The sequence below is a fragment of the Aggregatilinea sp. genome (genome assembly GCF_036822615.1).
Lineage (GTDB): Bacteria > Chloroflexota > Anaerolineae > Aggregatilineales > Aggregatilineaceae > Aggregatilinea.
In genome coordinates this window covers 1-57671 of record NZ_DAISHJ010000004.1, presented here as the reverse complement: position 1 = coordinate 57671, position 57671 = coordinate 1, and the positions used below count along the sequence as shown (strand labels likewise).

General features: G+C 63.9%; 42 protein-coding genes and 2 pseudogenes (1 of these 44 running past the window's edge). 23 read left to right on the top strand and 21 right to left on the bottom strand.

What is annotated here, in order from left to right; genetic code table 11:
• From V7116_RS02760 to V7116_RS02680, 18 genes and pseudogenes are all read left to right on the top strand, one after another.
• Nucleotides 1-161: the final stretch of an ABC transporter permease gene (locus tag V7116_RS02760; RefSeq protein WP_324390183.1), read on the top strand. Its footprint begins 907 nt before the window's first position; the window shows 161 of its 1068 coding nt (coding positions 908-1068); the start codon falls outside the window, past its left edge; the stop codon is at nucleotides 159-161.
• Between the two features lie 126 nt (nucleotides 162-287).
• A pseudogene (locus tag V7116_RS25720) lies at nucleotides 288-1244 on the top strand (D-ribose ABC transporter substrate-binding protein); the annotation flags it as partial.
• A gap of 3 nt (nucleotides 1245-1247) precedes the next feature.
• Nucleotides 1248-2159, top strand: a complete 912-nt coding sequence (locus V7116_RS25715; RefSeq protein ID WP_349258403.1) for a D-ribose ABC transporter substrate-binding protein — start codon at nucleotides 1248-1250, stop codon at nucleotides 2157-2159.
• A 246-nt stretch (nucleotides 2160-2405) separates the two neighbouring features.
• A complete protein-coding gene (locus V7116_RS02750) occupies nucleotides 2406-3296 on the top strand; it encodes a transketolase (RefSeq protein ID WP_442891741.1) in 891 nt (296 codons plus the stop codon).
• Nucleotides 3296-4246 (top strand): transketolase family protein, encoded by a 951-nt coding sequence (locus tag V7116_RS02745; protein ID WP_324390177.1) that lies wholly within the window; start codon nucleotides 3296-3298, stop codon nucleotides 4244-4246. Before V7116_RS02750 ends, V7116_RS02745 begins: the two co-directional genes overlap by 1 nt.
• Entirely contained in the window at nucleotides 4243-5727 is a 1485-nt protein-coding gene (locus tag V7116_RS02740) for an FGGY family carbohydrate kinase (RefSeq protein WP_324390174.1), read from the top strand. The genes V7116_RS02745 and V7116_RS02740 overlap by 4 nt, the downstream gene beginning before the upstream one ends.
• Before the next feature lie 32 nt (nucleotides 5728-5759).
• On the top strand, nucleotides 5760-7175 hold the full coding sequence (locus V7116_RS02735) for an L-fucose/L-arabinose isomerase family protein (protein ID WP_324390172.1): 1416 nt from the start codon (nucleotides 5760-5762) through the stop codon (nucleotides 7173-7175).
• A gap of 243 nt (nucleotides 7176-7418) precedes the next feature.
• Nucleotides 7419-8174, top strand: a complete 756-nt coding sequence (locus V7116_RS02730) for a glutamine amidotransferase (protein ID WP_324390170.1) — start codon at nucleotides 7419-7421, stop codon at nucleotides 8172-8174.
• A 447-nt stretch (nucleotides 8175-8621) separates the two neighbouring features.
• Nucleotides 8622-9365, top strand: a complete 744-nt coding sequence (locus V7116_RS02725) for a GntR family transcriptional regulator (protein ID WP_324390168.1) — start codon at nucleotides 8622-8624, stop codon at nucleotides 9363-9365.
• A 267-nt stretch (nucleotides 9366-9632) separates the two neighbouring features.
• Complete coding sequence (locus tag V7116_RS02720; RefSeq protein WP_324390166.1) at nucleotides 9633-10775, top strand: BMP family lipoprotein; 1143 nt, start codon at nucleotides 9633-9635, stop codon at nucleotides 10773-10775.
• 110 nt (nucleotides 10776-10885) lie between these two features.
• Nucleotides 10886-12403 carry an ABC transporter ATP-binding protein gene (locus V7116_RS02715; RefSeq protein WP_324390164.1) on the top strand — a complete coding sequence of 506 codons (1518 nt, stop codon included), beginning with the start codon at nucleotides 10886-10888 and terminating at the stop codon, nucleotides 12401-12403.
• 46 nt (nucleotides 12404-12449) lie between these two features.
• Nucleotides 12450-13880 carry an ABC transporter permease subunit gene (locus V7116_RS02710; protein WP_324390162.1) on the top strand — a complete coding sequence of 477 codons (1431 nt, stop codon included), beginning with the start codon at nucleotides 12450-12452 and terminating at the stop codon, nucleotides 13878-13880.
• 14 nt (nucleotides 13881-13894) lie between these two features.
• A complete protein-coding gene (locus V7116_RS02705) occupies nucleotides 13895-14794 on the top strand; it encodes an ABC transporter permease (protein ID WP_324390160.1) in 900 nt (299 codons plus the stop codon).
• Nucleotides 14795-14799: 5 nt separating this feature from the next.
• The gene (locus V7116_RS02700; RefSeq protein ID WP_324390158.1) at nucleotides 14800-15369 is read left to right on the top strand and encodes a cysteine hydrolase family protein; all 570 of its coding nucleotides are present in this window, start codon (nucleotides 14800-14802) and stop codon (nucleotides 15367-15369) included.
• Entirely contained in the window at nucleotides 15366-16334 is a 969-nt protein-coding gene (locus V7116_RS02695; protein ID WP_324390156.1) for a carbohydrate kinase family protein, read from the top strand. The genes V7116_RS02700 and V7116_RS02695 overlap by 4 nt, the downstream gene beginning before the upstream one ends.
• Nucleotides 16335-17087 carry a nucleoside phosphorylase gene (locus V7116_RS02690; protein ID WP_324390154.1) on the top strand — a complete coding sequence of 251 codons (753 nt, stop codon included), beginning with the start codon at nucleotides 16335-16337 and terminating at the stop codon, nucleotides 17085-17087.
• A 352-nt stretch (nucleotides 17088-17439) separates the two neighbouring features.
• The gene (locus tag V7116_RS02685; RefSeq protein ID WP_324390152.1) at nucleotides 17440-18894 is read left to right on the top strand and encodes an aldehyde dehydrogenase family protein; all 1455 of its coding nucleotides are present in this window, start codon (nucleotides 17440-17442) and stop codon (nucleotides 18892-18894) included.
• Between the two features lie 75 nt (nucleotides 18895-18969).
• Nucleotides 18970-20172, top strand: a complete 1203-nt coding sequence (locus V7116_RS02680; RefSeq protein WP_324390150.1) for a CaiB/BaiF CoA transferase family protein — start codon at nucleotides 18970-18972, stop codon at nucleotides 20170-20172.
• 201 nt (nucleotides 20173-20373) lie between these two features.
• On the opposite strand, the gene V7116_RS02675 is transcribed toward V7116_RS02680, so the two are convergent.
• The 19 genes from V7116_RS02675 to V7116_RS02585 form a co-directional block, all read right to left on the bottom strand.
• On the bottom strand, nucleotides 20374-21279 hold the full coding sequence (locus V7116_RS02675; RefSeq protein ID WP_324390148.1) for a DUF7916 family protein: 906 nt from the start codon (nucleotides 21277-21279) through the stop codon (nucleotides 20374-20376).
• Nucleotides 21280-21283: 4 nt separating this feature from the next.
• Nucleotides 21284-22090, bottom strand: a complete 807-nt coding sequence (locus V7116_RS02670) for a BtpA/SgcQ family protein (protein WP_324390146.1) — start codon at nucleotides 22088-22090, stop codon at nucleotides 21284-21286.
• A 151-nt stretch (nucleotides 22091-22241) separates the two neighbouring features.
• Nucleotides 22242-23795 (bottom strand): MFS transporter, encoded by a 1554-nt coding sequence (locus tag V7116_RS02665; RefSeq protein ID WP_324390144.1) that lies wholly within the window; start codon nucleotides 23793-23795, stop codon nucleotides 22242-22244.
• A 214-nt stretch (nucleotides 23796-24009) separates the two neighbouring features.
• The gene (locus V7116_RS02660) at nucleotides 24010-24606 is read right to left on the bottom strand and encodes a TetR/AcrR family transcriptional regulator (RefSeq protein ID WP_324390142.1); all 597 of its coding nucleotides are present in this window, start codon (nucleotides 24604-24606) and stop codon (nucleotides 24010-24012) included.
• A 292-nt stretch (nucleotides 24607-24898) separates the two neighbouring features.
• Nucleotides 24899-26143: a DUF4340 domain-containing protein gene (locus V7116_RS02655; RefSeq protein WP_324390140.1), complete on the bottom strand. Its 1245-nt coding sequence runs from the start codon at nucleotides 26141-26143 to the stop codon at nucleotides 24899-24901.
• Nucleotides 26130-28991: a Gldg family protein gene (locus V7116_RS02650; protein WP_324390138.1), complete on the bottom strand. Its 2862-nt coding sequence runs from the start codon at nucleotides 28989-28991 to the stop codon at nucleotides 26130-26132. Before V7116_RS02650 ends, V7116_RS02655 begins: the two co-directional genes overlap by 14 nt.
• 79 nt (nucleotides 28992-29070) lie before the next feature.
• On the bottom strand, nucleotides 29071-29988 hold the full coding sequence (locus V7116_RS02645; protein ID WP_324390136.1) for an ABC transporter ATP-binding protein: 918 nt from the start codon (nucleotides 29986-29988) through the stop codon (nucleotides 29071-29073).
• Between the two features lie 20 nt (nucleotides 29989-30008).
• On the bottom strand, nucleotides 30009-31196 hold the full coding sequence (locus V7116_RS02640) for a S1C family serine protease (RefSeq protein ID WP_324390134.1): 1188 nt from the start codon (nucleotides 31194-31196) through the stop codon (nucleotides 30009-30011).
• Between the two features lie 123 nt (nucleotides 31197-31319).
• On the bottom strand, nucleotides 31320-31823 hold the full coding sequence (locus tag V7116_RS02635; protein ID WP_324390132.1) for a general stress protein: 504 nt from the start codon (nucleotides 31821-31823) through the stop codon (nucleotides 31320-31322).
• 122 nt (nucleotides 31824-31945) lie between these two features.
• Entirely contained in the window at nucleotides 31946-32890 is a 945-nt protein-coding gene (locus tag V7116_RS02630) for a sensor histidine kinase (protein ID WP_324390130.1), read from the bottom strand.
• The gene (locus V7116_RS02625) at nucleotides 32887-33606 is read right to left on the bottom strand and encodes a response regulator transcription factor (protein WP_324390128.1); all 720 of its coding nucleotides are present in this window, start codon (nucleotides 33604-33606) and stop codon (nucleotides 32887-32889) included. The genes V7116_RS02630 and V7116_RS02625 overlap by 4 nt, the downstream gene beginning before the upstream one ends.
• Before the next feature lie 239 nt (nucleotides 33607-33845).
• Entirely contained in the window at nucleotides 33846-34541 is a 696-nt protein-coding gene (locus V7116_RS02620; protein ID WP_324390126.1) for a response regulator transcription factor, read from the bottom strand.
• Nucleotides 34538-36124, bottom strand: coding sequence for a sensor histidine kinase (locus tag V7116_RS02615; RefSeq protein ID WP_324390124.1), 1587 nt, complete (start codon nucleotides 36122-36124; stop codon nucleotides 34538-34540). Before V7116_RS02615 ends, V7116_RS02620 begins: the two co-directional genes overlap by 4 nt.
• Nucleotides 36125-36524: 400 nt before the next feature.
• Nucleotides 36525-37541, bottom strand: coding sequence for a LysM peptidoglycan-binding domain-containing protein (locus V7116_RS02610; protein WP_324390122.1), 1017 nt, complete (start codon nucleotides 37539-37541; stop codon nucleotides 36525-36527).
• Nucleotides 37534-38253 (bottom strand): ABC transporter ATP-binding protein, encoded by a 720-nt coding sequence (locus tag V7116_RS02605; protein ID WP_324390119.1) that lies wholly within the window; start codon nucleotides 38251-38253, stop codon nucleotides 37534-37536. Before V7116_RS02605 ends, V7116_RS02610 begins: the two co-directional genes overlap by 8 nt.
• The gene (locus V7116_RS02600; RefSeq protein WP_324390117.1) at nucleotides 38250-39221 is read right to left on the bottom strand and encodes an ABC transporter ATP-binding protein; all 972 of its coding nucleotides are present in this window, start codon (nucleotides 39219-39221) and stop codon (nucleotides 38250-38252) included. Before V7116_RS02600 ends, V7116_RS02605 begins: the two co-directional genes overlap by 4 nt.
• Before the next feature lie 204 nt (nucleotides 39222-39425).
• Nucleotides 39426-40784 carry an efflux RND transporter periplasmic adaptor subunit gene (locus V7116_RS02595; RefSeq protein WP_324390115.1) on the bottom strand — a complete coding sequence of 453 codons (1359 nt, stop codon included), beginning with the start codon at nucleotides 40782-40784 and terminating at the stop codon, nucleotides 39426-39428.
• A gap of 35 nt (nucleotides 40785-40819) precedes the next feature.
• On the bottom strand, nucleotides 40820-43585 hold the full coding sequence (locus V7116_RS02590) for an ABC transporter permease (protein WP_324390113.1): 2766 nt from the start codon (nucleotides 43583-43585) through the stop codon (nucleotides 40820-40822).
• 78 nt (nucleotides 43586-43663) lie between these two features.
• Nucleotides 43664-46417, bottom strand: coding sequence for an ABC transporter substrate-binding protein (locus V7116_RS02585; RefSeq protein ID WP_324390111.1), 2754 nt, complete (start codon nucleotides 46415-46417; stop codon nucleotides 43664-43666).
• Between the two features lie 561 nt (nucleotides 46418-46978).
• Between V7116_RS02585 and gltB the strand changes: the two genes are divergently transcribed.
• The 4 genes and pseudogenes from gltB to V7116_RS02560 all read left to right on the top strand — a co-directional run bounded on the left by gltB (nucleotide 46979) and on the right by V7116_RS02560 (nucleotide 55411).
• Complete coding sequence (gene gltB / locus V7116_RS02580; protein WP_324390109.1) at nucleotides 46979-51520, top strand: glutamate synthase large subunit; 4542 nt, start codon at nucleotides 46979-46981, stop codon at nucleotides 51518-51520.
• 1 nt (nucleotide 51521) lies between these two features.
• A pseudogene (locus tag V7116_RS25710) lies at nucleotides 51522-52944 on the top strand (glutamate synthase subunit beta).
• Nucleotides 52945-53140: 196 nt separating this feature from the next.
• On the top strand, nucleotides 53141-54058 hold the full coding sequence (locus V7116_RS02565) for a ketopantoate reductase family protein (RefSeq protein ID WP_324390105.1): 918 nt from the start codon (nucleotides 53141-53143) through the stop codon (nucleotides 54056-54058).
• Nucleotides 54059-54259: 201 nt separating this feature from the next.
• On the top strand, nucleotides 54260-55411 hold the full coding sequence (locus V7116_RS02560; RefSeq protein WP_324390103.1) for a sensor histidine kinase: 1152 nt from the start codon (nucleotides 54260-54262) through the stop codon (nucleotides 55409-55411).
• Between the two features lie 90 nt (nucleotides 55412-55501).
• On the opposite strand, the gene V7116_RS02555 is transcribed toward V7116_RS02560, so the two are convergent.
• Nucleotides 55502-55930, bottom strand: a complete 429-nt coding sequence (locus V7116_RS02555) for an RbsD/FucU family protein (protein WP_324390101.1) — start codon at nucleotides 55928-55930, stop codon at nucleotides 55502-55504.
• A gap of 116 nt (nucleotides 55931-56046) precedes the next feature.
• The gene (locus V7116_RS02550) at nucleotides 56047-56991 is read right to left on the bottom strand and encodes a sugar phosphate isomerase/epimerase family protein (RefSeq protein ID WP_324390099.1); all 945 of its coding nucleotides are present in this window, start codon (nucleotides 56989-56991) and stop codon (nucleotides 56047-56049) included.
• 450 nt (nucleotides 56992-57441) lie between these two features.
• Here V7116_RS02550 and V7116_RS02545 point away from each other — a divergent pair.
• Nucleotides 57442-57671, top strand: a 230-nt coding sequence (locus V7116_RS02545; RefSeq protein ID WP_324390097.1) for a hypothetical protein, incomplete at its 3' end; no start/stop codon positions are given.

Sequence of the window (57671 nt, the reverse complement as noted above, 5' to 3'; positions counted from 1 at the left end):
CGATCGTCGGCGCATTCGTGATCGGCGTGCTGCGCAACGGCATGGTTATCGAAGGTGTCAGCTCCTTCTGGCAGATGGTCATCACCGGCGGTGTCATCATCCTGGCCGTGGTCATCGACCAGCTACAACAACGGATTCAAGATCGGAGTGCAAAACTCTAACCTTCCCTCATTCCCGTAAAGGAGGTGATGCGCACAGCTTTACGGAAGGTGTAGGAGAAATTCTATTCCAGCAAAATCGACCGAGCAGAAACTAGATCCCTACTTATCTGCACAGAGAGGAACCTTATGTTGAACAAGAAATGGGCAAGGATTCTGGTCGCCGTGTTGGCGCTGGCGACTGTGTTCGGCGCCTTTGGCACGAGCACCCAGGCGTTCGCGCAGGACTCTGAAAAGGGCCTGATCGTGATCATCACGCCGTCACACGACAATCCGTTCTTCAAGGCGGAAGCGGATTCGGCGCAGAAGGCCGCTGAAGATCTGGGCTACGAGACCCTGGTGCTGGTGCACGACGACGACCCGGCGCTGCAGGACCAGCACTTCGATCAGGCGATTGCCCTGAGCGCGAAGGCGATCATCCTGGACAACGCGGGCGCAGATGCGTCCATCGCCGCGGTGCAGAAGGCCAAGGATGCAGGCATTCCGACCTTCCTGATCGACCGTGAAATCAACGAAACCGGCATCGCTGGCTCGCAGATCATCTCCAACAACTACCAGGGCGCGGTGCTCGGTGGTGAGGAATTCGTCCGTCTGATGGGCGAAGAGGGCCAGTACGTCGAACTGTTGGGCCGTGAGTCCGACACGAACGCGCACATCCGCTCGCAGGGCTACCATGACGTGATCGACGAATATCCCGACATGGAAATGGTCGCGCAGCAGACCGCCAACTGGAGCCAGCCGGAAGCCTACGACGTGATGGAAACCATCATCCAGGCGCACCCCGACATCAAGGGTGTCATCTCTGGTAACGACACCATGGCCATGGGCGCGATGGCTGCCCTGCAGGCCGCCGGCATGACCGACGTGATCGTGGTCGGCTTCGACGGCAGCCAGGACGTCATGGACGCCATCAAGGACGGCACCATCAGCGCCACCGTGCTGCAGCCTGTCGCTCAGTTCGGCCCGCTGGCCGTCGAGCAGGCAGACACCTACATCACCACCGGTGAACTGCCCGAAGAAGAGAAGATCTCCATCGACTGCATCCTGGTGAACGCGGACAACGTCGAAGATTACTACAACTTCGCCCCGGTGGAGCAGGAACCCGCCGCGACCGAAGAAGCCGCCGCCGCTGAAGGCGAAGGCCTGATCGTGATCATCACGCCGTCACACGACAATCCGTTCTTCAAGGCGGAAGCGGATTCGGCGCAGAAGGCCGCTGAAGATCTGGGCTACGAGACCCTGGTGCTGGTGCACGACGACGACCCGGCGCTGCAGGACCAGCACTTCGATCAGGCGATTGCCCTGAGCGCGAAGGCGATCATCCTGGACAACGCGGGCGCAGATGCGTCCATCGCCGCGGTGCAGAAGGCCAAGGATGCAGGCATTCCGACCTTCCTGATCGACCGTGAAATCAACGAAACCGGCATCGCTGGCTCGCAGATCATCTCCAACAACTACCAGGGCGCGGTGCTCGGTGGTGAGGAATTCGTCCGTCTGATGGGCGAAGAGGGCCAGTACGTCGAACTGTTGGGCCGTGAGTCCGACACGAACGCGCACATCCGCTCGCAGGGCTACCATGACGTGATCGACGAATATCCCGACATGGAAATGGTCGCGCAGCAGACCGCCAACTGGAGCCAGCCGGAAGCCTACGACGTGATGGAAACCATCATCCAGGCGCACCCCGACATCAAGGGTGTCATCTCTGGTAACGACACCATGGCCATGGGCGCGATGGCTGCCCTGCAGGCCGCCGGCATGACCGACGTGATCGTGGTCGGCTTCGACGGCAGCCAGGACGTCATGGACGCCATCAAGGACGGCACCATCAGCGCCACCGTGCTGCAGCCTGTCGCTCAGTTCGGCCCGCTGGCCGTCGAGCAGGCGCACACCTACATCACCACGGGTGAACTGCCCGCCGAAGAGAAGATCTCCATCGACTGCATCCTGGTGAATGCGGACAACGTCGAGGAATACTTCAACTTCGCTCCGGTCGAGTAAGAAGCAATCACTTGCAGCGGCGCGCCGGTCCGGCATGGATGGACCGGCGCACCGCCCGGCGGCTGGAACCGGGACCGGGGAACGCTCCCGGTTCCAGCCGCCACGAAGAGAGAAAAATACTGCGATAGATCTGACTCAATACTCTTATTAAAAAAATCGCTCTCGCGCCCGCTTATACGAAGTGTTAACAGACTAGCCGAAGAACGCCGCAGCCATTTGGGCTGTAGGGTGTAGGTATTGCACGTCATAGGAGTTTTCCCGGCGGCGAGAACTCGCCAGGGAACAGGGGAGATCGTTCGCATGTCAATTCAGGAACTTCAGCGGAAGTCCGTCGAATACCGCAAGACCATCCTCAAGATCATTCACCATGCCCACGCGGGACATACGGGCGGAAGTCTGTCGTGCATTGACATCCTCAATGTACTCTACAACCACGTCATGAACGTCTCGCCCGACACCTTCAGCGATCCGAACCACGACCGCTACGTGCAGAGCAAGGGCCACTCGGTCGAGGCGCTGTACACCGTGCTGGCGGACAAGGGCTTTTTCCCGGTCGAGGATCTCGACACGATGGAGCAGTACGGCTCCCACTATACCGGCCACCCCACGCGGGACATCCCCGGCATCGAGCAAAATACGGGCGCGCTCGGTCACGGGCTGTCGGTCGCGGTGGGCATGGCGCTGGCGGCCAAGATGGACGGTCGGCCTTGCCGCGTCTTCACGCTGCTGGGCGACGGCGAACTGACGGAGGGGTCGAGCTGGGAAGCGTCGATGACGGCGGCGCACTACAAGCTCGATAACCTCGTGGTCATCATCGACCGCAACAAGCTCCAGATCACCGGCCCGACCGAAACGGTCGTGGCGCTGGAACCGTTGGCGGACAAGTTCGCCGCGTTCGGTTATGCCGTGCAGCAGTGCGACGGCAACGACATCGCCGCGCTGGTCGAGACGTTCGACCGCGTGCCGTTCGAGCCGGGCAAGCCCAACCTGATCCTGGCGAACACAGTCAAGGGCAAGGGCATCAGCTTCACGGAAAATGTGGTCGCGTGGCATCACAAGGTCCCCACCGACGACGAACTCAGCCGCGCGATGGCCGAACTGGATCGCGCCGCAGCAGAAATCGAGGTAATAGCGTAATGGAAACCGGAAAAGCGAATCTCGAAGTGATGGCGGATACGCTAATGGCGCTGGCCGAGCATGACCGCGATCTGCTGGTCGTCACCAGCGATTCGCGCGGGTCGGGCAAGCTGGTCCCATTCGCCAACGCGTTCCCCGATCAGGTTGTGGAAGTGGGCATCGCGGAGCAGAATCTGGTGGGCATCGCGGCGGGACTGGCCTCGACGGGCAAAAAGGTCTTCGCCGTGTCTCCGGCATGCTTCCTGACGGCCCGCTCGCTGGAACAGATCAAAAACGACGTGGCGTATTCCGACCAACCGGTGACGGTGGTCGGCATCAGCGCGGGCGTCAGCTACGGATCGCTGGGCACGACGCACCACTCGCTGCACGACTACGCCGTGATGCGCACGATCAACAACATCGACGTGCTGGCTCCGGCGGACAACTTCGAGACGGCGGAAGCGATCAAAGCGGCTTACACGCTGCGCCGCCCGGTGTACGTGCGCTTCGGCAAGCAGGCGATGCCGCACCTCTATGGGCCGGGCGCGACGTTCGAGGTGGGCAAGGCCAACGTGCTGTCGCAGGGGGCGGACGTGACGTTCGTGGCCACTGGCGAAACCGTGCCGCGCGCGGTGCAGGCTGCTGCCGTGCTGGAAGGCGAGGGCCTATCGTGCGGCGTGATCAGCGTGCACACGCTGAAGCCGTTCGACGCGGAGGCCGTGCTGGACGCCGCCGAAAATACGCGCGCCTTGATCACCGTCGAGGAGCACAGCATCTTCGGCGGGCTGGGCGAAGCGTGCGCCTCGGCGCTGATGCAGAGCGGCGTGCGCGTCCCGTTCAAGATCGTGGGTCTGCCGGACGATCACACCGTCACCGGCAGCCAGAACGAAATCTTTACTCATTACGGCATATCCGCCGACGGGCTGGCAAACACGGCCCGGCAGCTTCTTCAGGTAGGCATCACGGCATGAGCACACTTCTCGCCATCGACCAGAGCACGTCCGCTACGAAGGCGCTGCTCTTCAGCGAGCGCGGGGATCTGTTGGACAAGACGTCATTGGAGCACCGCCAGCACTACCCCCGCCCCGGCTGGGTAGAGCATGACGCCGAGGAAATTTACCAGAACACGCTTGAGGTCGTGCGGACGCTGCTGCAGCAAAACCCAGATCGCCGCGCGGACCTGCGCAGCCTGAGCATCACCAACCAGCGCGAAACGATCATCGTGTTCGACCGGGCGACCGGCGCGCCGCTGCACCACGCGATCGTGTGGCAGTGCCGCCGGGGCGACCCGATCTGCGCGGACCTCGTCAAAGCCGGGCACAGCGAGCGCGTCCAGCGCAGCACCGGCCTGAAGATCGACACGTACTTTCCCGCCTCCAAGCTCAAATGGCTGTTCGATACGTATCCCGACCTGAAGGCGCGCGCCGAAGACGGCTCCGCGCTGGTGGGGACGATCGATACGTACCTGATCTACCGCCTGACGAATGGGGCCGTGTTCGCCACCGATCACACCAACGCCTCGCGCACGCTGTTGTACGACATCAAAAACCTGTGCTGGGACGAGGGCCTGTGCGACCTGTTCGGCGTGCCGGTTCGCGCCCTGCCCGACGTGCGCGAATCGAGCGCGACGTTCGGGGAGACGGATCTGGGCGGCGCGGTCGAGACCGCGATCCCGATCTGCGGCGTCATGGGCGACTCGCAGGCGGCGCTGTTCGCGGAACGGTGCTTCCGGCCCGGCATGGCGAAGGTCACCTTCGGCACGGGGTCGTCGGTGCTGCTCAACGTGGGCGACCAGATGCGCCTGTCGCAGAACGGCATCGTGACGACGATCGGCTGGGTGTATCGCGGCCAACCGGCGTATGCCTTCGAGGGCATCATCAACTTCACGGGAGCGACGATCGCGTGGCTGCGCGACCAGCTCCAGTTGATCGACTCCGCGCAGGAGACGGAAGCGCTGGCGCAGAGCGTGGACGATAACGCGGGCGTGTACCTCGTGCCCGCCTTCGTCGGGCTGAGCGCCCCCTATTGGCGCGCGGACGTACGCGGGGCCATCGTCGGGCTGACGCCCGCCGCGACCAAAGCCCACGTCGTGCGCGCGGCGCTGGAATCCATCGCGTATCAGGTGTACGATGTGCTGGGCCTGATGGCGGACGAAGCAGGGTTAGGGCTGCACCACGTCCACGGCGACGGCGGCGCGGTGAGCAACCGCTTCCTGATGCAGTTCACGGCGGACGTCACGCAGCACGTCGTGCGCGCGTCGTCGCTGCCGGAACTGTCGGCGCTGGGCGCGACGCTGTCCGGCGCGCTCGGTTTGGGGATCTACGGCTCGCTCGACGAGCTGGACGCGCTCCCCCACGCATTTGTGGATTATGAGCCGCGTATGGCGGTCGAAGCGGCGAACCAGCAGATCGAGGGCTGGCAGGCCGCCGTTCGCCAGACGCTGACCAACTAAATTTGGGCCTGAAATGGTTCGAGGAGATTCCTGTGAGCACCCCTTCTAAAATCACGCTTGGCGTTATCGTTGGCAACCGAGACTTTTTCCCGGACGTTCTGATTACCGAGGGTCGCAGCAGCCTGCTGGCCGTGCTGGACGAGATGAACATCGGCGTCGTGACGCTCACGCCGGAAGACACGCCGTACGGCGCGGTCGAGACGTGGGAGCACGCCAAGAAGTGCGGCGCGCTGTTCCACGAGCACGCCCGCGAGATCGACGGCATCCTGGTGAGCCTGCCGAACTTCGGCGACGAAAAGGGCGTCGCGGAATCGATCAAGCTCTCCGGCCTGCACGTGCCGATCCTGGTGCAAGCGTTCCCCGACGACCTGGACAAGTTCAACCTGGAACGCCGCCGCGACGCGTTCTGCGGCAAGATTTCGGTCTGCAACAACCTGTACCAGTACGACTACCCGTTCAGCGTCACGTCGGAGCACACGGTGTATCCGAACACGGACGCCTTCAAGGCCGATCTGGCGAAGTTCGTCGGGGTGTGCCGCGTGGTGCGGGGCATGAAGTCCGCCCGCCTCGGCTCGATCGGCGCGCGCCCGAACAACTTCAACACCACCCGCTTCAGCGAAAAGCTGCTGCAATCGTTCGGGATCAGCGTGCAGAGCATCGACCTGTCGCAAATCCTGGGCATGATCGGCAAGCTGCCGGACGACGACGCACGCGTGAAGGCCAAGCTCGACACGGTGATGGCGTACGTGCCGACGCAGCAGGTCCCCGCGCCCGCGCTGGTCAAGCAGGCCAAGCTCGGCGTGGTGATCGAAGACTGGATGAACGACCTGGACCTCGACGCGACCGCGATCCAGTGCTGGGACTCGCTGCAGCACAACTACGGCGTGAACGTCTGCACGATCATGAGCCTGATGAGCGAAAAGTTCATGCCCAGCGCGTGCGAAGTGGACATCACCGGCACGGCGTCGATGTACGCGCTGCAACTGGCAACCGGACATCCGGCGGCGCTGGTGGACTGGAACAACAACTACGGCAGCGACCCGGACCAGTGCGTGCTGTTCCACTGCGGCAACTGGGCCAAGTCGTTTTTCGGTGAAGTCAAGATGGCGAACGCCGAGATCCTGGCGACGACGCTGGGCACGGAAAACACGTATGGCACGGTCGCAGGGCGCACGCCCGCCGGGCCGTTCGGCTTCGCGCGCATCACCACTGACGACAAGCACGGCAAGATCCGCGCCTACGTGGGCAACGGCGCCTTCGTGGACGATCCGCTGGACACGTTCGGCAGCCGCGCGGTCGTGCGCGTGGACGGCCTGCAAGACCTGCTGCGCTACATCTGCAAGAACGGCTTCGAGCATCACGCGGCCATGACCACCGCCTACGCCGCCGACGTGCTGGCCGAGGCGTTCGAGACGTATTTTGGCTGGGAGACGTACCGACATCGTTAAAAGCAGCCAATAGCGGTTAGCGATTAGCCGTTAGCAAGAACAAAAAGCAAGAACAAAAAGCAATACAGGGATGTTGTGTGTAGGGGCGATTCGTGAATCGCCCCTACGTGTATGTGCCGGAGGGCTGCCGGGCGAAAAACCGGGTGAGGCAAGCCCACCCCCTGCGTGTTCTCAAGGCGCGGTTGGGGTCGTCCGGGTACAATCATCGCCATGTGACGCTGTCGGACCTCGAAAGGAAACGCCATGACTGCTTTGCGCGTGCTGCTGGCCGGTGAATCGTGGATGATGTCCACGACGCACTACAAGGGCTTCGACTACATGACGACCGCGACCTACGAGACCGGCCTCGCGTATCTGGCGCAGGCGCTGGACGGGTCCGAGATCGAGCTGACGCACATTCCGAGCCATCTGGCGAGCCAGACCTTCCCGCAGACGCTGGAGGCGCTGGACGCCTATGACGCGGTGATTCTGAGCGACATCGGCGCGTACTCGCTGCTGATGCACCCCGATACGTGGCAGCGCGGCCAGACCTCGCCCAACCGCCTCGTGCTGCTGCGCGAGTGGGTCAACCAGGGCGGCGGACTGCTGATGTGCGGCGGCTACTATTCGTTTGCGGGGATCGGCGCGGCGGCCAAGTTTTACCGCACGCCGGTCGAAGAGGTGCTGCCTGTGGACATCATGACCTTCGACGACCGCATCGAGACGCCGGAGGGCGCGCAGCCGGTCGTGGTCGAGCCCGCACACCCGATCCTGGACGGGTTCGAGGGCGAGTGGCCGGTGCTGTTGGGCTTCAACGAGCTGGCGCTGAAACCGGACGCGCGCCTGCTGGCGACCGTGCAGGGCTACCCGCTGCTCGCGGCGCGCGGCTATGGGCGCGGGCGCACGCTCGCGTGGGCGTCGGACATCGGGCCGCACTGGTGCCCGGAGCCGTTCGCGCAGTGGGAGGGCTATCGCCGCCTGTGGATCCAGTCGATCGAGTGGCTGGCGGGGCAGCGGTAAAGCAGTTGATAGTCGATAGTTGTTAGTCAAAATCAGGAGCAAAAGTACCGTCACCCCGGCCATCTTCCAGCCACCGCCGGAGAACGGGAACCGGCAAGACACCCTACGAGTTTGCCGGGTGAATATATGGAAATCTGTGCACGGGGCGGTTCATGAACCGCCCCGACGGTGTGATCGCCGCCTCCGTTTAGTTCCCCCGAAGCGCACAAGAGGTCCGCGCAAAACTGGGCGGATCGTCTTTTGGGCTGTGCAAAGTGCTCCAACGTTTGGTGCGCCGACCCTCTTGACACCAGACCCGCAGTTGCGCATATAATAGAGTAAGTTCTATAGAGAACTAGATATATGAAGTGTCATTTTGTCTTTACTGGCTATTAAGCCTAAATATAAAAACGATTCATTGTGCATCTTGCCATCCCCGGCAGCCGTCAGGACATGAAAGAGTGTTATATGAGCGAACGCATTCTTTCCCAGATCAAAATTGACCGGCGCAGCCCGATCCCGATCTACCAGCAGCTTCAGGAGCAGTTCGAGGCACTGATCATGGACGAGGCATGGGAAGATGACGAACCGCTGCCTTCAGAGACGATCCTCGCCAGTGAACTGCACATCAGCACGATGACGGTCCGGCAGGCGATGACGCGGCTGGTCAACAAGGGGCTGATTTACCGCGAACAGGGGCGCGGCACCTTCGTCACGCCGCAGCCGTTCGAGCACCCGCTTCAGCGCCTGGAAAGCTTCACCGAAGACATGCACGCGCGCAATCTCAAGCCCGGCGCGCAGATCCTCGATTTCAGCACCGTGCCTGCCAGCGAAGCGGTCGCCAGCCTGCTATCGATCGAGCCGAATACGCCCGTGCTGCACCTGAAGCGGCTGCGGCTGGCCGAAGATCACCCGGTCGCGCTGCACGACGCCTACCTGATCTGCACCAACCTGACGCGCGACGCGCTGGAAACGGCGGGATCGCTGTACGCCTCGCTGGAAACGATCGGGCACAGTCTGGTCGAGGCGAAGGAAACGCTGGAAGCCACCGCCGCGGACGACGAAACGGCGCGGCTGCTCGAACTGCCGACGGGCGAGCCGCTGCTGAAGGCGACCCGCGTCAGTTGGGATCAAAATCACGCGCCCGTCGAGGCAGTATACGCCTACTACCGGGCGAACTTCTATCGTTATACCGTGTGGCTGCGGCGATAAATGCCGCCGGCCTCCGCCTGTTCTGCTAACCGGATTGCCAAACGGTTCACCGTGAACCGGGCAGGAGGGACACGTTATCAGAACCAACTTAAATTCTTCACTCCCCATCGTTCGCGGCCTCCCCTTTTCAAGGGCGAGGAAAGGTCAACAAGCTCGCGCCGCACGGGATGACCGGTCCGATCCGTCACCTAACCGGTCCTTACCCCCGGCAGCCCGGCTTTCGCACCATCACCGGTCGATTTGCGTTTTTCGAGGAGGAAACAAGATATGAAGAAAGTCGCAAGTTTTGTCATGGCCCTGGCGCTCGTCGCCGCGTTCTTCGGCGCCGCCGCCCCCACGTCACACGCACAGGATGCAGAGTACAACGTCGCCCTGATCATCTCCCAGGGCGGACTGGGCGACCGCTCGTTCAACGACAGCGGCTATGAAGGCCTGAACAAAGCCGCCGAGGACTTCGGCGTGAACGTGGTCCCGATCGAATCGGCGGACCCGGTGGCCGAAGGCGAGCAGCTTCTGCGCACGGCAGCGGAATCGGGCTTCGACCTCGTGATCACGCTGGAATACAGCCACGCGGAAGTACTGGATCGCATCGCGGGCGACTACCCGGACACGATGTTCGCCATCTTGAACAACGTCTCCGACCAGCCCAACGTCGTGTCGATCATGTACCAGGAGCACACTGCATCGTACATGGCGGGCGCGCTGGCCGCGATGGTCACCACCGACGACACGATCGAGCAGACCAACGACGAGGCCGTGATCGGCGCGATCGGCGGCGTGCAGTCGTCCGGTATCGACATCTTCCTATGGGGCTACCTGCAGGGCGCGTGCTCGGTCAACCCCGACATCCAGGTGCTGTTCGGTTACTCGAACTCGTTCGGTGACCCCGACAAGGGCCGCGAAATGACCGTGGCGATGAACGAAGAAGGCGCGGACGTGGTCTTCGGCGTTGCGGGCGGGACCGGCTCGGGCATCATCGAAGCGGCGAAGGAAGGCAACTTCTTCGCGATCGGTGTGGATAGCGACCAGGACTATCTGGCCCCCGGCAACGTGCTGACCAGCGTGCTCAAGCGCGCCGACACGGGCGTCTACGACACGATCCGCCGTCTGGTTGACGGCGAGATCGAGGGCGGCATCGTGTACTACGGCCTGCCGGACGGCGTCGGCCTGAGCCCGATGGAATACACCAAGGACATCATCCCGGCGGAATACCTGGATGAAGTTGCGGCCATCGAGCAGCAGATCATCGACGGCGAACTGACGGTGATCGACACCCGCCAGATCAGCGCCGACGAAGTTACCATCCTGAACGAAAACCCGACCTGCGCGGGACTCGCGGAACTCCAGTCGGTGCTCGCGGAAGCGCCTGCCGCCGACGCGACGGCTGAAGCCACCGCCGAAGCCAGCTAGCTCTGACTAACCGATGCACCCGTTCCTGGGCGTGTAGGATGCCAGCGCCCAGGAGCGGGTGCGCAGCGCAGTCTCATCACAGCACAAGAAAGACCCAACCCGAGGGCATTATGGCGTATTTGCGCATGCAGGGCATCACCAAATCATTTCCGGGCGTGGTGGCCAATCACAACGTCACGCTGGAAGTGGCGCAGGGCGAGATCCACGCGCTGGTGGGTGAAAACGGCGCGGGCAAATCGACCCTGATGAAGATCCTGTACGGGATGGAAAAGCACGACGAGGGGCAGATTTATCTCGACGAGCGGCCCGTCTCCATTCCGAATCCCCAGGCCGCGATCAAGCTCGGCATCGACATGGTGCACCAACACTTCCAGCTTGTGCCCTCGCTGACCGTCGCGGAAAACGTCGCGCTGGGCTACGAGCCGCGCCGGGGCCTGTTCGTGGACCACAGCACGATGGACAAACGCGTGCGGGCGCTTTCGGAGCGCTTCGGGCTGGCCGTCGATCCGCAGGCGGTGGTGCGCGATCTGTCGGTGGGCGAGCAGCAGCGCGTGGAGATCCTCAAGCTGCTGTACCGCGACGCGCGCCTGCTGATTCTGGACGAACCGTCCGCCGTGCTGACGCCGCAGGAAGTGGACGACCTGTTCAACGTGCTGCGGCGGCTGGTAGACGAGGGACGCACGGCGATCTTCATCACGCACAAGATGCGCGAAGTGATGACGATCTGCCAGCGCGCGACGGTGCTGCGGCGCGGCGAGCTGGTCGGCACGGTGACGGTCGCGGACACCACGCCGGAAATCATCGCGCAGATGATGGTCGGGCGCGACCTGGATACGCTGCGGCGCACGCCCGCCAAAACGCACAGCGGCGCGGCCTGCCTGTCCGTGCGCGATCTGCACGCCGTCGATGATCGGGGTCTGCCCGCGCTGCGCGGCGTCTCGTTTACAGTGCACGCCGGGGAAATCGTCGGGCTGGCGGGCGTGGAAGGCAACGGCCAGAGCGAACTGATCGAAACGCTGGTCGGGCTGCGCGGGATCAAACAGGGGACGGTCGGCATCGAGGCGAAGGACGTCTCGCACGCGAGCAACCGCCGCCGCCGCGAACTGGGCATGGCGCTCATCCCCGAAGACCGCTCGCACCAGGGCCTCAGCGGCGAGTCATCCCTGACGGAAAACATCGTCTCGACGCGCTATCACCTCGCGCCGATGTCACGCGGCGGGGTGTTGAGTCCCGGCGCGATGAAACGCTTCGCGCAGGATGCCATCGAGCAGTTCGACATCCGCGTGCGCGGGCCGAACGTGCGCGTCAAAACGCTTTCGGGCGGGAACGCGCAGAAGGTCGTGATCGCGCGGGAACTCGCGCAGCAGCCCAAAGTGCTGCTGGCGGCGCAGCCGACGCGCGGGCTGGATCTGGGCGCGACGCAGTACGTGCACAGCGAACTGCTGCGGCTGCGTGACGCGGGCGCGGCGATCCTGCTGATTTCTGCCGACCTGGACGAACTGCTGGCGGTCGCGGACCGGTTCGTGGTGATGTTCGAGGGGCAGATCGTCGGGGAGCTTGAGGCGAGCGACGCCACGCGCGAAAAGCTCGGCATTTTGATGGCAGGACGGACGGCGATCCCGGCGTAGCGCCGCGCGGCCCGATTATTCTAAACGCGTCAAGGCCAGGTTTCTCATGTTCTTACCACGTACTCCGCTTCAATATTGGGTGATCTGCCCGATCCTCGGCGGCCCCGGCCAGTGGTGGCTGGGCGTGATCGTCTGGGGCGTGATCGGGGCGGTGATCACCGGCGGGTTATTCGTCGCGCGGAACCGCTCGACGGCGCTGGGCGTCGTCCTGGGCGCGGCGACCGGCGCGGTAGGCGGCGCGCTGCTGCTCGCGCCGCTGTGGTTCTTTTTGGTGTCGCTGCTGGACCGGCGCTGCGCGGGCTGCGGCGAGAAGGTCGCGCCAAGCGGCGGATCGTGCACGCACTGCGGCCACGAGTTCCACGAACCGTCCTGGGCCGAATCGCTGGCCGGGGCCGCGCACAACATCGGGCGCGTGATCGTCACGATCGAGATGGCGCTGATCATCGGCGGGCTGATCCTGGAGCTTTCGGGCAAAAACGCGGTGGACACGTACCGCGTGCTGTTCGAGCAGGGGTTGGGCACGGAAGTCAAACGCGCGAACGCGCTGCTGGCCGCCACGCCGATCATCTTCACCGGCCTGGGCACGGCGCTGGCGTTCCGCATGGGCGTGTTCAACATGGGCGTGGAAGGCTCGCTGTACATGGGCGCGCTGGGCGCGGCGTGGATCGGCTTCACGTTCGTGGACTGGCCCGGCCCAGTGATGATCGCGGCGGCGTTCCTGCTCGCCATGCTGATCGGCGGGCTGTGGTGCCTGATCCCCGGCTACCTCAAGGCGCGGCTGCGCGTGGACGAGGTGGTCACGACGATCATGCTGAACTACGTGGCGATCGAGTTCACCAGCTACATGGTGCAGAGCGGCCCGTTTTTCGTGCCGGGCAAGTCGAACGGCATGTCGGAAACGATCGCGCCGCAGGCCCAACTGCCCCGCCTGCTGGATCGCTCGCAGTTGAACGGCAGCTTCATCGTGGCGCTGGTGTGCGTGGTGGTGGTGATCTTCATCATGCGCCGCCTGACGCTCGGCTACGAGCTGCGCATGGTGGGCGACAACCCGCTGTTCGCGCGGTGGTCGGGCATCCCGCTCGGGAAAACGATCCTCAAGGTGATGTTCCTCAGCGGCGTGCTGGGCGGCATGGCGGGCGCGGGGCAAGTGATGGGCGTGCACTACAACTTCACGGCGCGGTTTTCGCGCGGGTACGGTTTCGACGGCATGACGATGGCGCTGCTGGGGCATAATTCCCCGATCGGGATTCTGATCGGCGCGCTGCTGTTCGGCGTGCTGCGCAGCGGCAGCACCACGGTCGAGATGTTTACCGACGTGCCGATCGATCTGGTGGATATCTTGCAGGCGCTGATCATCTTCTTCGTGGCGATCGATCTCAACGTCGATTTCCTGCGGCGGCGGCGCACGGCGTCAAAGGCCACCCCGCCCCAGGCGCACGATGGGGCCGAGCAGAACAGCGCGCCGGTGGCAGCGTAAGGGAGCGGAGAACGATGGACTGGATCAATCTGGCAGCCGCCACCCTGCGCATTTCCGCCCCGCTGCTGCTGGCGGGCATGGCGGGCCTGCTGAGTTATCAGGTCGGGCTGATCAATATCGCGCTGGAAGGGCTGATGCTGGCGGGCGCGTTCGCGGGCGTCGCCATCGGCTACGAGCTGGGATCGACGTGGCTGGGCGTGGGCGGCGCGGTGATCGTCGGGGCGGTGCTGGGCGCGGCGTTCGCGTTCGCCGTGGTAACCATGCGCGCCAACCTGATCGTGGCCGGGCTGGCGATGAACACCTTCGCCGTGGGCGGCACGGCCTACCTGATGAAAATCATCTACGACCAGTCGGGCACGTTCACCCCCGAAGGGCTGAGCAAACTGCCGCTGCTGGACATTCCGCTGGTCGAAAAAATCCCGGTGTTGGGCGAGGTGGTCTCCGGGCATTCACCGCTGGTTTATATCTCGTGGGTGATGGTCCCGGTGACGTCAGTGTTCCTGTACCGCACAGTGGTGGGCGGACACATCCGCGCTGTGGGCGAGTTCCCTAACGCCGCCGAAACCGCCGGGATCTCGGTCAAGGGCATGCAGTATCTGGCGCTGATCCTGGGCGGGGCGCTGTGCGGACTGGGCGGCGCATATTTGTCGCTGGGCAATCTGGCGCTGTTCCGCGAACGCATGACCAATGACCGGGGCTTCATCGCGCTGGCGGCGGTGTACTTCGCGGCGGCGAGGCCCAAGTGGACCGCGGTCGCGTGCTTGGTGTTCGGCTTCTTCGAGGCGCTGCAAGTGCGGCTCCAGCTGCGCGACACCTTTTTGCCCAATGAATTCCTGAACATGATGCCGTACCTGATGGTCGTCGTCGCGCTGGTCCTCATTTCCGTACGCAAAGAATGGCGCAAGGGTTGGTAAATCTCATGAGCAGAAAAGCAGTTCTGGTGGTTGACGTCATCAAGGATTTTGTCGATCCCGAAGGCAAAGTGCCGCACCCGCAGGCGGCGGCCATCGTGCCGCACATCGAGGCTTTCGTGGCGGAAGCGCGCAAAGCGGGCGCGATCGTGATCTGGATCATCGACGCGCACCGGCCCGGTAAACCCGATTGGGAGCTGGCCCATGTGCGCGCACACTGCACAGACGGCACGCGCGGCGTGGAGCTGGCCGAACCGCTGGCCGCGCTGCCGGAAGATTACGTGATCAAAAAGCGCCGCTACAGCGCGTTCATGGGGACCGATCTCGACCTCGTGCTGCGCGATAACGGCGTCGATACGCTGTTCATCACGGGGACCAAAACCAACGTGTGCATCCGCGCCACGTCGCAGGATGCGTTCGAGATGAACTACAGCGTGATCATCCCGCGCGAATGCGTCTCGACCGACAAGGAACACCTGCACGTCGCCAACCTGGAAGACATCGACAAGTACATGGGCCGCGTGGTCGATCTGGCGCGGGCGATCGAGCTGCTGCGCTGCGAGGGCGAGACGGCATGAAAGACGTGCTGGCGACGGGCTACCCCAGCCTGGACTACATCGCGCACGTCTCGCACCTGCCGGAAGTCGGGCAGACGGCGATCCTGCGCAGCCTGCCGGACGAGCCGGAGTTCGGCGGGTGCGGGGCGAACGTCGCCGCCGCGCTGGCGACACTCGGTTTTTCGACCGGGCTGGCGATGATCCTGGGCGACGACGACCAGGGCGACGCCTACATGCGCCACCTCGCCGCCTCCGGCATCAACGCCGACAACGTGATCCGGCTCGCCGGGGAGCGCACGTCGCGCAGCACGTTGTACTTCGATCCCGACTACCAGCACACGGACTTTTTCTTCGCGGGCGCGGCGGATGCATGGCAGGGCGCGCTGGAACTGGTCGCGCCGGAGCAGTACCGCTACGCGCTGCTGACGGTGGGTCCACTGGGCTATAACCGGCAGTTCGCGCAGCAGGTGCGCGCGGCAGGCGTGCCGCTGGTGTGGGGCATGAAGCCAGATATTCACGCTTTCACGCCCGGCGCGATCCGCGACCTGATGGCTGCAAGCAGCTACGTGGTGATGAACCACATCGAAGCGCGGTACGTGCTGGATGCGATGGGCAGCAAGACGCTCGAAACGTGCCTGAGCGACGTCACACGGGGCATCGTGGTGACGCAGGGCGCGGCGGATTCGGTGGTGATCACGCACGAGGGGCGGAAGATGGCCCCCTGCGTGCGCGTGGACACGATCGTCGATCCGACCGGGGCGGGCGACGGCTTCATGGCCGGATTCCTGGCCGGGCTGCTGCGCGGCTGCTCGCCGGAAACGGGCGCGCGGCTGGGCGCGGTGATCGCGTCGTTCGTGCTGGAAAAACTCGGCTGCCAGACCAACCTGCCCACCTGGGAACAGGCGATGGCGCGGTATGCGCAGCACTTTGGACCTTTTGAGACTCCGAACAAATTCGAGACTTCAGACAGAGAGGTTGAGGCGTAGATGTCCGAACCGACCCTGTATCTCCGGCTCGTGCCGGAGGACGTGGCCCCGCTGATTTTGATCTCCGGCGATCCGGCGCGCGTGCAGCGCACGGCGGATCTGCTGGACGATGCGCGGATGATCGGCGTGAATCGTGAATTCGCCGTAGCGACCGGCTCGCATTGCGGGACGCCGGTCACGGTGGTATCGGGCGGGATCGGCGCGCCCTCGACGGCCATCGCGCTGCACGAGCTGGCGCTCGTCGGGGCGAAAGCCGTGGTGCGGATCGGCACGATGATGGGCGTCGAGGCGCAGATGGGCCAGGTGGTGCTCTCCACGGGCGCGGCACGCTTCGAGGGCACGTCGCCCACGTATCTGCCGCTGGCCTACCCCGCCATTCCCGACTGGCCGCTGGTGCATGCGCTGGAAAGCGCGGGCCGCGCCGCCGATCTCGACGTGCGCACCGGGCTAACGGCCACGTTCGACGCCTTTTACCCGCACATGGCCCCCGAGCTGATCGGCCAGGGCGCGTTGGACGTGCACGACCTCAAGGACGCGGGCGTGCTGAGCCTGGATATGGAAACGTCGCTGGTATTCGTGCTAGGGCAGACCCTGCGGCTGGCCGCCGCCGCGATGTGCGCGGTCACCGTGCAGGCGCAGCCGCACCTGCACCTGGACCCGGTCGTGCGCGCCGACGTGGATCGCCGCATGGTGATCGCCGCGCTGGACGGCCTCGTCGCGTGGGAGAAGGCCCATGCAGCGGTGAGCCGCTAGCGGTTCACCAGGAGCAAAAGAAAAAGCACGGGCGCTGTCACCTACGGCCTTTGAAGACCAGGGGATAGGGAAACGGGGTCAAGGATCGGGCAAGAACACCTCACCCCCGGCCCCTCTCCAATCAAGTTAGAGAGGGGAGAAAACCGTCCCCCAACGGCAATGGTAGGGGCAATTCATGAATTGCCCCTACGACGACATTATGATGTGAACCGCAGCGGGGCTTGCAAGTCACCTCACCCCCCGTCCCCCTCTCCAATCAAGTTAGAGAGGGGGAGAAAAGCAACGGCAAACGCGGGTGAGATGCAGTTGATGGCCCTCAACCGGGCAAACCTTATCACCTGAAGGACTCAAGATGGCTGAAACACTGCTTATCAACGGACAATGGGTCGCCAGCTCGGACGGCGGCACGCAGGACGTGACTAACCCCGCCAACGGCAGCGTGATCCGCACGATCTCGAAGGGCACGGCGGCGGACGTACAGGCCGCGCTCGAAGCGGCGACGGCGGCGTTCCCGGTGTGGGCGGGCCTGTCGGCACGGGAGCGCGCGGCGATCATGCACCGCGCCATGGACATCTTCCGCGCGAACCTGGACGAAGCGAACCGCCTGCTTACGCAGGAACACGGCAAGCCGCTGAACGACTCGAACAAGGAAAACAGCTACAGCGCGGACGTGATCGATTTTTACGCCGAAGAAGGCCGCCGCCTGGACGGTACACACTTCGCCGGGGACATCGGGCCGACGCACAGTTTTGTGCTGCGCCAGCCGATCGGCGTGGTGGGCGCGATCACGCCGTGGAACTTCCCGGTGGATCTGCTGGCGTGGAAGCTGGGACCAGGGCTGGCGGCAGGCTGTACGTTCGTGATCAAGCCGCCGAGTGAAGCGCCGCTGGCCGCGACGCTGTTCGTGAAGTCGTTCGTGGAAGCGGGCATCCCGGCGGGCGTGCTGAACATCGTCACCGGGCCGGGCCGCAGCGTCGGCGCGGAGATCGTCACGAATCCGCTGAGCCGCAAAGTCGCGTTCACCGGCTCAACCGCGACCGGGCTGTGGATCGCGCAGCAGGCCGCGCAGCAGCTCAAGCCGGTTACGCTGGAGCTGGGCGGCAGCGCGCCGTTCGTCGTCGCGGATGACGCAGATCTGGACATGGCCGTGCCGGAAGCGCTGCGCCGTACGTTTTCGCACACGGGGCAGATCTGCATCAGCGTCAACCGCATCTTCGTGCACCGCGCGCGCTACGACGAGTTCACGCAGCGCTTCGCGGACGCCGCGAGCAAGCTGCGCGTCACGGCGGACGGCCTCGCGGAGCCGGACGCAGACATGGGGCCGATGATCAATGCGTCCGCGATCGAAACGGTGGTCGGGCACGTCGAGGACGCGCTGGAACGCGGCGCGGCGGTGCTGACCGGCGGGCAGGCCCCCAGCGGGACGCAGTACGCGCACGGCTATTTCTACCTGCCGACCGTGCTGACGAACGTCAACCGCGATATGCGCGTCATGCGCGAGGAAACGTTCGGGCCGCTGGCGCCTATCGCGGCGTTCGATACGCTGGAAGAAGGGGTGGAGATGGCGAACGATACGCCGTACGGGCTGGCGGCGTACGTCTATACCAACGATCTGGACAAGGCGTTTTACGCAGCGAAGCACCTACGCGCGGGCGGTGTGGGCATCAACGTGAACGACATCACCGACATCCGCGCGCCGTTCGGCGGCATGAAGCAGAGCGGCATGGGCCGCGAACTCGGCCAGCCGGGGCTGGACGCGTACATGGAGTACAAGCACGTGCGTTACCGCTACCGCGATCCACGGTAGCGGAAAATTAGATCGCAAATCTGACCGGCACGGACTGCCCTGCCGGTCCTTTTTTAACAGCCAGGGAGCGGGATCATGGGCCAACCGGGAAATGCCGCACTCAACGGCGTGCGCGTGCTCGATTTTTCGCGCGTGCTGGCCGGGCCGTTCTGCACGATGATCCTGGGGGATCTGGGCGCGGACGTAATCAAGATCGAGCGGCCCGGCACGGGCGACGATACGCGCGCCTGGGGGCCGCCGTGGTCCGGGTACGGCGCGGATGCACAAAGCGCATACTTCCTCTGCGCCAACCGCAACAAACGCAGCCTGACGCTGAATCTCAAATCGGACATTGGGCGCGACCTCGCGCGGCGGCTGGCGGCGCAGAGCCAGATCGTGGTCGAAAACTTCATGCCGGGCCAGATGGCGGGCTATGGGCTGGGCTTCGAGGATCTGCGCGAGCAGAACCCGGCGGTGGTGTACTGCAGCATCACGGGATTCGGGCAAGCCGGGCCGTACCACAACCGCCCCGGCTACGACTACGTGATCCAGGCCATGAGCGGGCTGATGTCCATCACCGGCCCGGTGGAGGGCGACCCGGTAAAGGTGGGCGTCGCCATCTCGGACGTGCTGGCGGGCCTGTTCGCCGCGACGTCGATCCTGGCCGCGCTGCGTCACGCCGGGGCGACGGGCGAGGGCCAGCACATCGACATTTCGCTGCTCGATTCGCAGATCGCGGCGCTGGTCAACGTGGCGAGCAATACGCTGGTAGACGGCAAAGAACCGCGCCGGTACGGGAACCAGCATCCCAACATCGTGCCGTACCAGACGTTCCGCGCCGCCGACGGTGAATTCGTGCTGGCGGTGGGCAATGACGGCCAGTTCGCCAAGCTGTGCGAGATCATCGGACGGCCCGACTTGGTGATCGATCCGCGCTTCGCCACCAATCCGGCACGCGTCGAGCACCGCGACCGGCTCATCAGCGAGTTGGATACCGTGTTCGGGCTGCTGCCGGTTCAAACCTGGGCGCGTGTATTCGTGGAGGCGGGCATCCCGGCGGGGCCGATCAATTCCATCCCTGCCGCGTTGGACGATCCGCACGTGCAGGCGCGCGACCTGATTCACACCGCCGATGACGGGACGCGCTCGATCGGTTCGCCGCTGAAGCTCTCCGCGACGCCGCCGAGTATCCGCCGCGAACCGCCGCACCTGGGCGAGCACACGGTCGAGGTGCTGCGCGACGTGCTGGGCCTGGACGATGCCGCGATCGCTGCCTGCCGGGAGGCGGGGGCGGTTTGAGAGGGGGCCAGGGGTGAGGGTCTGTGGGGCGTATCGTATGGTCTTTAACTTTTAAATCGGATCAAAACCAGGGCGGGTTACAAACCCGCCCCTACAAAACCCGGTGGGACGTCTTGCCGCGCCCGTGGTGAGAAATGCCGGGTCGGGCAAGCCCTACCCCTACGCACACGGGGACGTATTGCGAATGCGCCCCGACAGGCGTCAGCGCAGAATGGACGCGGCCATGCGCCGGTAGGTGTGGCGCTTGCCGCGCAGCGCGATAGAAAACACCAGGATATTTTCCGGCACGGGCATCCCCGACAGGCCCGCCTCGTCCAGCCGGACCGCATCCGCGCCAAGCTGTTTGGCCGCCAGCGCGATCTGCACCATCGCGTCGGTCGATGCGCCTTCGATCGATCCGGTTACGAACAACCACGCCAGCGCCTCACGCGCATGGATTGCGTCGATGATCTGCGCGGTCGGCTCGAACAGCCAGCCCTGTTTGCTGCCGGGCGCGGGCAGTCCGATCCCTGCGCAGCCCGCATCGAGCAGCGCGGACGCCTGCTGCAAGTAACCTGCCACACCCTGCGCGTCGCGCGGGGCGGGCAGGCTGAACGACGGCACACCGATCAGCATCACATCCGGCGCACGATCCGCGATCAGGCGCGCGGCGGCCTGCATCATCTCCGGCGTGCCGCCCATCTTGGGGCGCACGTAGAGGAACACGAAGTCCGCGCCCTGCGCCGCCACGGCCTCCACCGACGCCTCGCTGACGCGCCGCCCGCCGAGGCCGCTGCCCAGATCGGCATCCGCCACGATCAGGTTGATTCCGACCGGACGGCCAAGCAGGCGGCTGTAGGCTTCCAATGGCGTGGGATCGTCCAGCACGGACGCGGGCGCGCCGGGTATGGCCGGGGCAAACGGATCGTAGGCGTCCAGCGCGATCAGATCCGCGCCCATCGCCGCCGCGATCTCGCCGTGCGACACACCTTCCACGGGTGGCTCGGACGAGAGGATCACTTCGGCGGCGAGGGTACGCCCTTCCGCCTGCCGGATCGAGGCGGCGAGATCCGCCCCCGACATGCGCGCAAAATCGCTGGCGAACGCGTCAAGCAGTCGAACCGCCATTGTGTTATCCCTCGCCCCGCTGCGCGCGCGCAGCCTGCATGAAAGCCTGCGCCCGTTCCGCCGACACGGGATTCTCCGCGCGGCCATCGACTTTGAGCGCGGAGCCGACGATCGCGCCGTCCGCGATGCGCAGCACGTCCGGCAGGCTGTCGATAGTCGTGCCGCTGCCGACCACGACCGGCAGCATCACCACGCGCTTGACTTCGGTCACGGCGTCGAGCGGGGTGGCCTGCCCGGTCGCCGCGCCGGTCACGATCAGCGCGTCGGCTCCGGCAGCCTGCGCCTCCTTCGCGGAGACCGTCAGCGGCTGATCCTTGAGGTTGTGCGTGTACTTGGTCTGGATATCCGCCCAGAGCTGCACGTCCGCCGCGCCGAGCGCCCGCCGCACGCGTTGGATCTGCGCGGAACACGGCATCGCCAGCCCCTGCGCGGAGATCACCGTGTCCACGAACACCTCGACGCGCACGAACTGCGCCTGACACGCATACGCCAGCGCGATCTCGGCCTGATAGGCGTTGAACTGCACGTTGATGCCCAGCGGGATGGCGGTCATACGGCGGATCATGGAGGAGGCGGCGGCCATCACCGCGACCTGCGCGGGCGTCGGCTCCCCGATCAGGTACGGCTCGTCGCCAAAGTTCTCAACGATCAGGGCGTCGATGCCTGCCGCGATCAACGCGTCGGCGTCGGCCTGCGCCTGCCGGTAAATGGCATCGACGCTGCCGCCGAAACCGGGCGTTTCGGGCAGCGGCAGCAAATGGACCATGCCGATCATCGGCTTGCGGTCGGCAAAGAGGGATGTAAAGGTCATGGGGTGATTTCTCCGGTGGCGTGCCAATTGAACGCAAAACAAGGGTGACTATACCACGGCTGCCGGGGTTTGAGGTCGGTGTTTTGGGCCAAACAAAAGCGGGCGATCCTCACCGGGATCGCCCGCTTGTACGTGCCAGGGAAACGGTCGATCAGTCGCCCGCGACCGGCGCGCGCATGGCATCCGACCGGACGCCGAACGACATTTCTTCTTCGGTCGAGCGGCGTACTTCCGAGGGCAGGATGGCGAAGGCCACCAGCGCCGCGAGCAGCATGATCGCCGAGCCGATCAACATGCCGTCGTTCATACCCGACGTAAACGCGTGGTTGGCCGAATTCACGATCAACTGTGCCACCGTGGGATCGGGCACCATACCAGCGGCAATATGCGCGCCCTGGATGCTGCTTTCCACGGCCTTGTACAGATCGCCCGGAACCTGCGGCGGCAGCTTGGATTCCAGCGCCGAGATCTGGGTCAGGTAGGTGTTGTTGGCGATCGTGCCCAGCACGGCCACGCCCAGCGCACCACCCAACTGGCGCGTCGTGTCGTTCATCGCGGAGCCGATCCCGGCCTTACGCACCGGCACGCTGCCCATGATCGAGTTGGTGGCGGGACTCATCGCCGTGCCCATGCCGATACCGAGAATGACCATACCCAGCAGGACGATGCCATAGGGCGTATCAACGTCCAACACCTGCGACATCATGAACAGGCCCGCCGCCGCGATCAGGATGCCCACGCCGACCGTGACTTTCGTGCCCAGGATACCCGCAACGCGCGCCGACATCGTTGCGGCGAACATCAGCACGATCGCCTGCGGGAACATCCGCAGACCGGCTTCAAGCGCGGTGTACCCCTGTACCGACTGGAAGTACTGGCTGAAGAAGAACACAGAACCGAACAGGCCGAACACGACCAGCGTCAGCGCCAGATTCGCGCCCGTGAAGGACATATTCTTGAAGAAGCCCAGCGGCAGCATCGCGTTGGGGCTGCGATATTCCCAGTAGCCGAAGATGCCCAGCAGCACCGCCGCCGCGCCAAACGCAATCAGCACGTTCTGCTCGGCCCAGCCGCTCTGCCCGGCCTCGATGATGCCGTACACCAGCGCAAACAAACCGGTGATGGACAGCACCACGCCTGGGATATCGGGCCGGGGCGCATGCTCGTCACGCGATTCTTCGATGGTGAGCTGACCGCCGACGATCGCCAGCACGACGATCGGCAGGTTCACCACAAACACCGCGTTCCACTGGTAGTGCTCCAGCAGCCACCCACCCACCACCGGGCCAACGCCGACGCCCAGGCCGAAGATCGCGGCCCAGATCGCAATGGCCTGCGCGCGTTCCTTCGCGTCGTCAAACATCGACGTAATCAGGGACAGCGTCGAGGGCATGATCGTCGCGCCGCCCAGGCCCAGCAGGGCGCGGGTAACGATCAGCATGGTGGTAGAGCCTGACAGCGCCGCCATCAGCGAGAAAACGCCGAACCACGCGAGGCCGAACTGAAGCGCGCGCTTGCGCCCGATCCGGTCACTGACCGCGCCCATCGTCAGCAGCAGCGCGGCAAACACCAGGACGTAGGCATCCACGATCCACTGAAGCTGGCTGGCCGTTGCGCCCAATTCGATCGAGATCGACGGCAGCGCTACGTTCAGGATCGTATTATCCAGGCTGATGACGAGCAGCGAAATTCCGATGAAAATCATGGCCCGCCATGGATTTTTTGCGTGTTGTGCAGCTCGTTCCACGATGATTTCCTCCTGTTAAGACAGCGTGAGAGCTTAACACTTTAACGCGGGCGGCTGTGCGGACCGTCCGTTGAGCTAAAGCCTCAAAGAAGCATGTAATTCAAAGGGAACTAAATGGGAAAAGGTCTATTGCAGGCCGGTCCGTGACAGGCGCGGGCGCTGCCTGAGAGCCTTATGGCTCGGGTTTGATCGCTGTCGCGCCGTGTGCCAGCCGCGCGGCGAGGCTGGCAATGAAGGCATCCTCGTCAAACGACACCTCAGATTTCACATCGAGATTGACCATCAAGCCCGTGTAACCGAACAAGGTAAACATGATGGTCCACATGATGTGCTCCGCCTCGCGGCGGTCCGGCACGTAACGCATGATGCGTTCGATCAGCGCGTGGCGGAACAGGCTTTGCTTATAGTGAACGTGTTCTTTCTCCTCGTCGCTGAGGGTCGGATATTCGGTCATCAGCCAGCGCAGGTGATTGAGCTTCGCCGTATTGGCTTCCGTGATGAGCAGGTGCCCCACACCCCGGATAAACTCCTCCAGCGTTTCCGCCTCGCCGCAGGCGGTGATGAGGTTGACCCAGCTCGGCAAATTCGTTTCGAGCACCTCCCCGAACAAGGCACGTTTACCACCGGGGAAGTGATAGTACAGCGCCGCTTCGGTACAGCCCACCTGCTCCGCGATCTGGCGCACGGAGGTGGTCTCGTATCCCTGATTGATAAACAGCGTTCTGGCCGAGTCCAGGATCTCGTCGCGACGGTTCGTACGGTCGGCCATTATCTCCTGCAATTCACTTAACGAGCGTTAACTAAGCGCAGTATAGGTCCGGTTGTTTTGACTGTCAAGAGGGGATTTGCGTTAGAAAAACGTAAAAATAGGGAGGCCTAAATTTACAGGCTGGCGTCCTTCCCTGGAGAGGATGCGGTTGACGGTGAGTCAGGAACAAGGCAAAGGCGACCTCACCCCCAGCCGCTCTCCAACTTGATGTACAGGCCGGGGGTGAGATCGTGGTGATGACCGGATTTATTATTAAATTACATCAATACGCCCTCACGGATATGCAAGAGCATTACGATGCGGGCGATTCCGTCGCCAGTGCCGTTGCGGCGGGGGTCGATTCGGGGGCGGCCTCGGTCGCGGGCAGAGTCGCGGCGGGTTCGGTGACTTCGGCGGTGGGCGCTTGCGTCACGCCGGGCAACGCAACGGGTTCGGTCCCTTCCGGCGTGAGACCGGGCAGCATCGATTCCGGAGCCGATTCCGTGGCGACCGGCGGCGCAGTGACCAGATCGGCGCGCGTCTTGGCGGTAAAGTTCCCGGCGACGGTCGTCGCCAGCAGCACGTAGTAGTCGGAATTGGATGCCTTCGCCACGACGCCGTCATCCAGCGCCGCGCCGAGCGTGATCGTGTACTCGTGCTCGACCATGACAGGGGTCGCGGTCGGGGCGATGGTCGCTTCGGGCACTTCCTCGGTGGACGGCAGCAGCGAGGTCGAAAGTTCGGCCTGCTCCGTCGCGGCGGGCGCGGCTTCCGCTTCCATGACGTGCAGCGTGATCACCGCCTGCGGCGCGTCCATGCCGTACGTGTCCTGCGCGGTCTTGCCCAACGGCTTGCTCAACCGCAGCGCGGTCACCTGGCTGAGCAGCGTGCTGAACGTATCCTGGTTGAGCGTTTCGCCGTCCGCAAGCCCGGCCATCGTCCAACCTTCACCCGCTTTGGTGAAGTCGAACGTGCCGTTCGCGTTCGTCAGCGTGAGCGAGGTTATCTGATCGGACGCGGCGTTGAAGTAGAGCGTGTTCACCCAGCGGCTCACGTCGGACGGCGCGCTGGTGGACGACAGGCCGCTTTCCAGGTAGACCTGATCCTCGCCGTCGAGCCGCACGTAAATCGTGCTGCCGCTGCCGGAGCTGCCCAGATACAGTTTCGTCGTCGCGCCGCCGGACGCAGTCAGCTCGACCACCCGCTCGTACTCGTCGTCCGCGACCTTCAGGCGGCGGTGGCTGCTGGCCGACTCGGTGATCAGGCGGTCGGTGGTCAGGTTTTGCACGCCGCTCAACAGCGTGGTGACGGTCGAGGCGTTCACGGGGAAGTCGTCGTAAGCGGGCAGCACCCAGCCGCCGTTATCCGTCTTTTCGAGCGCGACCTGCGTCTCGTCGGAGCCGGTGACCTGGATGTGCATGATGCTGTCGGGCGCGAAGTCCGCCACCAGCGCCCCACCCGCCGCTTTCGATTCCGAGTGAGGCCACAGGTTGATCGCCGCCAGCAGCACGAGCTGGACGACCAGCACCGCCGCCAGAATTCGATTAGTCTTGTTCATCGTCGTGCACCTCGGGTGTTGCAGCCACAGGAACGGTCACCAGCGCCATCGGCTTTTCGGTCCGCTTGCGCCACTGCCACAGCCCGCCGAGTGCCAGCAGGCTCACCAGCGCAAAACCGTAGTTCAACCCTTCCCAGAAGCGCTGATCGTGATCCGAGAGCGGATCGAGCAGGCGCGCCGATTCGCCGCGCGAGCGGATGGCGAGCAGATCCGTGTCTTCGGTAGACCAGTCCACCACGTTTTCGACCAGTTGGAGGTCGTTGGTATAGCTTTCCTGGTCCACGCGCGACGCGGTTTGCATCACGTTGTCGTTCAGGAACTCGCTGCTGCCGATCACGATCAGGCGGGCTGTGTCCGGCGAGGACGCGATCGGGCCATTGACGGGGGCCGCCGGGGCGGATTCCGAGCCGCCGCCCGTGCCCGTGTCGGCGGGGGTTTCGGTCGCCGCCGCGAAGGGCGATTCCTTGTCCTTGAAATAGCTGTCGAAGCTGCCTTCGATGACCACGGCCAGCGGGTACGACTGTTGATCGGACCCGGCGGGGAAGCCCAGTTCCGGGTAGAGCGTGAAATTCGGCTCGACGCTGGGGCTGTCGGTCGTCCAGGCGTTCGCGCTGGACTTGAGCAGCGTGGTGACCTGACGGTTCGCGTTTTTGTCCGCGTCCACGGTCAGCGGCGAGGCCCAGTTGAGCGTCACCGAGGCGAGACTGCCCAGGATCGGGTTGTCGCGGTCCATGCCGCTGGCGCGCACGTTGACGAAGTACGGGTAATCGATCGCCTGGATCTCCTGCACCGTCACGCCGCCCGCGTTGCGCGCGACCTGTACCGGGAACGGCGCGTTTTGCGTGTCCATGACGACGGTCGGCTCGACCGTCACGCCGTAGGAGGCGAGCATGTCTTGCAGGCCGTTTTCGATGGGGACCAGGGCCAGCGTGCCCATCATCTGGTCCACGCCCAGGTCGTAGCTGCCGCCCATCACGACGACCGTGCCGCCGCGCATGAGATACTGGTCCACCGCGTAGCGCTCGATGTCGGTGAAGTCCTTCGGGCCGATCAACATCAGCAGGTCGATGTTGTCGGGCACCTGCCCGGTCGTCAGGTCGATGGTCTGCACGTCGTAGTCGCTCCCGAGCATCTGCGAGACGGTATCGAACGCCTGAAGCGAACTCGACTGGCCGTAGTAGGCGGCCATCTCGTCCTGCTGGTCGGCGGAGGTCCACAGGCCCACCACCTTCAGGAAGCCGGGCGCGATGCGCTGCAATGCGCCTTCGATGCTGCTGCGCACGTCGGCTTCGGCGATGGTGCTGGACGGGTAAATGACTTCGTTTTTGCCCGCCGCGCTGGCGACCATGTACAGGTAGTAGGTATCCGCCGAGAGGAAACCCGTCGCAATCGGCTGGATGCCGTACTGGTTGTAGAGCTGCTGCGGATCGACGTTGCTGGACGCGTCGTCCATGTTGACGCTGGTGAACACCAGCTTGCCGTCCGACGCATCCGCGATGCCCTGCGCGACGGTCTGGATCGTGTCGGGCGCGTCGGCCAGGGAATCGGGCAGCGTGCTCGGCGTGTAGTAGAAGGTCAGCTGCGCCGGTTCGCTCAACGTCGCCAGCACCGCGTCGATGCTCTGGAAGCCGTAGACCACCTTACGGATGCTGCGCGTGAGGTCATACTCCAGGTTCTTCAGGTGCACGTCTACATCGTTGCCGTACTGCGTGACGTCGATCAGATCCTGGAAGTTGAGCGTGGTGCTCTGGTCGCCGTAGCGGATCAGGATGTCGAAGTAGACGTTGAGCACCGACGCGCCCGACCGCTCGGAAACTTGCAGCGGCGTCGGCTGGATGCCGTAGACCTGATTGGCCTCCGCTTCGGCTTCGGGATCGTCGATGGGATCGAGGATCTTCAGGTCCATCTTGCCGTTGGACGCGATCTTGTACTCTTCGAGCATGTCCTCGATGGTGGGGATCAGGGGCGACAGCAGCGGGTGGTTATCTTTGCTGAAATAGCCGCGCACGATCAGCGGCTCCTGCAGGTTGCCCAGCAGATCCTTCGTCGCGTCGGACAGGCTGTACTGGCGGTCGGCGGTCAGGTCCAGGCGGCCACTGTGGAACGGGTAGAGCAGCACGTTGAAGGCCAGCAGGTTGACCGCCAGCAGCGTCACGCCGACCTTGCTGTTGAAGCGCATCTGCTTCGCGGCGTCGCCAATGCCCCAGCGCTTGTTGTCCAGCGAGAAGACGTTGAGCACCAGGAAGACCACGGTCAGCGAGACGTAATAGAGCAGATCGCGCAGATCGAGCACGCCGCGCTCGATGCTTTCGAAGCGGCTGCCCGTGCCGAACGCGCGCAGGATCTCGCCCACGTCGGCATTAACGAGGCCGGTGATCTGCTGGCTGCCGACGAGCTGGAACAGGCCGCAAACCAGCACCGTGACGATCAGCGCGACGATCTGGTTTTTGGTGCGCGACGAGATGAACAGGCCGATCGCGGCGTAAGCGGAGGCCATCAGCACGGCGGCCAGATAGCCGCCGACGATCGGGCCGGGATCGGGATTGCCGAAAAACGAGATCGTGATCGGCAGGAAGGCGGTCAGCGCCAGCGCCACCACAACCAGCCCGACCACCGCCAAAAACTTGCCGATTACCAGTTGCCACAACTTCATTGGCAGGGTGAACAGCATTTCGAGCGTGCCGGTCTGCTGCTCCTCGCTCCACTGGCGCATGGTCAGCGCCGCGACGAGGAAGATCATCAGCGTGGGCATCCAGCGGAACATGGGGCGCACGTCCGCAAGGCCGCGCGCGAAGAAGGTATCGACCCAGAAGAAGGTGAACAGGGTCGCCGCAAGAAAAACGCCCACAAATATGAGCGCCATCGGTGAGCTAAAGTAGCTGTTAAGCTCTTTTCGCGTGATTGAGAGAATCTGTTTCATGACCCGGCTATCCCTCGGCAGCGACAAGCTGGTTAAAGATCGCTTCGAGTGTCAGTGTTTCGCGTTTCAGTTCGCGCACGGGCCAGTCGTGGCTGCGCGCGAGGTCATAAATCGTGGGGCAGAGGTCCTGCGCGCTGACGACGCGGTAGGCGGGCCAGCCCTCCGGCGTGCGGAAGGTCTGCACCTCGTCCACGGCGGGCAGCGCCTGAAGCTGCGGCGCGACGCCCTGGCCGTCCTGACCCAGCACCAGGACCATATCCGCCGTGCGCGACAGATCGCTCAGGCGGGCATCGGCCTTGACCTCGCCGCCCATGAGCACGATCACGCGGTCGCACAGCGCCTCGACTTCGGACAGGATGTGCGTCGAAAACAGGACGGTGGTCGTCTGAGCGAGGCGGCGGATCAGGTTGCGGATCTCCACGATCTGCGTCGGGTCCAGCCCGATCATCGGCTCGTCGAGGATCAGCAGGCGGGGCCTGTGCAGAATCGCCTGGGCCAGCCCGACACGCTGCCGCAAGCCTTTACTGAGCTGGCTGATGGGCCGCGCGCGGAAGTTTTGCAGGCTGGTGACGACGATCGCTTCGGAGATGAGGGGCGGCTGGTCGGCGGCGGGGATGCCGCGCATGTCGGCCATCAGCTTGAGGTAGAACTGCACCGACAGATCCCCGTAGAGCGGCGTGGTTTCGGGCAGATAACCGATCTGGGCCTGGACCTCCTGAGTGTGAGTCAGGATGTCCAGGCCGTTGATCGTGACCGAGCCGCTGTCCGGGTGCAGGTAGCCGGTGAGGATTTTGATCGTCGTCGATTTGCCCGCCCCGTTGGGACCGAGCATCCCGACGATCTCACCGGCCTCGACTTGAAAACTCACGTCGTTGAGCGCTTGAATCGCACCGTAGGACTTTTTCAGGTTCTCGACCGTGATCATAGTGACCTTATGTGTGCTGCTTATGCTGCGCTAGAAGGACGCTGGCCTAACGTAACCTCGATGCTCTGCTCGTGACCGCCGCGCAGGACGGTGAGAGTCACTTTCTGGCCAGGCGAGGTGTGATTCGCCAGATAGCTGATCAGCGATTCCATGCCGTTGAGCGGCGTGCCGTCGATGGCGGTGATGATGTCCGCGCTGGCGATGGTCTGGGTCATGCCCTGCTGGTGGATCGTGGCGCTCTGAAGGCCCGCCTGATCCGCCGGACCGCCAGACTGCACGTTGCTGACCACGACGCCCTGCTGGTTGTTGGGCAGATCGAGCGCTTCGATGATCGCCAGACTGATGTCGCCGCCCTCGATACCCAGGTAGCTGTACTGCACCTCACCGTTCTTGACCAGCTCGTTCGCCACGCGCTGCACGAGGTTGCTGGGGATGGTGAAGCCGACGCCGGAGTTGCTGCCCGACTCGGTCATGATCTGCGAGTTGACGCCGATCACCGCGCCGTCGAGATTCAGCAGCGGGCCGCCGCTGTTGCCGGGGTTGATGGCCGCATCGGTCTGGATCACGCCGCCAATCGAGAAGTTGTTCAGGCCGTCGATGGTGCGGTCCAGGCCGCTGATGATGCCGGTCGTCAGCGTCCAGCGCTGGCCGAACGGGCTGCCGATCGCCAGCACGGACTGGCCGATGGTCAGCGCGTCGGAATCGGCAAACGCCACCGGGTGAAGCTGTTCGGCGGGCAGATCGACCTGGATCACGGCGAGGTCGGAATTCGCGTCGGTCCCGACGATCGTGCCGCGCACGATGGTGCCATCCACGAAGTTGACTTCGATATCGGTCGCGCCTTCGACCACGTGGTTATTGGTGACGATGTGGCCTGCGGTGTCGATCACGAAACCGGAGCCGGTCCCGCTGATGGTCGAGCCGGGGAAGTAGCCGTTGCCCTGGCGGGTCGCCACGACGTTGATCGACACGACCGAGGGACTGACCGCGTTGTAAAGCTGCTCGATGACCGTATCGGCGGCAGCGGCAACCGAACTGGCCGAGGTGCTGTCAACCGCCATGACCGGCATGGGCGTCGCGGTCGCGTCCAGAAGGGTCGCGCCCTGCACCGTCGTACCCACACCGCCGGACATCAAAAATACCGATAACAAAACGACAAGAGCCATAGCCGCCGTCGCCGCACCATAGAAGATTCGACGCTTTACCATATCGCTTCCTTCACCTTTCCTTTTCCACCACATTCAACTGCACAGACTATCAGGAGAGTTTTAACATTTTTGTGCGTTCCGATTACAATCTCGCAACCTGCCGCGCCGACGCACAGCGTCCCTTCACCGGGGCGCGGCTGGACCCTCCTGGGTGGTATAGACGCGCAGCGACCCGCCCGCGCGATCGAGGATCGCGCCAGCCTGCGCTGCGTCGCTGGCCGAACAACTCACAATCAACAGATACTTATTGCCACCCGCCGCCGCTTCATATTTCAAGACACGCTCGCGCATTACCGTTACACCCAACAGCAGCCCGCATAACAACCCGCCCAACGCCCCGATTACAATGCCATCCACACCAGCGGCGGCAGTCGTCACCCACCAGCCTCCCTGCACCAGCGGCGCGCGGCCTACGGCGGCTCCCAATACAAGCCCCAACAACCCGCCGATCCACGCCCCGGCGCGCGCGCCATCCCGCGCCATATCGCCTACCGTTACATATCCGCGCGCCTGTTTTTCCGTCTCCAGATCCTGCGTGACGATTGACATCTGGTCCGCCGCGAAGCCTGCCGCCTTCAACCGGTTTGCCGCGCCCTCTAGTTCCGATGCTGTCTCATACTGAGCCACTATGCTGACGCCAGGCATCAAAAGCCCCCGCGCTATTCAGGCCAACATCACTACTATAGAGAGGAGATGTTATGAGGAGATGGCAGGGATGTTACAGATCTGAAAAACGATATCACAGCCCATCAGGAGGCGGCGCGCAGGGGAACCGGCTCGGCGGCGGCAATGGGAAGCTGAAGCGTGACGGCAGTGCCCTGCCCCGGCGTGCTCTGAAGCGTCACGCGGCCCTGGTGGCGAGCCACGATAGACTGCACCAGCGACAGGCCGATGCCGCTGCCCGCGATGCCCTGCGCGTTGTGACCCCGGTAGAGTTCTTCCCACACGTGCGCGAGATCCGCTTCGGGAATGCCGGGGCCGGTGTCGCGCACTTCGATCAACACGACGCCGCCCGCCGTATAGCCGGAAATCTGCACACGGTCGCCGGGGCGCGAAAACTTCATCGCATTGTTGACCACGTTGTGCAGCGCGAGCAGCAGCAGATCGCGGTCGCCGCGAATGCCGGGCAGCGCCGCCGGGGGCTGCGGCAGGCTGAGCGCGAGGTGGCGATCGGCGGCCTGCGGCTCGTCGCGGGCGATGTCGTAGATTTCTTCCAGCAGATCTTTCACGTCGATGGCGGACGGCTCCAACGGCTTCGCGCCGATCTCGGCCACTTTGCGCAGATCCCCGATCAGGTGGCCGAGGCGCTGGGCCTGTGTCTCGACGCTCGCCAGGATGTCGGCGCGGTCGGCGGGATCGGTCGCGCCGGAGAGGTTCGCTAAGCCTGCGCGGATCGCCATCAGCGGATTCTTCAGTTCGTGATCGAGGCGGTTCAAAAAGCGGCGGTGCTCGGCGGCGGTTTCGGCGCGGGCGCGCATCATGTTCTGGGCTTCCATGTACGTGCGCCACTCCTGCACGAGAATGTTGAGCACGATCATGCCGGAGAGCAGCGCGCCGATGATCACGACGACCAGCCCTTCGTCGATTTCCACGCGCACTTCCGGGTCGGCCAGCAGGCCGTTCGCCATCAGCGCGAGGATCACGAGGCTGATGCCGACCGGCAGGATCACCGTCAGCCAGACGATCTGCTTCACGCCCCCGCCTCCACCGCCGCGATAAACCGGTAGCCTTCGCCGGGGAGGGTCTCGATATAACGGGGATTGAGCGCGTCGTCGCCCAGGGCTTTGCGCAGCTCCGCGATGCGCGTATCGACGGTGCGGATCCCTGCCGGGTAGTCCCAGCCCCAGACGGCATCGAGCAGGCGCTCGCGCGTGATCAGTTCGTCGGGGTGCGTCATGAGGTATTCGAGCAGGTTGAGCGCCTTGGGCGTCAGGGGGATTTCGTGTTCGTCCAGACGTACGCGGCGCGACGGACGATCGAGCGACAGACCGCCGCTGACGAGGCGCGACGCCGCCGCCAGCGGGGGCACACCGGGGCGCGCGCGGCGCAGCACGGTACGAATGCGCGCGACCAACTCGTGCGGATCGAACGGCTTATTGAGGTAGTCGTCCGCGCCTTCTTCGAGCGCCATCGCGCGCTCGACGGCATCCCCGACCTGAGTCAGCAGGATGACGGGCGTCCAGTCGCCGGACTGGCGCAGACGGCGCAGCACTTCGCGCCCGTTGAGGCCGGGCATCAGCACGTCGAGCACGACGAGGCTGGGCCGGAAGCTCGCCACGGCCTCCAACCCCGAGGGGCCATCCTGCGCCACCTGGACGGCGAATCCGGCGCGTTCCAGAAAGGGCGCGAGATTATAGGTGATGGCGCTCTCGTCATCGACCAGCAGAATTTTGGGCTGCGTGCTGACCATATCCGTTCGCTCCCGGCAGCAGTGATATGGTTCGATTGTATCAAGTCCGCGCGCGAGGGGGTCGCGCCTGCCGGACAACGGCGGCGAGGCGGCCCTGTCATCGTGCCGCCTCGCGTAATAGGTTCATGTTTTTTCGTAGGGGCGATGCTTGCATCGCCCGCCGGGTAGAGCAAGGTCTACCCCTACGTCACCAGAGGCGAATTTCCGCTCCTGTATACTTATGCCCCGCCGTAGTCGCGTCAGCTCACCAGCTTATAGCCAATGCCCGGCACGGTCAGGACCAGATCGGGATCGCTGGGGTTCAGCTCGATCTTCTCGCGCAGGCGGCGGATGTTGACCGTCACCACCTGTTCGGTATCGGGCGACGTTTCACTGCCCCAGACGGCGTCGAGGATCTGCCCCCGGCTGAGCACCTGATTCGGATGCTGGGCCAGATAGGTCAGCAAGCGCAGCTCGGTCGGCGTGACGTTGATAATCTTGCCGCCGCGCATGACGTTGCCCCGCCGCCGGTCGATGACCAGATCGCCCGCGTAGAGCATGTCGCTGTCCACCACGGCCAGCTCGCCGTACGAGCGGCGAATCTGCGCCCGCACCCGCGACAACAATTCGCGCAGGCTGAAGGGCTTGGTCATATAATCGTCCGCGCCCATCTCCAGGCCGAGCACCTTATCGACCTCGTCCGAGTGCACGGTCAGAATAATCACAGGCTGGTGCACGCCTGACTGACGCATCTGGCGGCAAAAGTCGAAGCCGGAGCCATCCGGCAGGCGCACGTCCAGAATAATCAGGTGGGGATTGTGCTCGCAGGCATATTCAACCCCCTCCGTGCCGCGATCCTTCCAGTGGACGCGATACCCGTCGCGGATGAGGGCCGTTTGCAGGCTCCCGGCGATCCCCGGATCGTCCTCGATCAATAGAATGTGATACGTTGTCATGTCATATGCCTTTCGTGACCATCGCATGGAAGCCGCACGGTGAACTTCGTACCGCCGTCGTGCGTCTCTACCGCGATTTGCCCCCCGTGCTCAACTACAATTGCCTTCGTTATGACCAGCCCCAGGCCGTTGCCGGGATAGGCCGCCGTATTGCGTCCCCGGTGGAAGCGGCTGAACAGCCGGGGTAAATCTTCTTCGGGAATGCCGATGCCCGTATCACTCACGCGCAGTTCGGCGGCCCCTTCCACGTTTTCGACGTCCAGAGTCACCGTGCCGCCAGATGGCGTGAACTTCAGCGCGTTGTCGAGCAGGTTATCGAGGACGCGGATGATCTGGTGCTCGTCGGCCTGCACCACCAGCGGCGCGGCCTGGGGTGCATTCAGCACCATGCTGACGCCCGCCTGCTCCGCGCGGGAGGCGAAGCGCTCGATCATCTGCCGGGACAGCACGATCAGGTCCACGGGCAGGCGCACGCGCTCCGCATCGCGCGATTCCAACCGGGACAGGGTCAGCAGTCCCTGGGCCAAACCCTGCAGCCGGTCCAGCTCGGCCAGCGCGCGCTTGATGTCGCCCTGATACTCGATCGAGCCGTCCTCGGCGGCCAGCTCCAGGTTGGTGCGCAGCGCCGTGATGGGCGTGCTGATCTCGTGCGCGGCATCCGCGACGAACTGGCGTAGCGCCGTCACCGTCGTTTCGACGCGCTCGGCCATCGTATTAAAACCCTGCGCCAGCAGCCCGAACTCGTCACGGCGATCCAGCGCCACGCGCACCGAGAGATCGCCCTCGGCCATGTGACGCGTCGTGTCGGCCAGCAGCAGCACCGGCTGGCTGATGCGGCGGCTGACGATCCAGCCCGCAGCACCCGCCAGCAGCACGGCGATGCCGCCCGCGACCGCCGCCTTACCCGCCACGTCTTCGATGATCTCGCCGCCGAACGCCGGGCTTTCGGACAGTTCCACGTAGCCGATGATGACGCCGTTTTCGTTATGCAGGGTGAGCGTCGTGCGCAGATTGGTGCGATCCTGATCGGTCAGGATGCCCCACGCGAGGCGATCTATCGCTTCGGGCGGCATGTCGATCGGGTAGCGCTGCCCACCCTCGGCGGGCGTGCCCGCAGGCGTATCCAGCGAGAGGCCGCGCTCGATGCGCAGGAACGTCTCGTAGCCGTTGCCCTCGCCGGACTGCGGCTTCTCACCGGACTGCGGGCCGCGCACGTCAAAACTCAGCACGTTCTGTTCGGACGTTTCGCCCGAATCCGCGATCAACTGGCCGTCGGCATCCATGAACCGGACCCGCACATGCGACAGGAAGGAGTACACGTTGACAGCCGATTGGAACACATCGTTGTCCAACAGGTCCCGGTCGCCGTAAATCCGCTCGACGCTGCGTTTCATTTCCCGGGCGCTTGCCTCAAGGTAGCGCTTTTCGAGCGTGCTGTAGTGGCTGCGCAGCGTAAGCAGCAGCAGCCCGCTCAACGCCAACACGGCCAAGAGTGCAATGCCCGCGTAAGTTAGTGGAAGCTGCCACCCTATCGAGTTCGGATTTGCCAGTTTCCGCCGACGCCGTAGATATGCGATAGCCATCGCCGGTACTCCATCTCACCTTCGTGACGCTAAAACAGGGTTATCCACGATTCTAATGCCAAGTCCAATGGCAACCTGCTTAAGTGAAACCTTGAAAAGATTTAGCAAAAAAGAACCTCACCCCTGGCCCCTCTCCAATCTGATTGGAGAGGGGAAAAGGGGTCGGGGGTTAAGGGGTGAGGTAAACCTCAACCTCCTTATAAGCCAGATCTTTTCGAAAACCCGCTTAAGTGTATCGTTTGCTTCCAGAGCGCGTTATGAACGTATAGATCTCCCCTGCCGCCCACAAGCGGAGGAAAGAAGTTCGCTCCAGGAACCGTATATTTTGCGGCTGGTAGGGGCGTATGGCAATGCGCCCCTACCAAGCCGGTTATCCTGCTCCAAACGAATACTTTCCTTGCTACGGCACCGGCGTTTCGGTCGGCGGCTCGGTGGTGGCCGTCGCCGGGATTGCTGTCGCCGGAGCGGGCGTCGCCGTGACCACGATCACGGTCGGCTGCGAGTTGTTCGTATTCGAAGACGGCGCGCTGGTCGGCTCGTTCGTCGGCGTTGCGGTCGCGGACAGCGGCTTGTAGAAGGTCCACGGGCCACCCTCTTTACAGCTCACCTGCTGGTAGTACTGGTCCAGCGGGTAGACGTACCACGTATACGTGCCTTCCTGCGTCAGATAGTCGTTCAGATCGATCTGTTCGTTCTGGCGCAGCTCGACCGTGCGCTCGTAGATCGTGCCGTCGGGCCGGTAGATGCGGATCAGGCTGATAGGCGACTGCGGCCCGCGCCAGTTGAACGTCACGGTGCCGTCGGCGGGCACGCCCTGCGTGCCGTTGAAGGGCGTCAGCACTTCCCAGTCCACACACTCGACGGCAGGCAACACCGGCTGCGAATCGCCGGGGACGTGCAGCACCTGGCCCTCGACGATCACGTTCACGTCGTCCAGGCAGTTGGCCTCCGCAATATCTTCAGGCCAAACGCCGTACAGGTTGGCAATCGACGTAAGTGTATCGTTGAACTGCACGGTGTAGGTCAATTTCCAGTCGGCGCGGGTTTCACAGCCGGGCGTCGAGCTGGGCGTGGCCGTCTCAGCGCCGTGCAGGCCGGGGATCGAGATGTTGATATCGGTTGTGGGCACGACCGTCGGGCTGGGCACCGTCGAGGCGGTCGGCGTGACCGTCGCGGGCTCAAAGGTCGGCGGCGGCAGCAGCGTCGCGGCGACCGTGGGCGACTTCTGCGGGGTCGGGGTGGCCGTGTTCGCCTGGGTCGGCGTGGCGGACGGCGCATCGACGGTTTCCGTCGCGTCCGACTGGGCCAGCGACGTCTTGGCGTCCTCCGGCAGTCCGTAGTACGAGAACAACGCTCCCATCGCAAACGTCCCAAGGAGCATTACAACGATCATGAACTTTCCCGCAATTTTAGACATGCTCTTCCTCCCGCTGGGGCTGTTCCCCCTCTGGTTCTGCCACGCGCTGGATTACGATGCCATCTGATAAGTCATAAACGGTATCTACATAGTCCACGAGCATAGGGTCGTGAGTGACGATGACGAAGGTGGTATCCTGGGCGGCAGCGATGCCGCGAAAGAGGGACAGGATGCGCCGCGTCGTCGGCGTATCGATCCCGTTCGTCGGCTCGTCGGCCAGGATCAGCGGCGATTGCAGCGCGAGCGCACGCGCGATCGAGATGCGCTGGCGCTGGCCGCCGCTCAGTTCTTCCGGCATATGGTCGGCCCAGGCGCTGAGGCCCACGGCAGACAGGGCGGCCTTGATGCGCCGCCGCCGCTCGAACACGTTCAGGTGAGGGAGCCGCAGGGCGAGATCGATGTTTTCCTCTGCGGAATAGGTGGGCAGCAGTGTGGCGCCCTGGAAGATGAAGCCGATCTGTTTGCGGCGCAGGCGGGCGCGGCGGCCATCGTTCATGCGCAGCACGTCCTGGCCCAACACGTCGATGCTGCCGCCGTCGGGACGGTCCAGCGCACCGATGAGGTTGATCAGGGTCGTCTTGCCGCTGCCCGACGGGCCGTAGAGCGCGACAAGTTCGCCCACGTGCACATCCAGATTGACGCCGCGCAGCACTTTGAGATCGCCAAAGTGACGCTGCACGCCCCGCACTTTGATCGCCAGCTCGTCTTTCACTGGCGCACCTCCTCTTTGGCATGCCCGTTACGCCAGAAGCGCAGACCGCGCCGGTGGCCGTCCTTCTGGGGCAGGATGTCTTGCAGCACCGCGTCGGTATCGTCGGCGGCCTCGTGTTCGGGGCGGAGCAGCACGCCTTCGGGCCGGATCTCGACCGTGATGCGCGCCGCATCGTTCAGTTGGGAGCGCACGGCGACCGGCAGCCGGATGCGGCCCTCGCCATCGAGAGACGGTGCGGCCTCCTCCCCGGCCTCGGTCATATGCTGGCCGAGCGCACCATCGCGCAGGGTCAGCACGCGGTCGGCAAACGCGGCGACCTCCATGTCGTGCGTAACCATGAGGATCGTCAGGCCGTAACGCTGGCGCAGGTCCGCGATAAGCTGCATGACCTGGATGGCGCTGGCGTGATCGAGCGCACCGGTCAGCTCGTCGGCCAGCAGCAACTGCGGCTCGTTCGCCAGCGCGACCGCGATCGCCACGCGCTGCTGCTGACCGCCCGACAACTGCGCCGGGCGCTTGTGCGCGTGCTCGGCCATGCCAACCGCCGCGAGCAGTTCCTTCGCGCGGGTGCGCCGCTCGCGCCAGCCGGTCCCGGCGAGCATCATCGGAAGCATGACGTTGCGCAGGGCGGAGCGGTGCGGCAGCAGGTTGCGCCCGACCTGCTGCCACACGAACCCCACCAGCCGCAGACGGTATTCCGCAAGTTTCTGGCGCTTGAGGTCGATCAGGTTGATGTCGCCGACGGTCAGGCGCCCCGCCGTGGGCGTATCCAGCCCGCCGAGCAGGTTCAGCAGCGAGCTTTTGCCCGCGCCGCTCGGCCCGACAATCGCCACCATTTCGCCCTTCGCCATCGTGAAGTCGATCCCGCGCAGCGCCACGATCTCGTGATCGCCGACGGTGTACGCCTTGACGACGTTGGTGCAGTTGATGTACGGCTGTCCTGTTCCGTTACTCGCATTATTCGCCATGAGCGATTTACGTCCGTTTCGCTGCGATGTGTTCTGCATATCGTTCGTGTCTGCGCAGGGGCAATTCGTGAACTGCCCCTGCGAGGCGGGTGGATCATCGTCGAGACCTCACCCCCGGCCCCTCTCCAATCAAGTTGGAGAGGGGAGAAAAAGCGAGACCGGGGTTTGTAGGGGCGTATCGCAATACGCCCCTACGCCCATCCCCTAGGGCGCGACGACCACGTCACCTTCCTGCACGCCGCTGACAATCTCTACGCGGTCGTCGGTTTGCAGGCCGAGTTCCACGTCCACCGTTTGCGGGCCGTCCGCCGTTTGCAACACGACGAAGGTCCGGTTTTGGAAGGTGCGGATCACGCTCGGCGGCAGCCAGAGCACGTCCTCGCGCACTTCGAGCGGAATATCCACTTCGATCAACTGGTTATCCGCGACGCCTTCCAGTGACGCGGCAACGCGCGTCGTCTGGTCGGCATCGCTGCTGTTGAGCGGGATACGCCGCACCGCGCAGCCAACCGCCGTTGCTGGCTGGTTCATCACCTGGCATGTGCCGGTCATGCCGACGGCGAGGTTGTTCGCGTCGGTCAGGGCCAGGCTGGCGATCACTTCCTTTGGCTCCGGCAGGCCGATCACGATCACGGTCGAGTACGCCTGCACGGAATCGCCGGTGGCGATGTTGACCTGAAGCACCACGCCATCGATGGGCGCGTAGAGCGAGGCGTTGGCGATGTCTTCGTTGATCTGGTCGATGTTCAACTGGGCGGAGCGCACGCTTTCGTCGCTGACGCCCGCCGAGGCGTCGGCAATCGCGCGCTCAAGGGCCAACTCCGCCTGAAGGACAGCGTTTTCCTGCTGTTCGAGTTGGATTTCGTAGTTACTGTAGCTCTGTGCCGCCGACGAGTAGCTGATCTGCGCGCTGTCAAGCTGCTGCTGCGCGCTCTGGACCTGCTGGTAGGCGCTGTCAGCCGACGAGGCCGGATTTTCAGGGTGACTGAGGGCTTCGAGGTACGAGCGGTTGGCGTCGTCCAGGCTGCGCTGAGCCGATTCCAACTGGAGCTTGGCCGACGCGACGCTGGTCCACGGGCTGCTGTTTTTCTGGCTTTCCAGCGACAGCCGGGCGTTCGCCAGCGAGATTTGCGCGTTCTCGACACTTTCGACGCTGCCCGTTTCGCTGGTGTCGATGTTCGACAGGGCCGATTCCAGATTCAACTGCGCGCTGGCAAGCTGGTTTTCCAGGTCGGAGGTGTCGTAGTCGGCCAGCAGATCGCCCGCGCTGACGGCGTCCCCGGCGCGGACGTTCACCTGCCGGATCGTGCCGCTGGTCGGGAAGGACAGCGACAGCTGGTCGCGCGCCTGCCAGCGCCCGGTGAAGGTGAACACGTCCTCGACCGTGCCGCGCTCCACGGTATACGTGGGCCGGGCCGACAGCGCCGCCGTGGGCACGGGCGTCGAAGTCGCCGCCGCCGATCCCGCGCTGCCCTCTTCGGATTGATCCCCGGAGGAGCACGCCGCGGCCAGCAGCGCGACGATCAGGAGCGCAAACAGCGTCGTGTGATATCGTACTTTCATCCTTGAAGCCCCCATGTTGCTCACGTTAGCCATCGTTATGCATCACCTAACTTCACCAGTGTCGAAACACGCTGGCGGCTGAGCAGCACCGTCGTCGCCACCGAGACGCCAAACAGCATCGCGGCGAACAGCGAATAAACCAGCGTGATATCGTCCCACGCCACGCGCACCAGATAGGGCGGCAGACCGCCGCTGAAGTCCAGCAGCGGCAGGAACAACAGCGTGCTCGCCATCCCGATCGCCGTGCCGCCCGCGATGCCTCCCAGCGCCGCGATGCCCTGCGACGACATGAGATAGGTTCCGACCGCGCCCCCGCCCAGGCCCATCGCGCGCAGCGATCCCAACTGGACCGCCTGCGTGCGGAAGGAGGCGGTGCTCTGGATCACGCTGCCAACCAGGGTCAGGAAAATGGCCGAGACAAACCCCACCGACAGGAAGCCGAGCACACCGCGCCGCGTCGGATCGGTCTGCGCTTCGTAGATCAGCTCGTCGGGGTTCTGCCATTCGAGCACGGGGTAGCCCATTTCCTTGACCTCGGCCAGCACTGCCGCGTCGTCCGCGCCCGGCTCCAGTCGCAGCCAGACATCGTGCGGCAGCTCCGTGCCCACCAGCTCCATGATCGGGTCGATGTTGGTGATGGCGAAAAAGCCGTCGCGCGGATCGAGCGTGGGAAAGTAATCGATCACGCCGATGATCGGCACGGTGGTGCTGTACTGCGCGCCGAGCGCGGTGATCTGCATCGTAATCTCCTGCCCGACGGTCAGGTTGTACTGTTTCGCCGTGGCGGCATTGATCAGGATGCCGTTGCGCTGGCCTGCCAGCTCGTTGAGCAGATCGGCCAGCGGCATGGAGCCGTAGTCGTCGCGGAAGTAGGCGACAGAGGCCATCGACTCGCGGTCGATGCCGAGCACCGTGCCGGTCACGCGCTGGTTGGACAGCACGATCTGCGAGTCGAAACGCCCCACGCGCGATTCGGCATAAACGCCGGGGATTTGCAGCAGGTTGCTGGCGGGCAGCGTGTTATAACCGACCACGGTCAGGGTCGTGCCGCTGTCGGACGAGTCGCCCTCTTCGGTCTGGGCTTCGCTGGCAACCACCAGCACGCGATCCGCGCCGACCTGATAGTCGATCACGTCCTTCAGGCTGCGGTCGAGCGTGCTCGCCATCGACGCCGTGAACCCGATCAGGCTCAGGGTGAAACAGGTCATCAGCAGCGTGCCGCGATAGCGCCCGATGGAGCGCGTCAGCTCGCGCAGAGCCATCAGCAGCGCAATGTTGCTGGTCAGTTCGAGCACGCGCGCGCCGATGCGCAGCAGGAAGGGATACACGCGCAGGAACAGCAGCGTGAGGCCCAGCGAAAACAGCGTCGGCGCGAGGAAGACCATCGGATCGCTGAACGGATTTTCCGCGCTGGCGGTCAGGCCGCCCTTGGAACTGAGGGTGTAGTACACGTATCCGGCGGGGACGAGCAGGATCACGTCCAGATACACGCGCTGCCACCACGCCTTGTTGCCGCGCGCCTGCGAGCGCTTGAACTGGTTGATCGACTGCCCCGTCGTGCGCCACGCCATGTACAGACCGGTGCTAGCCGCCAACACGCCTGTCAGCCCGCCCGCCAACATCGCCTGCTGCGTGAAGACCACGTCGAGCGGGGGCGTATCGGCGTCGAAGGACAGGAACGACGAGGTGCGCCCGATCAACTGCACCAGCGGCGGCGAGATCGCCATGCCGACCGCCAGCGCGATCCCGGCCAGGATGACCCACATCAGCGCGTGCAGGCCGAGCAGCTTACGGCGACCCATGCCGCGACTGGTGAGCGTCACGTCTTCCTGCTGCTGGCTGCCGACCAGCATCCCGGCCAGCATCGTGACGAAGTAAAGGATCATGCCCGCGACAGGCAGCACGATAATGACCAACTGCTGCGTGAGCTGATCGACCTTCTCGCTGAACGTCTCAAGGCCATCCGTGGGCGAGAGGTCCATGCGGATGCCGGGCAGCACGGCCAGCAGCCGCCGCTCGCCCTCAACGATGCCGTCCAGCAGGCCCGCCACGTCGGACGTGCGCAGGGCGCTGCCGTCGAAAGTAATGTGCCAGTCGGCTTCTTCGACCGGGGACGCGATGCCATCCACCGCCGTCCACAGGTCGTCACGATCCATCAAAAACACGGTGTTAAAAAACTTGGGCGTCAGAATCCACGAGGGATCATCGCTGTTGTACGGGGCCCACAGCGCGACCACTTCCATCGTCACCGGGCCGGACGCGCCGGACTTGGTTGCGGTGAACACGTCGCCCACCTGCAACCCGGTCTGGTACAGAAGCTCCTGCGAGGCCAGCACGGGGATCGCGCCTTCGGTCTTCGGCTCGGACGGCCATTCACCGGAAATGATATTGATCTGGTCGTCGGCGCCGTCGAGCGTGCCGAGCGTATAGGCTCCGAACGCCACCGGCGTATCGCCCTGGCGCGTGACATTCCAGTTCCCGGCGCTGATGAAGGACACTTCGCGCTGGACGGGCAGTGCAATCGCGTCCACGAAGCGATCTTCAACCCCCGCCGTGACTTGATCGACTTGATCGGGCGTGATCGTGCCTTCCCAGCTTCCCAGGTAGCGGAAGCGGAACGCATAGGGCGGATCGCTCAGGTTATCCGTCAGAAGGTCTGTGTTCACCGCATCGACGTACAGGGTGAGGCTCAGGGCCAGCGTCGTCGCCGCCGAGAGGCCCACCAGCGTCCAGAAGACCAGGACGCGATGCTGCCACAGGCGTTCTGCGGCAAACAAGACAGGATCGATGAATCGATGCATAGGGTTTACATCCGTTAAGGCGGTTGGCGGCGGGGCGATCTGTGGATCGCCCCGCCGTGCGTGAATGCGACGCCAGGCTTAGTTGCCGCCGAGGGTGAAAGTCGGGTCGGCGCTCATGGCGCAGGTGGTGATCTGCTCGAACATGCCGCCGCCGGGCTGATCGGTCGTCGTGATGGTGTCGGGCGTATAGCTCGCCACGCAGTCCAGATACGCCTGGGTGATCGTCTGGGCGTCTTCAAGCTCCGCCTGGAGATCGGCCCCCGCGAGGTAGTTATCGAACGCCTTGAACAGCCAGTAGGACTGGAACATGCTCGTGACGCTGCCGCGCCCCTCGGTGAAGGTCGGGAAGACGATGGTGTTCGGGTTGTTCAGGATCGTGTTGACCTGCTGGTAGAGCGCGGCCAGCGTCGCCGCGTCCATCTCGCCCGTGTAGGTGCTCAACTGCGACTGGCGCGCCGGGATGCCGGAGAACAGGTCGGATGCGCCGGACACCGCGCTCAAGAAGCGGTACGTCGCGTCGGGGTTCTGGGCCGTGGCGCTGATGTAGCCGGTCGTGATCTCGTAAGAGATGGTGCTGTACTGCGTGCCCTGCGGGTACGTGGTGTAGGCCTCGGTGTTTTCGCGGTCAGAGCCGCCCGGTCCGCGCCCGCCGCCGAAGTTGAAGCGGTTGAGCGTCGTGGTGGAGATCGCCGGGTTGTCGGACATGTCGAAGCTCAGCGACGCCACCGTCTGCGACAGGGAGCTGTAGCCGATGTAGCCCTGGTTGACCAGATCGAGCACCTGCTGGACGGCGGTGATCGTGGCCGGGTCGGTGAAATTGAGCGTGGCCGGATCGGTGCGGTAGTCTATGGGCAGCCCGCCGTAGGCCGCGATCAGCATCAGCAGGTAGGAGCCGCTGGGATCGTTGGGCTGGAAGGGCGTCAGGGCGTTGTCATACTGATTGAGCGTGCGCAGTGCGTCCACGAAGACGTCAATCGACCAGCCACTCGTCGGCTCCGGCACGCCCGCCAGCGCGAACTGCTGGGTATCGTACTGGAGAAGCTGGGGCGAGATCGCCAGCGGCAGCGCCCAGGTCATGTTGTCTTGCTGGACCTGCGAGAGCGTATTGCCGATCACGTCGTTGCGGTCGAAGCTGGGATCGTTGTCCATCAGCGGGTCGAGATTGAGCAGCATACTGACGTCGCTGCCGGTCACCGCGTTCGAGGACAGGATGAAGCAGTCATAGGTCGAGGCCAGCTCGGTCAGGTCGGTGGTATTGACCGAGGTCAGGTTGACCTGCCCGATATCGGGATCGGACGCGGTGAAGTTGGCGATGAGCTGATCCCACTGATCCTGATTGGCGAGGTCGCCGCCACCGCCGGGGCGACCACCGCTAAAACCGGTGTTCACGGCGCAGTTCAACACGATCTTGCCGGGCGCGAGCGTCGGCTCGGGCGTGGGCGCGACCACGTACAGGGAGTCCGTGCCGTAGCGCGCGACCGCCGTTTGCAGGTCGCTGACGGCCTGCGCTTCGGTGGTTTGCAGCGCCGAGGCCGCGTCGAGGCCGCTGCTGCTCATCTGGTCCACCGCCGAGGTCACGTAGTCCATGTAACGCAGTTCGGAAGCCGGGAGCGCGGAGGTAAGGCCCTGATCGACCACGGGCTGAATCGCGTCGGGGATGGTGCGGCTGCCGCCGAACCCGCCGGGGCCACCCTGCCCGCCCTGGGCGTTGCCGGTCGTCTGGGTGGCGTCGGCGTTCATGAGGCTGTAGCGCGCGGCGGAACCGCTGAACTGGTTGCTCGCCAGCGACGCCTGCGTGCTGAGGTAAGCGGCCAGCGCGTAGGCCAGCTCAGGATTCTGCGAGCCCGCGCTGACGGCGAAGCCCTGCACGGTCAGGCCCGCGACACCACCGGGCAGCAGCACCACCGCCGTGGTGGAGTCTTCCGCCTCCTCGCCCGGCCTGAAGCCGCGCTCGGTATAACCGTTGATGCCGGAAACAGTCATCGGCACGTTGGAGCCGGACAAGCCGCCACCCCCGCCGCCAGCGCTGCCCTGAACCACGCCATCCTGCACCATCTGGTTCCAGGTATCGAGGATGTATTGCAAGTCCGAGTTCGCCGAAAAGCTCGGAGAAGCCGGGATCACCGACGAATCGTAAACGCCCGATCCCAGCAGCGCGCGCAGGAAGACGCTGAGGTTATTCCCGCCGGAAAACGTAGAGAGGCCGACCGTATCGACCGCGCCGTCGGCATCGTACAGCGTCAACTGGCGGGCAGCGTTGGCAAAATCGTCGATGGTCCAACTGCTGGTCGGGTACGACACGCCCGCCGCATCGAAGGCCGCCGTGTCGTAGGTCAGCAAAATCACATCGACCGACAGGGGAATGGCCCACATGCCGTTGTCCCACTGGAACGACTGCCACGCCGCCGGGACAAAATCGGACGAGTCCATCGACGGGTCGGCGCTGACCAGCGGCGAGAGGTCGAGATAGTAGCCCGCCGCCGTGGTGAACGGCGTCAGGTCGCTGGAGCTGACGTAGAGCACGTCCGCTGCCATGATACTTTCTTCGGTCGAATCGAGCGTATCGTCAATGGCCGACGCGCCGCCGGGGCCGCCGCCGAAAAAGGCCGTGTCGGTGTAGGTCACGGCCACGTCCACGCCGTACTGCGACTCAAACGAAGCCAGCATGTCGTCGGTGAGCGTGTCTTCCCAGATCGACGGCGCGCTGAGCACCAGGGTCGCGCCGCTTTCCGCACGGACGCGAGAAACGGATGCCGGAACAAACGCCGTCACAACCAGGACGGCGGTAATAACAAGCCCTAAAGTAGTAGTGATACGACGTCTCGAAAACACGGAATAGCCTCCTCAGCCTGATTGGAACTTTGACTATCATGGAGGCAAAGCATGTCATAGCGGTTACGTTTGCATTACAGTTCCGAAACCTGCTCTTATGCGGTGGTTTGGGAGGATCTTGGAGGCAAAAAAGCGCCCCATGGAGCGAATTGGGGCTGATTCAAAAGTGCACAATAGAAAAGGGTATTATTTGTGAAATTCTGCCAGCGCGTCCGCAGAGGGCTTTCAAAGGATGGTGCGCGAGGAGGCCCTTCAATGAAGATATAGTCAAAATGACTATGACGACGGGCAGTTAACCCGTCTATGATTTAAGAATTCCAGAATTTCCCACAAGGGGCCCACAGCGCAGCGCCATTCATGCGACTGCCAGTTCAGGGGCCCGACCCGATTCACTAACGCACGACCACACTGCAATCTGAGCGTATCAGGCCGCCGTCCCATCCGAAGGGTTGGAGCGGCGCAATCGTAAACACTCAACGCACAAAACGACAGTTTATCCCCTCCTGGTACGACCATCGCTCCGTCGGGCCAGAGGGCCGTAGATGATCGGGAGACGAAACAATGAGCCAGAGATACCCGCCAAACCAGGGCCTTTACAACAGTGAATATGAGCGTGATGCCTGCGGAATTGGATTCGTCGCCAACATCAGGGGAGTGAAGTCACACGAGATCCTGGAGCGGGGTCTCGACGTTCTGGAGCGAATGACGCATCGCGGGGCGGAAAGCGCCGACAACAAAACCGGCGACGGCGCGGGCGTGCTGCTGCAAATTCCGCACGAGTTTTACCAGTCGCAGATCGCGGGGCTGCCCGACGCGGGACAGTACGGCATGGGCGTGGTGTTTCTCCCGCGCGATGCCGACGAGATGGCGTCGTGTATGAGCCTCTTCGAGGGCGTGGTCGAGCGCGAAGGCATGCGCCTGATCGCGTGGCGCGACGTGCCCGTGAACAGCGACGTGTTGGGCAACATCGCACGCGGCTCCGAGCCGGTCGTGAAGCAGGTCTTCGTGACGACCGGGCCGCAGCAAGGGCAAGAGCAACTCGAGCGACAACTGTACGTCGTGCGCAAGCAAGCCGAGTCCACCATCCGCAACGCCCCCCTGAAAAACGCCCTCCAATTTTACATTACCAACCTGTCCACGCGGACGGTGATCTACAAAGGGATGCTGATGCCCGCCCAGGTTCGGGACTATTACCCCGAGCTGAGCGACGAGCGCATGCACACCGCGATCGCGCTGGTGCACTCGCGCTTCAGCACGAACACCTTCCCCACCTGGGACCTGGCGCAGCCGTTCCGTATGCTGGGGCACAACGGCGAGATCAACACGATCAAGGGCAACCGCTTCTGGATCGAGGCGCGCGAGTCCAGCCTCGAATCGCCGCTGTTTGGCGACGACATCAAGAAGCTGCTGCCGATCATCGAGCCGGGCAAGAGCGACTCGGCGTCGTTCGACAATGTGCTGGAACTGCTGGTCCAGGGCGGACGGTCTTTGCCACACGCACTGATGATGATGATCCCCGAATCGTTCAACCACCTGAACCCGATCTCGGAGGATCTGAAGTATTTCTACGAATATCACTCGGCGTTCATGGAGCCGTGGGACGGCCCGGCGTCGATGGTGTTTTGTGACGGGCGGCTGGTCGGCGGCACACTCGACCGCAACGGCCTGCGCCCCTCGCGCTACGTGGTCACCAAAGACAACATGATCGTGATGGCGTCGGAAGTGGGCGTGCAGGTCTTCGAGCCGGAGCGCATCGCCTACAAGGGCCGCCTGATGCCCGGCAAGCTGCTGCTGGTCGATACCGAGGAAGGGCGCATCATCCCCGATTCGGAGATCAAGGAGCGCATCAGCCACCAGCAGCCGTACCGCGAATGGGTGCAGGACAAGCGCATCACGTTCATCAGCGTGCCGCTGACCGAACCGGTGCAGATCGGGATGCCCGCCGACCGCCTGCATACGATGCAGCTTGCCTTCGGCTATAACAAAGAGGACATCGAAAACGTCCTGCTGCCGATGCTCGACGCACACCAGGAGCCAACCGGCTCGATGGGCACGGATACGCCGCTGGCGGTCTTTTCGGACCGGCCCCAACGCCTGTTCAACTACTTCAAGCAGACGTTCGCGCAGGTCACCAACCCGCCCATCGACCCGATCCGCGAGCAGCTGGTCATGACGCTGACCAGCTACATCGGCAAGGAAAGCAATTTACTGACCGAGACGCCCGAACACTGCCACATGATCCAGTTCAAGCGTCCGATCTTCTCGAACATGGACATCTTCAAGCTGCGGCACTGGGACAACCCCGACTTCAAGGTGGGCACGATTAACACCACCTTCCCGGTCAGCGACGGCCCCGCCGGGCTGGAAGCCGCCATGCACCGCGTGCGCGAAGAAGCCGAGCGCATGGTCGACGAAGCGTACGACTTCATCATCCTGTCGGATCGCGGCACGGACGAAAACAACGCGCCGATCCCGTCGCTGCTGGCCTGCGCGGGCGTGCAGCACCACCTGATCCGCGTGCAGAAGCGCACGCAGTGCGCGCTGATTATCGAGACGGCGGAAGCCCGCGAGGTGATGCACTTCGCGCTGCTGTTCGGCTATGGTGCGAGCGCAGTCAACCCGTACGGCGCGCTGGCGATCATCCATGACCTGCACAAGTCGGGACGGCTGCCGCACGCCAAAAATTACCTGGAAGCCGAAAATACCTACATCGACGCCATCGACAAGGGCCTATTGAAAGTGCTCTCGAAGCTGGGCATCTCGACGCTGCGCAGCTATCACGGCGCGCAGACCTTCGAGGCGATCGGACTCAGCAAGGCGATGGTGAACGACTACTTCACCGGAACCGAATCGCGCATCGACGGCATCGGGCTGGAGGAGATCGCGCAGGAAACGCTGATGCAGCACCGCGTCGCGTACGTCGAGCGGCCTACGCTGCTGCCGACCGAAGGCATTTACCAGTGGCGCAAGAACGGCGAAAAACACGCCTGGAATCCCGAAGCGATCCACCTGCTGCAGTGGGCCGTGCGCGACAACGATTACGAGAAGTACAAGAAATTCGCGTCGCACGTCAACGAGTTCAACCGGCGGCCTCACGTTTTGCGCGGGCTGTTCGACTTCAAGGCGCAGACGCCGATCCCGCTGGACGAGGTGGAGCCGGTCGAAAACATCCTCAAGCGCATGACGACCGGCGCAATGTCGTTCGGATCGCTGGGCAAGGACGTGCACGAAACGATCGCCATCGCCATGAACACCATCGGCGGGCGCAGCAATTCGGGTGAAGGCGGCGAGGAGCCGGAGCGCTTCAAGCGCCGCCCGGATGGCACCTGGGCGCGCAGCGCGATCAAACAAATCGCGTCGGCACGGTTCGGCGTCACCAGCAACTACCTCGTCAACGCCGACGAGCTGCAAATCAAGATCGCGCAGGGCGCGAAGCCCGGCGAGGGCGGCCAGCTTCCCGGCCACAAGGTCGATCAGATCATCGCGCGGACGCGGCACGCCACACCCGGCGTCACACTGATCTCGCCGCCGCCACACCACGACATCTACTCGATCGAAGACCTCGCCCAACTGATCTTCGACCTGAAAAACGCCAACCCCTACGCGCGCATCAGCGTCAAGCTGGTGTCGGAAGCGGGCGTGGGCACGATTGCCGCCGGGGTCGCCAAGGCGCACGCGGACAACATCGTGATCAGCGGCTACGACGGCGGGACCGGAGCCAGCCCGATCAGCTCGATCAAACACGCCGGGCTGCCGTTCGAGCTGGGCATTTCCGAGACGCACCAGACGCTCGTGATGAACGGGCTGCGCGGGCGCGTCAAGCTGCAAACCGACGGCCAGATGAAGACCGGGCGCGATATCGTGCTGGCGGCGATCCTCGGCGCGGAGGAATTCGCGTTCGGGACCGGATCGCTGATCGCGCTGGGCTGCGTGATGATGCGCAAGTGCCACCTGAACACCTGCCCGGTGGGCGTGGCGACGCAAGATCCGCAGCTGCGCGAGAAGTTCACCGGCAGGCCGGAACACCTGATCAGCTACTTCACGTTCATGGCGCAGGACGTGCGCGAAATCATGGCGCAGTTGGGCATCCGCCGCTTCGATGACCTGATCGGGCGGACGGATCTGCTGGCGGCGCGCGAAGTCGATCACTGGAAGGCGCGCAAGGTCAACCCGATGGCGATCCTGTACCGCCCGGCGGAAGCCGACCGCACCGCGACGTGTTGCGTCGAAAGCCAGGTGCACAAGATCGACAAGGTGCTGGATCGCCAACTGATCGAGCTGGCGAAACCGGCGCTGGAACGCTGCGAGCCAGTCAGCATCGAGATGGCGATCACGAACTCGGATCGCACGGTGGGCACGATGCTTTCCGGCGAAGTCTCGCGGCGCTACGGCGAAGACGGCCTGCCCGGCAATACGATCAACATCACGTTCAACGGCAGCGCGGGCCAGAGCTTCGGCGCGTTCCTGGCGCACGGCGTCACGCTGCGGCTGAACGGCGACGCCAACGACTACTTCGGCAAGGGGCTTTCGGGCGGGCGGCTGATCGTCGTGCCGCCGGAAGGCAGCACCTTCGCCGCCGAGGAAAACATCATCATCGGGAACACGGTGCTGTACGGCGCAACCGGCGGTGAAACCTTCGTGCGCGGCATCGCGGGCGAACGGTTCGCCGTGCGCAACAGCGGCGCGATCGCCGTCGTGGAAGGCACGGGAGATCACTGCGCCGAATACATGACGGGCGGGCGCATCATCGTGCTGGGCAAGGTCGGGCGCAACTTCGCGGCGGGCATGAGCGGCGGCATCGCTTACGTGCTGAACGTAGACGGCAACTTCGCCTACTTCTGCAACCGCTCGATGGTCGATCTGGCCCCGGCGCTGGAATACGACGATCAGGAGTTCATCCGCGAGTGGCTGGGTAAACACGTCGAATACACGGGCAGCCCGGTCGCGCAGATCATCCTCGATCGCTGGCACGAATATCTGCCCAAGTTCATCAAGGTCGTTCCGTTCGAGTATGGCCGCATCTTGCAGGAGCAGAAGCTGCGCGAGATGGACCAGCTCCTCGACTTCATCCGCGAAGAAGAACACTTGGAGGTCCCGTACTAAAATGACCAATCCAAGAGGATTTATTCAGATCGAGCGCATCGAAAACCGCTATCGCCCGGTGCGCGAGCGCGTCCTGGACTACGAAGAGGTCGAAACGCAGCTTCCCCAGGACATGCGCCGCTATCAGGCCGAGCGCTGCATGGACTGCGGCGTGCCGTTCTGCCACTCCAACTGCCCGGTGGGCAGCCTGATCCCGGAATGGCAGGACAAGGTCCAGCGCGGTGACTGGAAGGGCGCTTACGATATCCTCCAGCACACGAACAACTTCCCCGAATTCACCGGGCGGCTGTGCCCCGCCCCGTGCGAACACGGCTGCGTGCTGGGCATCAACGACGACCCGGTGACCATCCGCGAGAACGAGCTGGCGGTGATCGAAAACGCGTTCGCGCAGGGCTACGTCCGCGCGACCCCGCCCCAGCACCGCACCGGCAAAAAGGTCGCGGTGATCGGCAGCGGCCCGGCGGGCATGGCCTGCGCGGACACGCTCAACAAGGCCGGGCATACTGTGACGCTGTTCGAGGCGTCGGACAAAGTGGGCGGCTACCTGCGTTACGGCGTGCCGGACTTCAAGCTGAGCAAAAAGGTGATCGACCGCCGCGTGGACCTCATGCGCGAAGAAGGGCTGATCATCAAGACCGGCGTGCGCGTGGGGCAGGACATTGCGGCGGACGCGCTGCTGGACGAGTTCGACGCGGTGTTCATCACCATCGGCGCGCGCCAACCGGCCGGTCCCCGGGCGCGAGCTGGACGGCATTCACTACGCGATGGAATTTTTGGAGCAGCAGAACCGCACCGTCAGCGGCGAGATGGTGCCGGAAGACGACCGGATCAGCGCGAAGGGCAAACACGTCATCGTGCTGGGCGGCGGCGACACCGGCTCGGACTGCATCGGCACGGCCAACCGCCAGGGGGCGAAGGACATCACGCAGGTCGAGATTCTGCCGCCCTACCCGGCGACCCGCGCCCCGCACGAGCCGTGGCCGATCTTCCCCCGGCTGTACAAGGTCACCAGCTCGCACGAAGAAGGTTGCGAGCGGCTGTTCAACGTGGTGACCAAAGCGTTCATCCCCGGCAAGAGCGGACGCCGCGTCAAGCGGCTGGCATGCGCGCGGGTGGAATGGACGCGCAACAACGGGCGCTACGAAATGACGGAAGTCCCCGGCTCTGAGTTCGAGCTAAAAGCCGACCTCGTGCTGCTGGCGCTGGGCTTCGTGCACGTCGAGCCGGGCGGCATGATCGACCAGCTCGGAGTCGACCTGGACGCACGCGGGAACATCACCATCGACGAGCAGTATCGCACCAACGTAGACGGCGTGTTCGCGGCGGGCGACTCGCATCGCGGCGCGTCGCTGGTCGTGTGGGCGATTCAGGAAGGGCGCGAAGCCGCCGCCGCGATCCAGACCTACCTGGACCAACAGGCGTAGACGCCGGGCGCTGCGATTGCCCCGGACCGCAGCGCCCGCGCAGTAGCACAGCACGCCCGCCCGCAGTCATTCCGGCGGGCGTGCTGCATTTCGCGCCAGATGCGCTTCAATTTCGACGAAACTGCGGTGTTCTCCCGTGCGCAGGCACGTTATACTTTTACCGTACCCATACCGCAACAACACAGTGAGGTGATTCATGAAACCTGCCAGCACCGTCTCGATCCTGGGAGCCGGAGCGATGGGCGCAGCCTATGCCAGCCGTTTTTACGCGATGGACCCGACATGCGTCTCCGTGGTGGCTCAAGGCGAGCGTTATAACCGGCTCCAGCGCGACGGGCTGATCGTCAACGACGAGCACTACGCCATCCCGGTGCTGACGCCGGAAGATACGACCCCGCCGTCCGATCTGGTGATCGTCGCGCTCAAGCACCGCGATCTGGCCGCCAGTCTGGAGATGCTGCGCAACCGGGTGGGCGACAACACCGTGATCGTCTCGGTCATGAACGGCCTGGACAGCGAGGGGATCATCCGCTCCCGGTTTGGCGACAAGGTGCTGTATGCGATCTCGGTGGGCATCGACGCGCAGCGCCAGGGGAACGTCATCAACTACAGCAAGATCGGCAAGATCGTTTTTGGTGAACCCGATAACACGGTCCTCTCCGATCGGGTCCGGCGCGTGCAGGAACTCTTCGACCGCGCGTCCGTCCCCTACGATACGCCCGTCGATATGATCCGCCAGATGTGGTGGAAGTTCATGATCAACGTGGGCATCAACCAGGCATCCGCCGTGCTGCGCGCGCCCTACGGCGTGTTCCACACGTCGCAGCACGCGCAGGCGATCATGGAAGCGGCCATGCGCGAGGTCATCGCCATCGCGCAGGCGTCCGGCGTCAACATGAACGACGATGACCTGAACAACTGGTATCCGGTGATGCGCTCGCTGCATCCCCAGGGCCGCACGTCGATGCTGCAAGACATCGAGGCCGGGCGCGAGACAGAAGTGGATATCTTCGCGGGCAAGGTCGTGGCGGTGGGGCTTCAGGTGGGCGTGCCAACGCCGGTCAACGAGCTGCTGCTGCACGCGATCAAAGTCATCGAGCAGTGCCCGCAGTAACAAACGCCTTTGCAGGCCGATCACACTGAATAAGTGAACTCCGGTTTTCCTGAGGGCCAGCCCTATCACCGGGGATTACCGGAGGCTTATCTCTGCACAAATTTCAGACAAAATTGTGAGGAACGTCCTCTTCACTTTTCGCCTGGAGTCCCGTATCCTCTTCAAGGATGCGCACATCAAGCCAGGCATTGAGACCTCACTATGACAACCGTGGAATCAGAGACTCTGTTTGCTCCTGCTGAACGTGTACGACTGGAACTCCTCAACCGGCAAACGGCTTATTTTCAGTCCAACAACCTGCTCGCGCCGCTGCTTGATGCAGTTCCCAATGTGTTCGTCATCCTCAACCGCCAACGCCAAATCGTCTACGCCAACCGCGCGCTCATCCGGTGGGTGGAAGCCAACGGGCCGGAAACGCTGCTCGGGCTGCGCCCCGGCGAAGCGCTGGACTGCGTGCATGCCTTCGAGGAAGGCAACGGCTGCGGCACGACCGAGTTCTGCCGGACTTGCGGGGCAGTGCAGGCCATCCTGACCAGCCTGTCGGGCAAAGAAACGGTGGAGGAATGCCGCATCACGCGGAACGACGGCACGTCGCTCGATCTGCGCGTGTGGGCCGCGCCGTTCTACTGGAGCCACGACATCTTTTCGCTGTTCGCGGTGCAGGATGTCAGCAACGAAAAACGGCGCGAGGCGTTAGAGCGCATCTTTTTCCACGACGTCCTGAACACGGCCAGCGCGCTCGTCGGCTTCACGGACCTGCTGGCCGACGAGCAGGGATCGGAGCTGCGCGACGTCGACGTGAAGGGCGTGGTATTCGAACTGGCGCAGCAGATCGTCGACCAGATCCAGGCCCAGCGGCAGCTTGCCGCCGCCGAACGCGGCGACCTGAACCCGGTGTGGGTTCCCGTGGATCCGCTGGACCTGCTGGAAAGCACGCGGCGAGCGTACGTCGAATCGATGATCGCGCGCAACCGCGAGATCGTGATTGTGGCGAGCAAAACCACCCCCCACTTCACCAGCGACCGGGGCCTGCTCGACCGCGTGATCGGGAACATGCTCAAAAACGCGCTCGAAGCGTGCAGCCCCGGCCAGAGGGTTACGCTGTCCTGCTACGCCGACGCGCGCCGGATCACGTTCTCCGTGCACAACCCCAACGTCATGTCGCGCGAGGTCCAGCTTCAGGTGTTCCAGCGCTCTTTTTCCACGAAAGGCGCGGGGCGCGGTCTGGGCACATACAGCATGCGGCTGCTCACCGAACAATACCTGCACGGCGAGATCCGGTTCATCACGTCACCGGACAGCGGCACGACGTTTTACGCCACTTACCCACTCGCGCCTACGCAAGACCGGTAAGACCGCGATCAAAAAGCGGACGGAGCAGTGCTGCCGCGTCCGCTTGTCTGTCTCTGTGCTGCGGGACGTCTTGCACGCCGCACCAGCAGCTTATTCCTGCACGACACCCTTCTTCAGGATGATATTCGCGTAGAGCGCCGTCTCGCTGGACGTCAGGATCGCATACGCGGTTTTGGCGCGCTCGTAAAACGCGAAGCGCTCGATGTACTCGAAGTCGGTGAAGGGTTCGTACTTCTGGATAATCGACCGGTACTCGTCCCAGATCACCGGTTTGTAGTCGTGGCCGGGCACGACAGCCATCAGCCCTACGGGATGCCCCACGAACGTATCGAGCGGGAAGAAGCGCATGATCGCGTCCAGCAGGGCGGGTACGCTGTTGCCGTCGCTGCGCACGAGGCGCTGCGCCATGCTCGCGCCGGGGAAATTCCCGTCGCCAATCACCAGCTCGTCGCCGTGGCCCATTTCCATCAGAACTTTGAGCAGCTCGGGCGATAAAATGCTCGGAACACCTTTTAGCATAATGAAGTCTCCTTAAAATCCGGTCAATGCCAAAGCACCTCACCCCCGGCCCGGTCTTCGTCGGGAAAATGGCAGGTGACGGTGTAGAGGCGGGTCAAAGACCCGCCCCCTGTATTTTACGCCAGCAGTTCCTCTTCGCGCTCGCGGAAGTAACGCGCGGTTTGCAGCACCATGTCGTCGAGCGTCTTTTTATCCGGCTTGCCGTACATCGCCGGATAGGGCGCGCCGCCCGGCCCCAGTGGTTCCGGCGTGCAGTAATGCCCGGCCTGGTTGAAGCCGATCACGTACAGCGCCATGATGATCGTGTCCAGGTCCATCGCGCCCCAGCCGAGCGCGAGGCGGTTGCTGTCGGCCAGATGCAGGTTGATCAACTGCTCGCCCGCGTTCACCAGCGCCTCACCGATGTGCGACTCCTCGACCTGCATGTGGTAGATGTCGGCATTGATGTGCTGCACGCCGGGGTGATCGACCGCTTCGATGTACGCCTTCGCATCGGCCACGCTGCGCACGAGGCTGACTTCCGCCGAGCGGATCGGCTCGATGGCCGCCTTGACGTTGTGCTGCGTGAACAGATCCGCCACGGAACGCAGCGTCGCGGCGCTGCGCTCGAATTCCACGTCGTCGTACTTGTCGGGGCGGCCCACCGCACCCGGCACGACCAGGATATACGAGCCGCCGACCGCCGCCGTAAAGGGCACTTCGCGCTTGAGGTAATCGATCGCGGCCTGACGCTGAATGGCGCGGTTGCTCGACAGGTCGTTGTCGTTGCCGAACATGCCGCATACGCCCGCCACGGTGATGCCGTGATCGCCCAGAACTTTCAGCGTTTCATCGACCTTGTAGCCCAGGTCCGGCCCGTAGTGGTTGCCGTGCAGCTCGATGTAGCGGATGCCCGCCTTCTCCAGCCGCGCCGCCGATTCCTCCAGCGACTCGATGCCAAAGCCCCAGTTGCTCCACGACAGGTTCAGGCGCTGCTGCAAGCGCTCCGGGTGCTCCTGCTTGAGCGTCTGAAAAGCGGTTCTGATTTTTTCGTTCTTCACTTCAAAATTCTGAGGTTTCATGATGGCTCTTTTTCCTTCGCAATGCGTGTCTAAGTGTCAGAGGGCGGCCCCAAAAGCACGTCCCCGGAGGGCAGCGTGCCGGGCGAAACCGCCGGTTCGCCTCTTGAGGTGAACCCAATCCGCCGATATGAAACGTTTCACAAGCCCAATAAACGATTGGCCCGATCACTGGAGCGATCCGGCTGCTTAAAGGGTAATCCCATCTACCTCACCCTGTCAATTGACGCACACAAAACGCCGTACGAGCAAATTTAGGCGTCTCAAAGTTCGCACTTAACAGCCTTTGCAAATCAGGTTCTCAGGCGTAGGAACCGGGCTTTCATACCGGGGCCTAGATTTATCTCATATCTATCTGAGAAAATAACCTTATTCAGCTTACCGGATCTCTCCCGGCAAAATACCTCTCCTTTTATCGAGTATCGTGGTGAACAGTAGGCTATGAACGACAACATGCATCGCACTCCCCTCACTTACGCACCGCTCCTGCTCGTCGTCCTGATCGCGCTGGGGCTTTTGGGCGCAGCCGTGCCGCGCACCGCCGCCCAGACGCCGGGCGTCTGGGAAACCGCCGACGCGATCCGCAGCGCCGCGCAGGACGCGCAAACCGCGCTGTATGCCGCGGCCCGCGCCGACGATCCCGCCGAGGCCTATGCCGACGCCGCCGCGCAGATCGAATCCGC

Excerpts from the sequence above, each read along its gene's own strand:
- V7116_RS02745 (WP_324390177.1), top strand. The coding sequence starts at position 3,296 with ATGGAAACCGGAAAAGCGAATCTCGAAGTGATGGCGGATACGCTAATG.
- V7116_RS02740 (WP_324390174.1), top strand. The coding sequence starts at position 4,243 with ATGAGCACACTTCTCGCCATCGACCAGAGCACGTCCGCTACGAAGGCG.
- V7116_RS02730 (WP_324390170.1), top strand. The coding sequence starts at position 7,419 with ATGACTGCTTTGCGCGTGCTGCTGGCCGGTGAATCGTGGATGATGTCC.
- V7116_RS02725 (WP_324390168.1), top strand. The coding sequence starts at position 8,622 with ATGAGCGAACGCATTCTTTCCCAGATCAAAATTGACCGGCGCAGCCCG.
- V7116_RS02720 (WP_324390166.1), top strand. The coding sequence starts at position 9,633 with ATGAAGAAAGTCGCAAGTTTTGTCATGGCCCTGGCGCTCGTCGCCGCG.
- V7116_RS02715 (WP_324390164.1), top strand. The coding sequence starts at position 10,886 with ATGGCGTATTTGCGCATGCAGGGCATCACCAAATCATTTCCGGGCGTG.
- V7116_RS02710 (WP_324390162.1), top strand. The coding sequence starts at position 12,450 with ATGTTCTTACCACGTACTCCGCTTCAATATTGGGTGATCTGCCCGATC.
- V7116_RS02705 (WP_324390160.1), top strand. The coding sequence starts at position 13,895 with ATGGACTGGATCAATCTGGCAGCCGCCACCCTGCGCATTTCCGCCCCG.
- V7116_RS02700 (WP_324390158.1), top strand. The coding sequence starts at position 14,800 with ATGAGCAGAAAAGCAGTTCTGGTGGTTGACGTCATCAAGGATTTTGTC.
- V7116_RS02695 (WP_324390156.1), top strand. The coding sequence starts at position 15,366 with ATGAAAGACGTGCTGGCGACGGGCTACCCCAGCCTGGACTACATCGCG.
- V7116_RS02690 (WP_324390154.1), top strand. The coding sequence starts at position 16,335 with ATGTCCGAACCGACCCTGTATCTCCGGCTCGTGCCGGAGGACGTGGCC.
- V7116_RS02685 (WP_324390152.1), top strand. The coding sequence starts at position 17,440 with ATGGCTGAAACACTGCTTATCAACGGACAATGGGTCGCCAGCTCGGAC.
- V7116_RS02680 (WP_324390150.1), top strand. The coding sequence starts at position 18,970 with ATGGGCCAACCGGGAAATGCCGCACTCAACGGCGTGCGCGTGCTCGAT.
- V7116_RS02675 (WP_324390148.1), bottom strand. The coding sequence starts at position 21,279 with ATGGCGGTTCGACTGCTTGACGCGTTCGCCAGCGATTTTGCGCGCATG.
- V7116_RS02670 (WP_324390146.1), bottom strand. The coding sequence starts at position 22,090 with ATGACCTTTACATCCCTCTTTGCCGACCGCAAGCCGATGATCGGCATG.
- V7116_RS02665 (WP_324390144.1), bottom strand. The coding sequence starts at position 23,795 with ATGATTTTCATCGGAATTTCGCTGCTCGTCATCAGCCTGGATAATACG.
- V7116_RS02660 (WP_324390142.1), bottom strand. The coding sequence starts at position 24,606 with ATGGCCGACCGTACGAACCGTCGCGACGAGATCCTGGACTCGGCCAGA.
- V7116_RS02655 (WP_324390140.1), bottom strand. The coding sequence starts at position 26,143 with ATGAACAAGACTAATCGAATTCTGGCGGCGGTGCTGGTCGTCCAGCTC.
- V7116_RS02645 (WP_324390136.1), bottom strand. The coding sequence starts at position 29,988 with ATGATCACGGTCGAGAACCTGAAAAAGTCCTACGGTGCGATTCAAGCG.
- V7116_RS02640 (WP_324390134.1), bottom strand. The coding sequence starts at position 31,196 with ATGGTAAAGCGTCGAATCTTCTATGGTGCGGCGACGGCGGCTATGGCT.
- V7116_RS02625 (WP_324390128.1), bottom strand. The coding sequence starts at position 33,606 with ATGGTCAGCACGCAGCCCAAAATTCTGCTGGTCGATGACGAGAGCGCC.
- V7116_RS02620 (WP_324390126.1), bottom strand. The coding sequence starts at position 34,541 with ATGACAACGTATCACATTCTATTGATCGAGGACGATCCGGGGATCGCC.
- V7116_RS02615 (WP_324390124.1), bottom strand. The coding sequence starts at position 36,124 with ATGGCTATCGCATATCTACGGCGTCGGCGGAAACTGGCAAATCCGAAC.
- V7116_RS02610 (WP_324390122.1), bottom strand. The coding sequence starts at position 37,541 with ATGTCTAAAATTGCGGGAAAGTTCATGATCGTTGTAATGCTCCTTGGG.
- V7116_RS02600 (WP_324390117.1), bottom strand. The coding sequence starts at position 39,221 with ATGGCGAATAATGCGAGTAACGGAACAGGACAGCCGTACATCAACTGC.
- V7116_RS02595 (WP_324390115.1), bottom strand. The coding sequence starts at position 40,784 with ATGAAAGTACGATATCACACGACGCTGTTTGCGCTCCTGATCGTCGCG.
- V7116_RS02590 (WP_324390113.1), bottom strand. The coding sequence starts at position 43,585 with ATGCATCGATTCATCGATCCTGTCTTGTTTGCCGCAGAACGCCTGTGG.
- gltB (WP_324390109.1), top strand. The coding sequence starts at position 46,979 with ATGAGCCAGAGATACCCGCCAAACCAGGGCCTTTACAACAGTGAATAT.
- V7116_RS02565 (WP_324390105.1), top strand. The coding sequence starts at position 53,141 with ATGAAACCTGCCAGCACCGTCTCGATCCTGGGAGCCGGAGCGATGGGC.
- V7116_RS02560 (WP_324390103.1), top strand. The coding sequence starts at position 54,260 with ATGACAACCGTGGAATCAGAGACTCTGTTTGCTCCTGCTGAACGTGTA.
- V7116_RS02555 (WP_324390101.1), bottom strand. The coding sequence starts at position 55,930 with ATGCTAAAAGGTGTTCCGAGCATTTTATCGCCCGAGCTGCTCAAAGTT.
- V7116_RS02550 (WP_324390099.1), bottom strand. The coding sequence starts at position 56,991 with ATGAAACCTCAGAATTTTGAAGTGAAGAACGAAAAAATCAGAACCGCT.